The organism is Paraburkholderia sp. J67 (assembly GCF_905220265.1).
Classification (GTDB): domain Bacteria; phylum Pseudomonadota; class Gammaproteobacteria; order Burkholderiales; family Burkholderiaceae; genus Paraburkholderia.
This window is the reverse complement of record NZ_CAJMZK010000018.1, coordinates 1-55,291: the sequence shown is the minus strand read 5'-3', so window position 1 is coordinate 55,291 and position 55,291 is coordinate 1. Positions and strand designations below refer to the sequence as shown.

General features: G+C 63.6%; 59 protein-coding genes and 2 tRNA genes. 35 read left to right on the top strand and 26 right to left on the bottom strand.

The genetic code is table 11. From position 1 onward, the window contains the following. Positions 1-42 precede the first annotated feature (42 nt). Both pgl and U5782_RS27100 read left to right on the top strand, forming a co-directional pair. Positions 43-744, top strand: a complete 702-nt coding sequence (pgl, locus tag U5782_RS27105) for a 6-phosphogluconolactonase (RefSeq protein WP_322046975.1) — start codon at positions 43-45, stop codon at positions 742-744. Continuing rightward, positions 725-2,641 carry a bifunctional transcriptional regulator/glucokinase gene (locus U5782_RS27100; protein ID WP_322046974.1) on the top strand — a complete coding sequence of 639 codons (1,917 nt, stop codon included), beginning with the start codon at positions 725-727 and terminating at the stop codon, positions 2,639-2,641. The genes pgl and U5782_RS27100 overlap by 20 nt, the downstream gene beginning before the upstream one ends. A 92-nt stretch (positions 2,642-2,733) precedes the next feature. Here the strand turns inward: U5782_RS27100 and U5782_RS27095 are convergent, their stop codons facing one another. Continuing rightward, positions 2,734-3,966, bottom strand: coding sequence for a Bcr/CflA family multidrug efflux MFS transporter (locus U5782_RS27095; RefSeq protein ID WP_322046973.1), 1,233 nt, complete (start codon positions 3,964-3,966; stop codon positions 2,734-2,736). A gap of 344 nt (positions 3,967-4,310) precedes the next feature. On the opposite strand from U5782_RS27095, the gene U5782_RS27090 reads away from it, so the two are divergent. From U5782_RS27090 to U5782_RS27070, 5 genes are all read left to right on the top strand, one after another. Then, entirely contained in the window at positions 4,311-4,919 is a 609-nt protein-coding gene (locus tag U5782_RS27090) for a hypothetical protein (protein ID WP_322046972.1), read from the top strand. Positions 4,920-5,160: 241 nt separating this feature from the next. After that, positions 5,161-6,459 (top strand): glutamate-1-semialdehyde 2,1-aminomutase, encoded by a 1,299-nt coding sequence (gene hemL / locus U5782_RS27085; protein WP_322046971.1) that lies wholly within the window; start codon positions 5,161-5,163, stop codon positions 6,457-6,459. An 80-nt stretch (positions 6,460-6,539) separates the two neighbouring features. Beyond that, on the top strand, positions 6,540-7,700 hold the full coding sequence (gene ribD, locus U5782_RS27080) for a bifunctional diaminohydroxyphosphoribosylaminopyrimidine deaminase/5-amino-6-(5-phosphoribosylamino)uracil reductase RibD (protein ID WP_322046970.1): 1,161 nt from the start codon (positions 6,540-6,542) through the stop codon (positions 7,698-7,700). A gap of 41 nt (positions 7,701-7,741) precedes the next feature. Further along, entirely contained in the window at positions 7,742-8,374 is a 633-nt protein-coding gene (locus U5782_RS27075) for a riboflavin synthase (RefSeq protein WP_322047061.1), read from the top strand. 444 nt (positions 8,375-8,818) lie between these two features. Next, complete coding sequence (locus tag U5782_RS27070; protein WP_322046969.1) at positions 8,819-10,666, top strand: ABC transporter ATP-binding protein; 1,848 nt, start codon at positions 8,819-8,821, stop codon at positions 10,664-10,666. A gap of 37 nt (positions 10,667-10,703) precedes the next feature. Here U5782_RS27070 and U5782_RS27065 read toward each other — a convergent pair whose 3' ends face one another. Further along, positions 10,704-11,009 carry a HigA family addiction module antitoxin gene (locus tag U5782_RS27065; RefSeq protein WP_322046968.1) on the bottom strand — a complete coding sequence of 102 codons (306 nt, stop codon included), beginning with the start codon at positions 11,007-11,009 and terminating at the stop codon, positions 10,704-10,706. A 22-nt stretch (positions 11,010-11,031) separates the two neighbouring features. Further along, positions 11,032-11,313, bottom strand: a complete 282-nt coding sequence (locus tag U5782_RS27060) for a type II toxin-antitoxin system RelE/ParE family toxin (protein WP_322046967.1) — start codon at positions 11,311-11,313, stop codon at positions 11,032-11,034. A gap of 245 nt (positions 11,314-11,558) precedes the next feature. Between U5782_RS27060 and ribBA the strand changes: the two genes are divergently transcribed. The 4 genes from ribBA to U5782_RS27040 all read left to right on the top strand — a co-directional run bounded on the left by ribBA (position 11,559) and on the right by U5782_RS27040 (position 15,065). Continuing rightward, entirely contained in the window at positions 11,559-12,719 is a 1,161-nt protein-coding gene (gene ribBA / locus U5782_RS27055) for a bifunctional 3,4-dihydroxy-2-butanone-4-phosphate synthase/GTP cyclohydrolase II (protein WP_322046966.1), read from the top strand. Positions 12,720-12,811: 92 nt separating this feature from the next. Next, positions 12,812-13,324: a 6,7-dimethyl-8-ribityllumazine synthase gene (ribH, locus tag U5782_RS27050; RefSeq protein WP_322046965.1), complete on the top strand. Its 513-nt coding sequence runs from the start codon at positions 12,812-12,814 to the stop codon at positions 13,322-13,324. Next, a complete protein-coding gene (gene nusB, locus U5782_RS27045) occupies positions 13,321-13,755 on the top strand; it encodes a transcription antitermination factor NusB (RefSeq protein ID WP_322046964.1) in 435 nt (144 codons plus the stop codon). Before ribH ends, nusB begins: the two co-directional genes overlap by 4 nt. A gap of 116 nt (positions 13,756-13,871) precedes the next feature. Then, entirely contained in the window at positions 13,872-15,065 is a 1,194-nt protein-coding gene (locus U5782_RS27040) for a pyridoxal phosphate-dependent aminotransferase (protein WP_322046963.1), read from the top strand. A gap of 85 nt (positions 15,066-15,150) precedes the next feature. On the opposite strand, the gene U5782_RS27035 is transcribed toward U5782_RS27040, so the two are convergent. Further along, a complete protein-coding gene (locus U5782_RS27035; protein ID WP_322046962.1) occupies positions 15,151-16,362 on the bottom strand; it encodes a transglycosylase SLT domain-containing protein in 1,212 nt (403 codons plus the stop codon). Positions 16,363-16,921: 559 nt separating this feature from the next. Between U5782_RS27035 and U5782_RS27030 the strand changes: the two genes are divergently transcribed. The 3 genes from U5782_RS27030 to U5782_RS27020 all read left to right on the top strand — a co-directional run bounded on the left by U5782_RS27030 (position 16,922) and on the right by U5782_RS27020 (position 20,889). Continuing rightward, the gene (locus tag U5782_RS27030; protein WP_322046961.1) at positions 16,922-18,499 is read left to right on the top strand and encodes a UbiD family decarboxylase; all 1,578 of its coding nucleotides are present in this window, start codon (positions 16,922-16,924) and stop codon (positions 18,497-18,499) included. 131 nt (positions 18,500-18,630) lie between these two features. Next, complete coding sequence (locus tag U5782_RS27025; RefSeq protein ID WP_322046960.1) at positions 18,631-20,103, top strand: NAD-dependent succinate-semialdehyde dehydrogenase; 1,473 nt, start codon at positions 18,631-18,633, stop codon at positions 20,101-20,103. A 111-nt stretch (positions 20,104-20,214) separates the two neighbouring features. Continuing rightward, entirely contained in the window at positions 20,215-20,889 is a 675-nt protein-coding gene (locus tag U5782_RS27020; protein WP_322046959.1) for a LysE family translocator, read from the top strand. A gap of 140 nt (positions 20,890-21,029) precedes the next feature. On the opposite strand, the gene U5782_RS27015 is transcribed toward U5782_RS27020, so the two are convergent. Together U5782_RS27015 and U5782_RS27010 are read right to left on the bottom strand one after the other, a co-directional pair. Continuing rightward, a complete protein-coding gene (locus U5782_RS27015) occupies positions 21,030-21,335 on the bottom strand; it encodes a hypothetical protein (protein ID WP_322046958.1) in 306 nt (101 codons plus the stop codon). 394 nt (positions 21,336-21,729) lie between these two features. Beyond that, entirely contained in the window at positions 21,730-21,891 is a 162-nt protein-coding gene (locus U5782_RS27010) for a hypothetical protein (RefSeq protein ID WP_167336019.1), read from the bottom strand. Positions 21,892-22,552: 661 nt separating this feature from the next. Between U5782_RS27010 and U5782_RS27005 the strand changes: the two genes are divergently transcribed. From U5782_RS27005 to U5782_RS26985, 5 genes are all read left to right on the top strand, one after another. After that, positions 22,553-22,873 (top strand): EthD family reductase, encoded by a 321-nt coding sequence (locus tag U5782_RS27005; RefSeq protein ID WP_322046957.1) that lies wholly within the window; start codon positions 22,553-22,555, stop codon positions 22,871-22,873. Between the two features lie 98 nt (positions 22,874-22,971). Then, positions 22,972-23,535, top strand: coding sequence for a YggT family protein (locus U5782_RS27000; RefSeq protein ID WP_322046956.1), 564 nt, complete (start codon positions 22,972-22,974; stop codon positions 23,533-23,535). A gap of 92 nt (positions 23,536-23,627) precedes the next feature. Beyond that, a tRNA-Gly gene (locus tag U5782_RS26995) sits at positions 23,628-23,702 on the top strand. 72 nt (positions 23,703-23,774) lie between these two features. Then, positions 23,775-25,730 carry a site-specific integrase gene (locus tag U5782_RS26990; protein WP_322046955.1) on the top strand — a complete coding sequence of 652 codons (1,956 nt, stop codon included), beginning with the start codon at positions 23,775-23,777 and terminating at the stop codon, positions 25,728-25,730. Between the two features lie 180 nt (positions 25,731-25,910). Next, positions 25,911-26,330 carry a hypothetical protein gene (locus U5782_RS26985; RefSeq protein ID WP_322046954.1) on the top strand — a complete coding sequence of 140 codons (420 nt, stop codon included), beginning with the start codon at positions 25,911-25,913 and terminating at the stop codon, positions 26,328-26,330. A 119-nt stretch (positions 26,331-26,449) separates the two neighbouring features. Here the strand turns inward: U5782_RS26985 and U5782_RS26980 are convergent, their stop codons facing one another. The 5 genes from U5782_RS26980 to U5782_RS26960 all read right to left on the bottom strand — a co-directional run bounded on the left by U5782_RS26980 (position 26,450) and on the right by U5782_RS26960 (position 29,783). Further along, entirely contained in the window at positions 26,450-26,620 is a 171-nt protein-coding gene (locus U5782_RS26980; RefSeq protein ID WP_322046953.1) for a hypothetical protein, read from the bottom strand. A 74-nt stretch (positions 26,621-26,694) separates the two neighbouring features. Further along, positions 26,695-27,699, bottom strand: a complete 1,005-nt coding sequence (locus U5782_RS26975) for a phage tail tape measure C-terminal domain-containing protein (protein WP_322046952.1) — start codon at positions 27,697-27,699, stop codon at positions 26,695-26,697. 240 nt (positions 27,700-27,939) lie between these two features. After that, positions 27,940-28,779 carry a hypothetical protein gene (locus tag U5782_RS26970; protein WP_322046951.1) on the bottom strand — a complete coding sequence of 280 codons (840 nt, stop codon included), beginning with the start codon at positions 28,777-28,779 and terminating at the stop codon, positions 27,940-27,942. Continuing rightward, complete coding sequence (locus U5782_RS26965) at positions 28,779-29,138, bottom strand: hypothetical protein (RefSeq protein WP_322046950.1); 360 nt, start codon at positions 29,136-29,138, stop codon at positions 28,779-28,781. The genes U5782_RS26970 and U5782_RS26965 overlap by 1 nt, the downstream gene beginning before the upstream one ends. 405 nt (positions 29,139-29,543) lie before the next feature. Next, positions 29,544-29,783, bottom strand: a complete 240-nt coding sequence (locus tag U5782_RS26960; RefSeq protein ID WP_322046949.1) for a helix-turn-helix transcriptional regulator — start codon at positions 29,781-29,783, stop codon at positions 29,544-29,546. A 177-nt stretch (positions 29,784-29,960) separates the two neighbouring features. On the opposite strand from U5782_RS26960, the gene U5782_RS26955 reads away from it, so the two are divergent. Then, positions 29,961-30,641 (top strand): recombinase family protein, encoded by a 681-nt coding sequence (locus U5782_RS26955; RefSeq protein WP_322046948.1) that lies wholly within the window; start codon positions 29,961-29,963, stop codon positions 30,639-30,641. A 22-nt stretch (positions 30,642-30,663) separates the two neighbouring features. Here U5782_RS26955 and U5782_RS26950 read toward each other — a convergent pair whose 3' ends face one another. After that, positions 30,664-32,028 carry a P-loop NTPase fold protein gene (locus tag U5782_RS26950; protein WP_322046947.1) on the bottom strand — a complete coding sequence of 455 codons (1,365 nt, stop codon included), beginning with the start codon at positions 32,026-32,028 and terminating at the stop codon, positions 30,664-30,666. A gap of 552 nt (positions 32,029-32,580) precedes the next feature. Here U5782_RS26950 and U5782_RS26945 point away from each other — a divergent pair. Both U5782_RS26945 and trmB read left to right on the top strand, forming a co-directional pair. Then, the gene (locus tag U5782_RS26945) at positions 32,581-32,790 is read left to right on the top strand and encodes a hypothetical protein (RefSeq protein WP_322046946.1); all 210 of its coding nucleotides are present in this window, start codon (positions 32,581-32,583) and stop codon (positions 32,788-32,790) included. Positions 32,791-33,008: 218 nt separating this feature from the next. Then, on the top strand, positions 33,009-33,797 hold the full coding sequence (gene trmB, locus U5782_RS26940) for a tRNA (guanosine(46)-N7)-methyltransferase TrmB (protein WP_322046945.1): 789 nt from the start codon (positions 33,009-33,011) through the stop codon (positions 33,795-33,797). Positions 33,798-33,874: 77 nt separating this feature from the next. Here the strand turns inward: trmB and U5782_RS26935 are convergent, their stop codons facing one another. The 3 genes from U5782_RS26935 to U5782_RS26925 form a co-directional block, all read right to left on the bottom strand. Further along, the gene (locus U5782_RS26935) at positions 33,875-34,762 is read right to left on the bottom strand and encodes an undecaprenyl-diphosphate phosphatase (RefSeq protein WP_322046944.1); all 888 of its coding nucleotides are present in this window, start codon (positions 34,760-34,762) and stop codon (positions 33,875-33,877) included. Positions 34,763-34,819: 57 nt separating this feature from the next. Then, positions 34,820-35,335 carry a DUF1439 domain-containing protein gene (locus U5782_RS26930; protein WP_322047060.1) on the bottom strand — a complete coding sequence of 172 codons (516 nt, stop codon included), beginning with the start codon at positions 35,333-35,335 and terminating at the stop codon, positions 34,820-34,822. A 140-nt stretch (positions 35,336-35,475) separates the two neighbouring features. Next, complete coding sequence (locus tag U5782_RS26925) at positions 35,476-35,808, bottom strand: YkgJ family cysteine cluster protein (protein WP_322046943.1); 333 nt, start codon at positions 35,806-35,808, stop codon at positions 35,476-35,478. Between the two features lie 236 nt (positions 35,809-36,044). On the opposite strand from U5782_RS26925, the gene hemN reads away from it, so the two are divergent. The 6 genes from hemN to U5782_RS26895 all read left to right on the top strand — a co-directional run bounded on the left by hemN (position 36,045) and on the right by U5782_RS26895 (position 40,934). After that, positions 36,045-37,430, top strand: coding sequence for an oxygen-independent coproporphyrinogen III oxidase (gene hemN, locus U5782_RS26920; protein ID WP_322046942.1), 1,386 nt, complete (start codon positions 36,045-36,047; stop codon positions 37,428-37,430). Positions 37,431-37,512: 82 nt separating this feature from the next. Next, positions 37,513-37,597 (top strand) — tRNA-Leu (locus U5782_RS26915). A 184-nt stretch (positions 37,598-37,781) separates the two neighbouring features. Next, entirely contained in the window at positions 37,782-39,008 is a 1,227-nt protein-coding gene (locus U5782_RS26910) for a tyrosine-type recombinase/integrase (protein ID WP_322047059.1), read from the top strand. 163 nt (positions 39,009-39,171) lie between these two features. Then, positions 39,172-39,825, top strand: coding sequence for a DUF4145 domain-containing protein (locus U5782_RS26905; RefSeq protein ID WP_322046941.1), 654 nt, complete (start codon positions 39,172-39,174; stop codon positions 39,823-39,825). 185 nt (positions 39,826-40,010) lie between these two features. Then, on the top strand, positions 40,011-40,676 hold the full coding sequence (locus tag U5782_RS26900) for a DUF2971 domain-containing protein (RefSeq protein ID WP_322046940.1): 666 nt from the start codon (positions 40,011-40,013) through the stop codon (positions 40,674-40,676). Between the two features lie 45 nt (positions 40,677-40,721). Continuing rightward, a complete protein-coding gene (locus U5782_RS26895; protein ID WP_322046939.1) occupies positions 40,722-40,934 on the top strand; it encodes a DNA-binding protein in 213 nt (70 codons plus the stop codon). A gap of 299 nt (positions 40,935-41,233) precedes the next feature. Here the strand turns inward: U5782_RS26895 and U5782_RS26890 are convergent, their stop codons facing one another. The 7 genes from U5782_RS26890 to U5782_RS26860 form a co-directional block, all read right to left on the bottom strand. Then, positions 41,234-41,698: a hypothetical protein gene (locus tag U5782_RS26890; RefSeq protein WP_322046938.1), complete on the bottom strand. Its 465-nt coding sequence runs from the start codon at positions 41,696-41,698 to the stop codon at positions 41,234-41,236. 1 nt (position 41,699) lies between these two features. Further along, a complete protein-coding gene (locus tag U5782_RS26885) occupies positions 41,700-42,269 on the bottom strand; it encodes a hypothetical protein (RefSeq protein ID WP_322046937.1) in 570 nt (189 codons plus the stop codon). A gap of 9 nt (positions 42,270-42,278) precedes the next feature. Beyond that, positions 42,279-43,607, bottom strand: a complete 1,329-nt coding sequence (locus U5782_RS26880; RefSeq protein ID WP_322046936.1) for a phage major capsid protein — start codon at positions 43,605-43,607, stop codon at positions 42,279-42,281. A 531-nt stretch (positions 43,608-44,138) separates the two neighbouring features. Continuing rightward, positions 44,139-44,393, bottom strand: a complete 255-nt coding sequence (locus U5782_RS26875) for a hypothetical protein (protein ID WP_322046935.1) — start codon at positions 44,391-44,393, stop codon at positions 44,139-44,141. A 26-nt stretch (positions 44,394-44,419) separates the two neighbouring features. Next, entirely contained in the window at positions 44,420-44,914 is a 495-nt protein-coding gene (locus U5782_RS26870; RefSeq protein WP_322046934.1) for a hypothetical protein, read from the bottom strand. Further along, positions 44,907-45,644, bottom strand: coding sequence for a hypothetical protein (locus U5782_RS26865; protein WP_322046933.1), 738 nt, complete (start codon positions 45,642-45,644; stop codon positions 44,907-44,909). Before U5782_RS26865 ends, U5782_RS26870 begins: the two co-directional genes overlap by 8 nt. Beyond that, positions 45,641-45,898 carry a hypothetical protein gene (locus tag U5782_RS26860; RefSeq protein WP_322046932.1) on the bottom strand — a complete coding sequence of 86 codons (258 nt, stop codon included), beginning with the start codon at positions 45,896-45,898 and terminating at the stop codon, positions 45,641-45,643. Before U5782_RS26860 ends, U5782_RS26865 begins: the two co-directional genes overlap by 4 nt. Here U5782_RS26860 and U5782_RS26855 point away from each other — a divergent pair. After that, complete coding sequence (locus U5782_RS26855) at positions 45,897-46,142, top strand: hypothetical protein (protein WP_322046931.1); 246 nt, start codon at positions 45,897-45,899, stop codon at positions 46,140-46,142. The two genes, U5782_RS26860 and U5782_RS26855, sit on opposite strands and share 2 nt — an antisense overlap. Before the next feature lie 242 nt (positions 46,143-46,384). On the opposite strand, the gene U5782_RS26850 is transcribed toward U5782_RS26855, so the two are convergent. Both U5782_RS26850 and poxB read right to left on the bottom strand, forming a co-directional pair. Continuing rightward, on the bottom strand, positions 46,385-46,594 hold the full coding sequence (locus U5782_RS26850; protein WP_322046930.1) for a helix-turn-helix transcriptional regulator: 210 nt from the start codon (positions 46,592-46,594) through the stop codon (positions 46,385-46,387). A gap of 802 nt (positions 46,595-47,396) precedes the next feature. Continuing rightward, on the bottom strand, positions 47,397-49,115 hold the full coding sequence (poxB, locus tag U5782_RS26845) for a ubiquinone-dependent pyruvate dehydrogenase (RefSeq protein WP_322046929.1): 1,719 nt from the start codon (positions 49,113-49,115) through the stop codon (positions 47,397-47,399). A 113-nt stretch (positions 49,116-49,228) separates the two neighbouring features. Between poxB and U5782_RS26840 the strand changes: the two genes are divergently transcribed. The 3 genes from U5782_RS26840 to U5782_RS26830 all read left to right on the top strand — a co-directional run bounded on the left by U5782_RS26840 (position 49,229) and on the right by U5782_RS26830 (position 50,491). Next, a complete protein-coding gene (locus tag U5782_RS26840; RefSeq protein WP_322046928.1) occupies positions 49,229-49,444 on the top strand; it encodes a hypothetical protein in 216 nt (71 codons plus the stop codon). Then, entirely contained in the window at positions 49,441-50,148 is a 708-nt protein-coding gene (locus U5782_RS26835) for a 16S rRNA pseudouridine(516) synthase (RefSeq protein ID WP_322046927.1), read from the top strand. The genes U5782_RS26840 and U5782_RS26835 overlap by 4 nt, the downstream gene beginning before the upstream one ends. 154 nt (positions 50,149-50,302) lie before the next feature. After that, positions 50,303-50,491 carry a hypothetical protein gene (locus U5782_RS26830; protein WP_322046926.1) on the top strand — a complete coding sequence of 63 codons (189 nt, stop codon included), beginning with the start codon at positions 50,303-50,305 and terminating at the stop codon, positions 50,489-50,491. Between the two features lie 33 nt (positions 50,492-50,524). Here the strand turns inward: U5782_RS26830 and U5782_RS26825 are convergent, their stop codons facing one another. Beyond that, a complete protein-coding gene (locus U5782_RS26825; RefSeq protein ID WP_322046925.1) occupies positions 50,525-51,595 on the bottom strand; it encodes an NAD-dependent epimerase/dehydratase family protein in 1,071 nt (356 codons plus the stop codon). Between the two features lie 95 nt (positions 51,596-51,690). Here U5782_RS26825 and U5782_RS26820 point away from each other — a divergent pair, with 95 nt between their 5' ends. The 3 genes from U5782_RS26820 (at position 51,691) to U5782_RS26810 (ending at position 54,759) form a co-directional block, all read left to right on the top strand. Further along, a complete protein-coding gene (locus tag U5782_RS26820) occupies positions 51,691-52,722 on the top strand; it encodes a CDP-6-deoxy-delta-3,4-glucoseen reductase (RefSeq protein WP_322046924.1) in 1,032 nt (343 codons plus the stop codon). 374 nt (positions 52,723-53,096) lie between these two features. Continuing rightward, complete coding sequence (locus U5782_RS26815; RefSeq protein ID WP_322046923.1) at positions 53,097-54,281, top strand: acetylornithine transaminase; 1,185 nt, start codon at positions 53,097-53,099, stop codon at positions 54,279-54,281. 16 nt (positions 54,282-54,297) lie between these two features. After that, complete coding sequence (locus U5782_RS26810; protein WP_322046922.1) at positions 54,298-54,759, top strand: GNAT family acetyltransferase; 462 nt, start codon at positions 54,298-54,300, stop codon at positions 54,757-54,759. Positions 54,760-54,852: 93 nt separating this feature from the next. On the opposite strand, the gene U5782_RS26805 is transcribed toward U5782_RS26810, so the two are convergent. Next, on the bottom strand, positions 54,853-55,291 hold a 439-nt coding region (locus tag U5782_RS26805), incomplete at its 5' end, for an ABC transporter ATP-binding protein (RefSeq protein WP_322046921.1).

Sequence of the window (55,291 nt, the reverse complement as noted above, 5' to 3'; positions counted from 1 at the left end):
GAACGACCCCGCAGACCTACAAAAAAGCAGCCTGGAGGAGAAGTGATCGAGCTTCACGTATTCGACGACCCGCGCGTCCAATCCGACGCGCTGGCGCGAGCCGTGGGCGACGCGCTACATGCGTCGCTCAGCGCTCTTGCAGCCGCGCCCGGCACCGGTGCGCGCCGTACGACGCTCGCCGTCTCGGGCGGCACGAGCCCGCGGCCCTTTCTCGAGAACCTGTCGACGCACCGCTTCGACTGGGCTCACACCGACGTCACGCTGGTGGACGACCGCTGGGTGCCCGAAAGCGACGCGGCCAGCAACGCGCGCCTCGTGCGCGAGACGCTGCTCCAGCACGAAGCCGCCCACGCGCGCTTCCTGCCGCTCGTCGACGTGACGCAGGAGCTCGACACGCACGTCGCCGCGCTCAACGCCGATCCGCATCGCTACGTGCCGAACGTGGCCGTGCTCGGCATGGGCGAAGACGGCCACACGGCCTCGATCTTCGCCGATGCGCCCGAGTGGCACACCGCCATCACCACCGCGCGCCCGTTCGTCGCCGTGCATCCGCAGGCCGCGCCGCACGCGCGCGTGTCGTGGTCGATGCAGGCGCTGCGCCAGGTCGATCGTCTGTTCCTGCTGATCGCGGGACAGCGCAAGCTCGACGTGCTGCAACAAGCCGCTGCAACAGAACAGAACAACGCCATTTCGAAACTGGCGAACGACAAGGGAGTGAGACTCGATGTCTACTGGTGCGCCTAACAAATCCGCCTCTGGCGCGGGCCAGCACGCCGACGGACCGAGGCTGCTCGCCGACATCGGCGGCACCAACGCGCGCTTCGCGCTGGAAACGTCGCCCGGCGACATCGGCCAGGTACGCGTCTATCCATGCGCGCAGTATCCGGGCGTCGCCGAGGTGATCCAGCAGTATCTGAAGGATACGAAGATCGGCCGCGTGAATCATGCGGCCATCGCCATCGCGAACCCGGTCGACGGCGACCAGGTGCGCATGACCAATCACGACTGGACCTTCTCGATCGAAGCGACGCGCCGCGCGCTCGGCTTCGATACGCTGCTGGTCGTGAACGACTTCACCGCGCTCGCCATGGCGCTGCCGGGCCTGACCGACGCGCAGCGCGTCCAGGTCGGCGGCGGCCAGCGTCGCCAGAACAGCGTGATCGGTCTGCTCGGGCCGGGCACGGGTCTGGGCGTTTCGGGCCTGATTCCCGCCGACGACCGCTGGATCGCGCTCGGCAGCGAAGGCGGTCACGCGAGCTTTTCGCCGCAGGACGAGCGCGAAGACATCGTGCTGCAATACGCGCGCACGAAGTGGCCGCATGTGTCGTTCGAGCGCGTGTGCGCCGGTCCCGGCATCGAGCTGATCTATCGCGCGCTCGCTGCGCGCGACAAGAAGAAAGTGGCGGCGGACGTCGACCCGGCCGAGGTCACCAAACGCGCGCTCGACGGCGAAGCCCTCGCGCTCGAAACCGTCGAATGCTTCTGCGGCATTCTCGGCAGCTTCGCGGGCAATATCGCGGTGACGCTCGGCTCGCTGGGCGGCATCTACATCGGCGGCGGCGTGGTGCCGCGTCTGGGCGAACTCTTCACGCGCTCGTCGTTCCGCCAGCGCTTCGAGGCGAAGGGCCGTTTCGAGTCCTATCTCTCGAACGTGCCCACTTACGTCATCACGGCGGAATACCCCGCGTTTCTCGGCGTTTCCGCGATTCTCGCGGAGCAGCTGTCGAACCGCGCGGGCGGTGGATCGTCGGCGGTGTTCGAGCGCATCCGCCAGATGCGCGATGCGCTCACGCCGGCCGAGCGCCGCGTGGCCGATCTCGCGCTGAACCATCCGCGCTCGATCATCAACGATCCGATCGTCGATATCGCGCGCAAGGCCGACGTGAGCCAGCCCACCGTGATCCGCTTCTGCCGCTCGCTGGGCTGTCAGGGTCTCTCGGACTTCAAGCTCAAGCTCGCGACCGGTCTGACCGGCACGATTCCGGTGAGCCACAGCCAGGTGCATCTGGGCGACACCGCCACCGACTTCGGTGCGAAGGTGCTCGACAACACGGTGTCCGCGATCCTGCAATTGCGCGAGCATCTGAACTTCGAACAGGTCGAGCAGGCCATCACGCTGCTCAACGGCGCGCGCCGCATCGAGTTCTACGGCCTGGGCAACTCGCACATCGTCGCGCAGGACGCGCACTACAAGTTCTTCCGCTTCGGCATCCCGACCATCGCGTACGGCGATCTGTACATGCAGGCGGCCTCCGCCGCGCTGCTCGGCAAGGGCGACGTGATCGTGGCCGTGTCGAAGTCGGGCCGCGCGCCCGAGTTGCTGCGCGTGCTCGACGTGGCGATGCAGGCCGGCGCCAAGGTGATCGCGATCACCTCCAGCAACACGCCGCTCGCCAAGCGCGCGACCGTGGCGCTGGAAACCGATCACATCGAGATGCGCGAGTCGCAGCTCTCGATGATCTCGCGCATCCTGCATCTGCTGATGATCGACATTCTCGCCGTGGGCGTCGCGATCCGTCGCGCCTCGCCCGATAACGACGTGGGCAACGCCGTGGCGCAAGCGCGCGAACACGCCGACGACGATGCGTCCGCCGTGCTCGACTGGCTGAGCCACGGGGCTTCGTCCTCGCCGCGCGAGTAAGGTGCAAATCAGCACGCCTGGCGACATCGCGCAGCGCAATAAAAACGGGACGCCTCGGCGTCCCGTTTTTCGTTTGCGCCTGCCCTGAAGCTTCAGGCGTTAGACGCAGCCGTCGCACCCGGCGCGGGATGGCCATGCCATTTCACGACCAGCACGCGGCCGACCCACGTGAGCGCGCCGCAAGCACCAATGGTGCAGCCCATGCCGAACGGCGAGACGCCCGGAAACCAGCCCACCACGGCGCTTGCGAACGCGCCGAGTCCCAGTTGCGCCGCGCCGAACACGGCAGCGGCGGCACCCGCATTCTTCGGATAGCGATACATCAGATCGGTCGCGCAGTTCGCGCCGAGCAGCCCCACGACGCTCACCACGAAGAACAGGCCGAACACGATCGACCACAGCCCGCCCCACCCTGTCAGGCACATCAGCGCGACGAAGAACGACGCGACGATGCTCACGAACGACGCCATCGACACCATCTTCAGCGTGCCCAGCCTGCCGATGAAACGCGTATTGACGAAGTTGCCGAGCATGATGCCGAACACGTTCATGCCGAAGAACAGCCCGTAATGCTGCGGCGACACATGGAAGTATTCGATATAGACGAAGGGCGTGGCCGAGATATAGGTGAACATCGACGCGAACGCCATGCCGCCGCATAGCATGTGGCCCCACACCAGCGGATCGCGCAGCAAGCGCCCATAGGCCGCGAACGAACGCAGCACGGCAGCGCTTTCGCGCTTTTCGGGCGGCCAGGTTTCGGGCACGCGCAGCCAGGCGGCCGCGCCACACGCGAGACCGAACAGCGTGAGCGCGACGAACACGACGCGCCAGCCGCCGATCAGCAGCAACTGGCCGCCGATCAGCGGCGCGAGCAGCGGCCCGACGGAAGTGACGATCGCGACCATCGAGAGCACCTTGGCCGCGTCGGACGGCTCGTGGGCGTCGCGTGCGATGGCCCGCGCGAGCACCGAAGCCGCGCCCGCGCCGAGCGCCTGCAGGAAACGCACGATCATCAGCTCGCCGACCGAGTAGGAGAGCCAGCACGCGATGCTCGCGAGCGTGAAGAGCGCGATGCCGCCGAGCAGCACGGGGCGACGGCCATAGGCATCGGACACCGGGCCATACAGCAGCATGCCGATCGAAAAACCGGCCATGAAGCTCGTGAGCGTGGAGGCAGCGGCCGCCGCCGATACGCCGAACGACTGGGCGATGGCGGGCAGGCTCGGCAGGTACATGTCGGTGGCGAGCGGGCCGCAGGCGGCGAGCGCGCCGAGCAACAGGATCAGCCGGCCATCGGGCCGGCGTCGTGGGGAATGGGACATGGAGTCGGCTGGGAGCGGACCGCGCGCGGGGGACGCGGTCTCGATGTCATGGGCCGGATCGGTCTGCGCGGGTCGGTCGTGGAGCCTCGCGCTGCGAGTCGGCAACGTAGCCGGAGCATTGTACCCGAGGCCCTTTGAACGAATTTGTGCCGGGCCGCGTAGGCCGCGCCGCGCAGGCCGGGCCGCGCAGGCCGGGCCGCGTAGGCCGGGCCGCGTAGGCCGGGCCGCGTAGGCCGGGCCGCGTAGGCCGGGCCGCGTAGGCCGGCCCGCGCGCGCTGCTTTGCGTTAAGCTGCGCCCTTTGCTGAGCCATACACAAACGAGCCGCAATCCCTGTCGATAAACCATGAGCGCCTATCTGCTGATCTGGAGCCCCAAAAAATGGCCCTGGCCCGAACTCCCCGACGTCGCACGCCGCGTGCAGGCGGGTGAGACCGTCACCGACACCTGGGGCTGCGGCTTCGCCCGCGGCATCCTGCCCGGCGATCGCGTGTTCGTGCATCGCGTCGCCGCCGAGCCGCGCGGCTTGTTCGGCTCCGGCTACGTCACGCGCGGCCCCTATGAGGTGCCGGATGCGGCCTACAAGCGCGGCTATCGGCTGTGCATCGACTTCGTCTATGACTGGCTCGCGGATGCGTCCAAACAGGTGGTGATCGGGCGCGACGCGCTGCGCGCGCACCCGTGGTCGGTGCAAACGTGGGACGCGCAAAGCTCGGGCACGGTCATCAAGCCGATCGCGCTGGGCGCACTCGAAAAGCGCTGGGCCGAACTGACCGGCAAGCGGCCCATGCCCACTGTGGCGGTCGCGGCCATGCATGCGGCGGAGCGCGCGCGCATGGAGCAGATGCAGGCGCAGGAGTCAGAAAAGCCGCTCGCCAAGGTGCGCAAGAGCCCATCTGCCAGCGCGGTCGCCCGCAAGCGCGCCACCTCGCGCCGCCCACACAACGAGACCTGACGCAGCCTGAAAGCCGCGTCGATACGCAGGACGCCCGATCCAGTCTGGCCCCCGGCCCGTTCGGCGCGAGTCCGGTACAATTTCAGGCGCACCGCCCCTCGCCCGCGGCCCGCGCCGGCCCGCCACCTCGCTGGCCCGCCCGCAGCCGCACGACGCCGGGCAACGGCGCGCCGCAGCCCCGCCTGCCGCGCGCCCATTGCGGCACCCGACATCCGACACCACTCTCGCAGGTCCAGCACTCATGTCTTCCACGTCCAGCACCCAGAACACGAACCAGGCCCTCTTCGATCGCGCCCAGCGCACCATCCCGGGCGGCGTGAACTCGCCCGTGCGCGCGTTCCGCTCGGTGGGCGGCACGCCGCGCTTCATCGAGCGCGCGCAAGGGCCGTACATGTGGGACGCGGAAGGCAAGCGCTATATCGACTACATCGGCTCGTGGGGCCCGATGATCGTCGGCCATGTGCATCCGGAAGTGCTCGAAGCCGTGCAGCGCGTGCTGGCCAACGGCTTCTCGTTCGGCGCGCCGACCGAAGCCGAAATCGAGATCGCCGAGGAAATCTGCAAGATCGTCCCGTCGATGGAACAGGTGCGCATGGTGTCGAGCGGCACCGAGGCGACCATGAGCGCGCTGCGTCTTGCACGCGGCTACACGAAGCGCGATCGCATCGTGAAGTTCGAAGGCTGCTACCACGGCCACGCCGACAGCCTGCTCGTGAAGGCCGGTTCGGGCCTGCTCACGTTCGGCAATCCGACCTCGGCGGGCGTGCCGGTCGATACGGCCAAGCACACCACGGTGCTCGAATACAACAACGTCGCGGCGCTCGAAGAAGCGTTCAAGGCCTTCGGCGACGAAATCGCCGCCGTGATCATCGAGCCGGTCGCCGGCAACATGAACCTCGTGAAGGCCACGCCCGAATTCATCCACACCTTGCGCGCGCTGACGTCGAAGCACGGCAGCGTGCTGATTTTCGACGAAGTGATGTGCGGCTTCCGCGTGGGTCTGCGCGGCGCGCAGGCGCTCTACAACGTCGAAGCCGACCTGGTGTGTCTGGGCAAGGTCATCGGCGGCGGCATGCCGGCGGCAGCGTTCGGCGGCCGACGCGAAATCATGGACCACCTCGCGCCCAACGGCACCGTCTATCAGGCGGGCACGCTGTCGGGCAACCCGATCGCCGTCGCGGCCGGTCTGAAGACGCTGCAACTGATCCAGGCGCCGGGCTTCTACGAAGACCTGACGGCAAAGACCACGCGTCTCGCGCAGGGCCTCTCGCAGGCCGCGCGCGAAGCGGGCGTGCCGTTCGTCGCCGATTCGGTGGGCGCGATGTTCGGCCTCTACTTCGCGGAAAAAGTGCCGGGCAGCTTCGCCGAAGTCACGAAGAGCGACGTCGCGCGCTTTAACCGCTTCTTCCATCAGATGCTGGACGCGGGTGTGTACTTCGCACCCTCGGCATACGAAGCGGGTTTCGTGTCGAGCACGCACGACGACGCCATCCTCGACGAGACGATCGCCGCCGCGCGTCGCGCCTTCGCAGAGCAATAAGACACAGCACAAACACAGCAGAAGGCGAGGCAGACGCCTCGCCGGTTCCACCGACCGCTGCCGCGGAGAAAAGCTCGACGATGTTCTCGCAATCCGATTTCGTCCACATGGAGCGCGCGCTCGCCCTCGCGGTGCGCGGCCTTTACACCACCGATCCCAACCCGCGCGTCGGCTGCGTGCTGGTCAAGGACGGCGTGGTGATCGGCGAAGGTTTCACGCAACCCGCCGGGTCCGATCACGCCGAAATCCAGGCGATGAAGGACGCCCGCGCGCGTGGCCACGATGTGCGCGGCGCCACGGCCTACGTGACGCTCGAGCCGTGCAGCCACTTCGGCCGCACGCCGCCCTGCGCGAACGCCCTGATCGAAGCGAAAGTCGCGCGTGTGATCGCCGCGATGGAAGACCCTAATCCGCTCGTCTCGGGACGCGGCCTCTCGATCCTGCGCGATGCGGGCGTCGAGGTGCGCTGCGGCCTGCTCGCCAACGAGGCGCGCGAACTGAACATCGGCTTCGTCTCGCGCATGACGAGGAAGCGCCCGTGGGTGCGCATGAAAGTGGCCGCCACGCTCGACGGCCGCACCGGCCTGCCCTCGGGCGAAAGCCAGTGGATCACGGGCGAGGCCGCCCGCGCCGACGGCCACGCCTGGCGCGCGCGCGCCTCGGCCATCCTCACGGGCATCGGCACGGTGAAAGAGGACGACCCGCGCATGACCGTGCGCGCGATCGACACGCCGCGCCAGCCCAAACGTATTCTCATCGACAGCCGCCTCGACGCCTCGCCGCTCTCGCAGATCTTCGTGGGCGCGCCGACGTTGGTGTTCTGCTCGACGCTCGACGCGAGCAACGAAGAACGCGCCGATGCACTGCGCGCGCGCGGCGCGGAAATCGTCGCGCTAGGCAACGAGCACGGCAAGGTCGATCTGCCCGCAATGCTCAGCGAGCTTGCTACGCGCGGCGTCAACGAACTGCACGTGGAAGCGGGCTACAAGCTCAACGGTTCGCTGCTGCGCGAAGGCTGCGTGGACGAGTTGCTGGTCTATCTCGCGCCCTCGCTGCTCGGCACGCAGTCGCTCGGCATGGTCGATCTGGCCGCGCCGGGCTCGCTCGACGCGCGCACGCGCCTGAACTTCCACACGGTCGATCGCGTCGGCGACGACCTGCGCATTCTCGCGCGCCTCGTGCCGAACGTCGGCGCAGACACCATGAACGACGCGAACGACGGGCCCAAGGACGCGCAATGAATCTCACGAACGTACTGAACGAACCTCTAAAGGACAGCCAGATGTTTACCGGAATCGTCGCGGCCGTGGGCCGCATCGAATCGATCAAGCCGCTCGGCAACGACGCCGATGCAGGCGTGCGCCTCACCGTCAACGCCGGCGACCTCGACCTCGACGACGTGCAGCTCGGCGACAGCATCGCCATCCAGGGCGCGTGCATGACCGCCATCGCCAAGACCGCGACGACCTTCGACGTCGATGTCTCGCGCGAAAGCCTGAACCGCACCGTGGGCCTCGCGAACACGGGCGAGGTGAACCTCGAAAAGGCGCTGCGCGCGCACGACCGTCTCGGCGGCCATATCGTCTCGGGTCACGTCGATGGCCTCGGTACGGTGACGCGCTTTGCGCCCGTGGGCGAATCGCACGAACTGCGTATTCTCGCGCCCGTTGAAATCGGCCGTTACCTCGCCTACAAGGGTTCGGTCACGGTGAACGGCGTGAGCCTGACGGTCAACACGGTGGACGATCGCGCCGACGGCTGCGAGTTCTCGATCAACCTGATTCCGCACACTGTCGAAGTGACCACGCTCAAGCACCTCGCGGCCGGCACGAAGGTGAATCTCGAAATCGATCTGATCGCGCGGTATGTGGAGCGGATGATGTCGGCAGGTGTGACGGGACGCCCGGCCGCCTGAGTCGGGCCTGAACTGCGCCTGAAACTCGAAGCCTGAAAACGCGTGCGCCACATCAAGTGGCGCGCGCAGCGTGCAAGCGCAATTTCGCACGCACTGCTAATATCTTTTCTATTCCTCTGCGGTTGCGCTCCCGGCGTACCGCATTCTTCTCACCCGAACTACGCATGGAGGCAAAGATGGCAAAGATCGAGACGGCCGCTGTCATGCCGCCGGTTGGGGTGATGTCTTGTGGCGCAGCTGGCACGTGTTGCGCCATCGGATTCCTGCCGGCGCGAGCGCGTCCGTAGGTTTTCCCGGCGCAGCCTCTCGCGCCACGATTCAGCGATTTTTTGTGGTCATGCGTCCGGCATGTTGTGCCGGAATGCATCGCCGTCGCTTTCCGCTTTTCTCCTTCACCTCTCCTTCAGGGAAGTCTTCGGGTTTCGCACCCGGAGCATGCTGTCCATGACAGATCAAGACAAACAGGTTGAACAAAACCCACAGCGCGAAAGTGGCCAACAGACGTTCCGCAAGGTGCTCGGCTTCGCGTTCCGGCACTGGTCGCATCAGCCCTGGCGGGTGAGCGCGGTCGCGCTCGCCGCGTTGCTCGGCGCGCTCGCCGACGTCTTCACGCCGCACTACGCCGGGCAGCTAGTCGATGCGCTCGCGCACGATGCCGCGAGCGGCAATGCCGTCGCGTGGCATGCGGCCGTCTTCGCGTTCTGGGCGCTCACCGCACTCGGGCTCGCCGGCACGCTGATGCGCCAGGCCGCGTTCCAGAACATCATCGTGCTCACGCTGCGCATGATGGGCGAGGTCGCCACGCATGCCTTCCACCGTGTGCAGCGCTTCTCGACCGACTGGCACGCGAACAGCTTCGCGGGCTCGACAGTGCGCAAGATCACGCGCGGCATGTGGGCACTCGATCTGCTCAACGACACGCTGCTCGTGGCCCTCTTCCCCTCGCTCGTAATGCTGGTGGGCTCGACGATTCTGCTTGCGGTGCAGTGGCATATGATGGGACTGGTGGTCGGCATCGGCTCGGTGCTCTACCTCGCCATCACCGTCTCGATTTCGCTCTTCTATGTCGCGCCGTCCGCACGGCTTGCGAACCAGTGGGATACGAAGATGGGCGGCGCGCTGGCCGATGCGGTCACCTGCAACCCCGTCGTGAAGGCCTTCGGCGCCGAGGCGCGTGAAGAAGCGCGCCTCGCGCGCGTGATCGACAAGTGGGACAGCCGCACACGTCGCACCTGGCGGCGCGGCACCTTCAACGGCGGCGTGCAGGGCGCACTGCTGGTCGCGATGCAAGCGGCCATTCTTGGCTCGGCACTGCTGCTATGGGCGCGTGGGTTGGCGAGCGTGGGCGACATCACCTTCGCGCTCACGCTGTTCTTCCTGCTCAAGGGCTATCTGCGCGACGTAGGCATGCATGTGCGCAACCTGCAACGTTCGGTCAACGATATGGAGGAGCTGGTGATGCTGGACGCCCAGCCGCTTGGCATCGAAGACATGCCGGGTGCGCCGCCCATCGTGATCGACCGCGGCGATATCCGTTTCGAAAACATGACGTTCCGCTACGGCGCGCTCGAGCGGCCGCTCTACGCGAATCTGACGCTGCGTATCGCGCCGGGCGAGCGCGTGGGGCTCGTTGGCCATTCGGGATCGGGCAAGACCACGCTGATCAAGCTGATCCAGCGCCTCTATGACGCCTCGGCCGGCCGCATCACGATCGATGGCCAGGACATCGCGCGGGTGCAACAAGCTTCGTTGCGCTCGCAGATCGCCATCGTGCAGCAAGAACCGGTGCTGTTCCATCGCTCGCTGGCGGAGAACATCGCCTACGCGCGGCCCGGCGCGACGCACGCCGAGATCGTGCACGCCGCGAAGCTCGCGAGCGCGCACGACTTCATCATGGCGCTGCCGCGCGGCTACGACACGCTGGTGGGCGAGCGCGGCGTGAAGCTCTCGGGCGGCGAGCGCCAGCGCGTGGCGATCGCGCGCGCGTTCCTCGCGGATGCGCCGATCCTGATCTTCGACGAAGCAACGTCGAGCCTCGACAGCGAAAGCGAGGTGCTGATCCAGCAGGCGATGGAGCGCCTGATGGAAGGCCGCACGACAGTAGTGGTGGCCCACCGGCTCTCGACGGTGCGCGCACTCGATCGCCTGTTGGTGCTGGAGCGCGGGCGCGTGGCCGAAGAAGGCACGCACGACACGCTGGTGCGCCGCGAGAACGGGCTGTACCGGCGCCTGTTCGAGCGTCAGGCGCTGGAACTCACGAAGGGGCTCGCCGACGACGTGATCCTGCGCTGAGTTCCCGGCCCGAGGCCGTGCGGCCCGCGTGCAGCATTCAGGCCGCTTCGGCGCGCACGTGCGGCTGGATGTTCGACAGCACCTCGGCGAGGGCCTCGCGCGCGAGCTCCGTGTCGTAGTGCGCCTGAAGTTCCATCCAGCTGCGCGCATCCGTGCCGAAGTAGACGGCGAGGCGCACCGCCGTATCGGCCGTGATTGCGCGCTTTCCCAGCACGATCTCGTTGATGCGCCGCGGCGGCACGCTGATCGCTTTCGCGAGCGCGTATTGGCTCACGCCCAGGGGCTTGAGCCAGTCTTCGTTCAGGATCTCTCCCGGGGTGGCGAGCGGTACTTCCCGTGCCATGGCCATACTCCTCAAAAAGCGCTCAGTGATAGTCGATGATGCGGACCTGCGACGCCTCGCCATTCGCAAAACGAAAGCAGATGCGCCATTGCGCATTGACGCGGATGCTGTAGTCGCCCGCCAGATTGCCCTCCAGCGGTTCCAGCCGATTGCCGGGCGGCACGCACAGAAACGATAAGGTGCAAGCCGCGTGGATCTGCTGAAGCTTGCGAACCGCCACCGCTTCGATCGCAATGAAACGGGCCACGCGGCGCCCCGCGAACAGCGCGGCGGTGTCGCGACACCCAAATGATGTAATCGCCATGGATAGTAACGCCTCACGTTAATAACGTCAACCGTTACTATTGTCGCGACAACGCCACGCGCCGAATAGCTGGCCGTTCGGCCAATGCGCACGCGGGTCGCGCCCCGCAAGACCACGCCGCCGAGGCCCGCACGCCGGCCGGGAAACCATCGCGCGGCACTCAAAAGCTGGCGCATGATCCCCGTTCTGGGCGACGCGCCCGCCCGCCTGGCGTAAAATGTGCGCTTTCCAGCCAGAATCCCACCATGACGCTCGCCTCTACCCTTGAGATCATCGCCGAACTGAAAGCCGGCAAGATGGTGATCCTTGTCGACGAAGAAGACCGGGAAAACGAGGGCGACCTCGTCATCGCAGCTGAATTCGTCACGCCCGAAGCCATCAACTTCATGGCGAAGTACGGTCGCGGGCTGATCTGCCTCACGCTCACCCAGGAGCGTTGCAAGCTGCTCAACCTGCCGCTGATGACTTCGCGCAACGGCACGCAGTACGGCACGGCGTTCACGGTGAGCATCGAGGCGGCCGAGGGCGTCACCACGGGCATTTCCGCCGCCGACCGCGCGCGCACGATCCAGACGGCGGTGGCGCACGACGCCCGCGCCGAGCACATCGTGCAGCCGGGCCACGTGTTCCCGATCATGGCGCAGCCTGGCGGCGTGCTCGTGCGCGCGGGCCACACGGAAGCGGGCTGCGACTTCACGGCGCTCGCGGGCCTCACGCCGGCGTCGGTGATCTGCGAGATCATCAAGGACGACGGCACGATGGCGCGCCTGCCCGACCTCATGGAGTTCGCAAAGGAGCACGACATCAAGATCGGCACCATCGCCGACCTGATTCACTATCGCAGCCGCACGGAGTCGATTGTCGAGCGCGTGGCCGAACGCACCCTGCATACGGCCCACGGCGCATTCCGCGCGGTCATGTATGTCGATCGTCCGACGGGCACGCCGCATATCGCGCTCGTGCGCGGCACGCCCACGCCGGACACGGAAACGCCCGTGCGCGTGCACGAACCGATTTCGCTGCTGGATCTGCTGGAAACGGGCTCGTCCACGCACTCGTGGACACTCGACGCCGCCATGCGCGAGATCGCCGAACGCGATCTTGGCGTGATCGTCATGCTCAACTGCGGCGAGAGCAAGGAACATCTGGTCGACGTCTTCAAGGCGATCGACCAGAAAGAGCGCGCGGAGGCGCTCGCACGCCGGCCCGTGGATTTCAAGACCTACGGGGTCGGCGCGCAGATCCTGCGCGAACTCGGCGTGGGCCGCATGCAGGTGCTCTCGAAGCCGCGCCGGCTTGGCAGCATGTCGGGCTACGGTCTCGAAGTCACGGGCTTCGTGCCGATGCCGGGCGGCGGCGCCGAAGCGCCCTGCCCGCCGGATACGGCGGATCGCGCGGCGCAGTAATACCGCCCGATACGCCCTACAGGCCTACACTACGCCGCGTCGCACGCACACTTTCACGCGTCACCACGCTAAACCGAACTTACGGACACCACATGGAAATCGGACAATACCAACCGAACCTCGACGGCGACGGACTGCGCATCGGCATCGTCCAGTCGCGCTTTAACGAACCCGTTTGCAACGGCCTCGCCGACGCCTGCATCGAAGAACTCGAACGCCTTGGCGTGACCGGCGAAGACGTGCTGCTCGTCACCGTGCCGGGCGCACTCGAAATCCCGCTGGCGCTGCAAAAGCTCGCCGAAAGCGGCCAGTTCGACGCCCTGATCGCGCTCGGCGCGGTCGTGCGCGGCGAAACGTATCACTTTGAACTCGTCTCGAACGAAAGCGGCGCAGGCATCACGCGCATCGCGCTCGACTTCGGCGTGCCGGTCGCGAACGCGGTCCTCACGACGGAAAATGACGAGCAGGCCGTCGCGCGCATGACCGAGAAGGGTCGTGACGCAGCGCGCGTCGCAGTTGAGATGGCGAACCTGACGGTGGCGCTGGAACAACTCGACGGCGGCGACGACGACGAAGACGAGGACGAAGAAGAGGAACAGCAATGAAGAGCGCGCGCCGCCGCTCCCGCGAACTGGCCACGCAGGGTCTGTATCAGTGGCTGCTGTCGGGTGTGCCCGCCGGCGAGATTGATGCGCAATTGCGCGGTTCGCAGGGCTACGACAAAGCCGACCACGAGCATCTGGACGCGTTGCTGCACGGCGTGATCCGCGAAGCGGGCGAACTGTCCGTCGCGATCGCACCGTGTCTGGACCGTCCGATCGAGCAGCTTTCGCCCGTCGAACGCGCGGTGCTGCTCGTGGCCACCTACGAGTTCAAGCATCACGTCGACATTCCGTATCGCGTCGTCATCAACGAGGCGGTCGAGTTGACCAAGACCTTTGGCGGCTCGGACGGCTACAAGTACGTGAATGGCGTGCTCGACAAGCTCGCGGCGCAACTGCGCTCGACCGAAGCCCAGAACGCCCGCAAGTCGTAACACGTTGTCCTGAGGCGCACCGCGCGAAGCCGGGCCGTGAGGCCCGTGCCCTCGCCGTGCGTCCCAATCGCCCGCGCCAGCCGTATCTGGCGCCCGCCAGCACTGGAATCACCCGCATGAACACCGTTGCCGAACCGCTCCTGCGGCTTGCCGCGCGCGTCGACGCGATCCAGCCGTTCTACGTCATGGAACTGGCGAAGGAAGCCGCGAAGCTCGAACGAGCCGGCCGCGACATCATCCACATGGGTATCGGCGAACCGGATTTCACGGCGCCTGAGCCCGTCGTCGAGGCCGCGGCCGCTGCGCTGCGCCAGGGCGTCACGCAATACACCAATTCGCTCGGCATCCATGCGCTGCGCGAAGCGATCGCCGCGCACTATCAACAGGCTTATGGTCTGACGATCGATCCGGCGCGCGTCGTGGTGACAGCCGGGGCTTCGGCTGCGCTGCTGCTCGCGTGCACCGCGCTCGTCGACCGCGACGACGAAGTGCTGATGCCCGACCCGTCCTATCCGTGCAACCGGCACTTCGTGGCCGCCGCGGAAGGCAAGCCTGTGCTCGTGCCGAGCGGACCCGACGCCCGCTTCCAGCTCACCGCCGCCGATGTCGAGCGCTTGTGGACGCCGCGCACGCGCGGCGTGCTGCTCGCGTCGCCGTCGAACCCGACCGGCACGTCGATCGAACCCGATGAGCTCAAACGCATCGTGCAAACCGTGCGTGCGCGCGGCGGCTTCACGATCGTCGACGAGATCTATCAAGGCCTGTCCTACGGCGAGCCGCCCGTCTCCGCCCTCGCCTTCGGCGACGACGTGGTGACGGTCAACAGCTTTTCGAAGTACTTCAACATGACGGGCTGGCGTCTGGGCTGGCTCGTGGTGCCGCCCTCGCTGGTCGGCGCGTTCGAGAAGCTCACGCAGAATCTGTTCATCTGCGCCTCGGCGCTTGCCCAGCATGCGGCGCTCGCCTGCTTCGAGCCCGACACGCTGAAGATCTACGAAGCACGCCGGCTGGAGTTCAAACGCCGCCGCGACTTCATCGCTCCCGCGCTCGAATCGCTCGGCTTCACGGTGCCCGTGATGCCGGACGGTGCTTTCTATGTTTACGCAGACTGCACGAAGGTCAACCACCCGGCCGCGGGCGACAGCGACGCGCTCACCCGCGCGATGCTGCACGACGCCGGCACGGTGATGGTGCCCGGCATGGATTTCGGCGTGGCCGCGCCGCGTCAGTTCGTGCGGCTTTCGTATGCGACAGCGTATGAGCGGCTAGAAGAAGCGGTCGCGCGACTGCGCGTCCTGTTCGAGCGCTAATCGACGGACAACACGTGCAGAAATGGAAAAAAGGCACCCGAGGGTGCCTTTTTTGTTTCGTGCAGTCTTTCCGATTGCGGCAGCGTTAAGCGCCAAGCTCGGGCTGGCTGTGCTTCTGGGCTGCCGAACCGCCGGCACTGGCATCGTCCTGCGCCGGTGCCGACGAAGCCGAAGTCTTCTCCATCAGCGGATGCGCGCCGTCGAGCGTCATGTGCACGCGCTTGTCGCCGTTCACGCTCGCCATTTTCTGCGTCTCGCCGATGCTGGCCGTGTTGGTGGTGGGCGCCTGCGGCGCGTTGATCGGCACATTGCGGCCGCGCGCGACATCGCGCAGACGCGTACGCTCGGCCATCACCTTGGCGCCGTAACCGCCGTCGTCCTGCGAGGTCGAGCCGACGTAGAGGCGCAGACCGCCCGGCAGCGAACCGCCGCGTGCGATGCAGTCCTTCAGCACCAGCGCACCCACCTTGATGTTCGCGAGCGGATCGAGCGCCGCGCGCTGGCCGCCGAAGTACTGGAACTTGTCCGAGTGCACCTTCGACATGACCTGCATGAGACCTTGCGCACCCACGCCGCTTTCCGCGTACGGGTTAAAGCCCGACTCGATTGCCATCACCGCGAGCAGCAGCAGAGGATCGAGCCCCACTTCACGGCCGGTATCGAAGGCGGCCTTCACGAGTTCGCCCACCGGCTCCTGCGCGACGTGATAGCGACGCGAGATATAGGTGGCGACAAGCGCCTGCTCGCGCGCCGAGACCAGCACGCGGTCATCGCGTGCGTCGGGCGTGATGCGCTGCGCCGGAATCATGCGCGCCAGCGTGCCGACGCTCGGCAGCGAACGCGGATCGAGACCGTTGAGCGTGACCGCGTCGAGTGTGGCCATGCCGCCATTCGAGACGCTGCTCGCCACATGGGCGACCGCGCCGTTCGAACCAGCGGGCATGATGCCTGCGCTGGGTACACCAGCGTCAGGGACGAGTGCCGTGGGCAGGGTTGCACCGTCGGCGGAATTGTCGTCGCTGGCCGGGTGGCCCGAGGGCATGAGCGACGGCAGCGGATTACCTTGCAACAGGCGGGCCGGACCCGCCTGCACGGCGGCGGAAACGAAAGGCATCATGCGTGCGGCCAACGTGCCGCGCCAGGTGGGCAAAAGCCACACGGCGAGCGCGAGCAGGACGGCGCAACCGCCGACGATGCTGAACAGGTGATGGCTCAAACGCGTGCCACGCTTTAGCAATGCACGCATGCCAAGAGCGAGACGCTCATCGGCGCGCCACCACGATAACCAGGTATTCATCTACAGAATCTCCCCATGATGCATGATCCGGCGAGCGAATATCGGCACGAGGCCAATGGCCTATCGCAGGATCAAGACACCGTGCGCCCTGGCTGGTGCGGCAGCGGTGTCGGGAAAACGGCAAAGTACGCCGTGGGTGGAACCCCTTCCGGTAAAACCAGGCACGCCATGGGCGCGCGCGGGGGGTTCTCACGCGAACAGCCGGCGCAAAGGCGCCGGCGAGGACAGCCAATCTAGACCGTGGGAAGCCGTGCAGGGAATCGGCTAAACGGCGACGCGTTGCGTCTGAAGGACCGGGACGGTGGCTAAAAATTGCAAGCCCTGCAACCAGTGTGGACGGATTCTAGCAGGGATTTATAGACCGTCAACACTATAGAATGTCAAATCTATAACTAATTGTAATAATGAACGGTGTTCAATCCGGGCAGACCCACGTGCTGCGCGCGTCTGCGGCAAGTTGACGGATGTGCCTGCCAACGTGCGCCAGGTAACGCAGGTAAAATCGACAATCGTTTCGCTCCTGCTCTCGCCGCCCGCTGCGGCTCCCGACCCTATCCTGATGAAATACAAAGACTTGCGCGACTTCGTCGGTCGCCTGGAGACGCTTGGCGAGCTGCGCCGCGTGCCGCAGGCCGTCTCCCCGGTGCTGGAAATGACCGAGCTGTGCGACCGCGTGTTGCGCGCCGGTGGTCCGGCCCTCCTGTTTGAGAGCCGCGCGACCCATGCGTTCCCCGTGCTCGGCAATCTGTTCGGCACGCCGCGACGCGTCGCACTCGGTATGGGTATCGATGCGCCCGAGAGCGCAGGCGACGGCGCCGCGCTCGAGTCGCTGCGCGACGTGGGCCGCCTGCTCTCCGCGCTCAAGGAACCCGAGCCGCCGCGCGGCCTGAAGGACGCGGGCAAGCTGCTGACGCTCGCCAAGGCTGTCTGGGACATGGCGCCGAAGACGGTGAGCGCGCCGCCCTGCCAGGAGATCGTCTGGGAAGGCAACGACGTCGATCTCGCGAAACTGCCGATCCAGACCTGCTGGCCCGGCGACGCTGGCCCGCTCATCACCTGGGGTCTCACGGTCACGCGCGGACCGAACAAGACGCGTCAGAATCTGGGCATCTATCGTCAGCAGTTGGTCGGTCGCAACAAGCTCATCATGCGCTGGCTCGCGCATCGCGGCGGCGCACTCGATTTCCGCGAATTCGCGCTGCGCAATCCTGGCAAACCTTATCCCGTTGCCGTGGTGCTCGGCGCCGATCCGGCGACGATCCTCGGCGCGGTCACGCCCGTGCCCGACACGCTCTCCGAATACCAGTTCGCGGGCCTGTTGCGCGGCGGCCGCACTGAACTCGCGAAGTGCCTGACGCCTGGCGTCGACACGTTGCAGGTGCCCGCTCGCGCCGAAATCGTGCTCGAAGGCTTCATCTATCCGCAGGAAGGCCAGCTTTCACCCGCGCCCGCCGGTGCGCCGCCACGCCCCACGAAGGGCGCGAGCGCTGCCTACGAGCATGCGCTCGAAGGTCCATACGGCGATCACACCGGGTACTACAACGAGCAGGAGTGGTTCCCCGTCTTCACGGTGGAGCGCATCACGATGCGTCGCGATGCGATCTACCACTCTACGTATACAGGCAAGCCGCCCGACGAGCCCGCCGTGCTCGGCGTCGCGCTCAACGAAGTGTTCGTGCCGCTGCTGCAAAAGCAGTTTCCGGAGATCACCGACTTCTATCTGCCGCCCGAAGGCTGTAGCTATCGCATGGCGATCGTGCAGATCAAGAAGAGCTACCCCGGGCACGCCAAACGCGTGATGTTCGGCGTGTGGAGCTTCCTGCGGCAGTTCATGTATACGAAGTTCATCGTCGTGGTGGACGATGATGTCGATATCCGCGACTGGAAGGAAGTGATCTGGGCGATCACGACGCGCATCGACCCGGCGCGCGATACAGTGCTCGTCGAAAACACGCCGATCGACTATCTCGATTTTGCGTCGCCGGTAGCGGGACTCGGCTCGAAAATGGGCCTCGACGCGACCAACAAATGGCCCGGCGAAACCGACCGCGAATGGGGCCGCTCCATCGAGATGAGCCAGGACGTCAAGACGCGCGTCGACCGTCTCTACGAAGAGCTCGGACTCGGTCGCACCTGAGGACGATGCGCCGCGCATCGGATGAGTCGCGGCGCTTCGCCCTGCACGCCTCAACCGCGACGCCTTCGCGACGCCGCGCCCGGTGCGGCTCGCCGTGAGCCACGCCGCTCACGCATGGAGGAGACACGAAGATGAGCCAGTTGGCATCCGAACGCCTGACGCAGTTGAGGGATCCCGCACTCTTCAAGACGCGCGCCTGGATCGACGGCGAATGGAGCGGCGGCGAGGCGACCTTCGCCGTGCTCGATCCCGCCGACAACACCGAAATCGCACGCGTGCCGGACTTCGGCGCGGCCGAGGCGAGCCGCGCGATTGGCGCGGCACACGCGGCGCTGTCCGGCTGGCGCGCGAAGACCGGCAAGGAGCGCGCGGCCGTGCTGCGCCGCTGGTACGACCTCGTGGTCGAGCACGCCGACGATCTCGCCGCGATCATGACCGCCGAGCAAGGCAAGCCGCTCGCCGAAGCGCGCGGCGAAGTGCTCTACGGCGCGTCCTTCCTCGAATGGTTCGCCGAGGAAGCCAAGCGCGTGAATGGCGACGTGCTCGCAAGCCCCGCCACCGACCGCAAACTCGTCGTGCTCAAGCAGCCGATCGGCGTGTGCGCGTCGATCACGCCGTGGAATTTCCCGATCGCGATGATCACCCGCAAGGTCGCACCCGCGCTCGCCGCGGGGTGCACGATCGTCGTCAAGCCTGCCGAACAGACGCCGCTGTGCGCGCTCGCGCTCGCCGAACTCGCGCAGCGCGCGGGCGTGCCCAAAGGCGTGTTCAACGTCGTCACCGCCGATGCCGCGAACTCGATCGAAGTGGGCAAGGCGCTCTGTGAAAGCGACGTCGTGCGTCATCTTTCGTTCACGGGTTCGACGCCAGTGGGCCGCATCCTCATGCAGCAATGCGCGCCGACGGTCAAGAAAATCGCTCTGGAACTGGGCGGCCACGCGCCCTTCATCGTCTTCGACGATGCCGATATCGAGGCCGCCGTCGAAGGCGCGGTGATCTCGAAATATCGCAATGCCGGGCAGACCTGCGTGTGCACGAATCGCTTCTACGTGCATGAGAAAATCTACGATGCGTTCGTCGAGAAACTGGCCGCCGCCACGCGCAGGATCAAGGTCGGCAACGGTTTCGAAGCGGGCGTAAACCAGGGTCCGCTGATCGACGACGATGCCGTGGCCAAGGTCTCGAAGCATGTCGAGGACGCCACCGCGAAAGGCGCGAAGCTCGTTACGGGCGGCCAGGTGACCGAGGGCCGTTATGTCGAGCCGACCGTACTCGCCGACGTCACGCGCGACATGCTGATCGCGCGCGAGGAGACCTTCGGGCCGGTCGCCGCCGTGTTCCGGTTCAGCGACGAAGCTGAAGTGGTCGCCCTCGCCAACGACACCGAATTTGGCCTGGCCTCCTATTTCTATAGCCGCGACATCGGCCGCATCTGGCGCGTGGCTGAAGCGCTCGAATACGGCATGGTCGGCATCAATACCGGGCTCATCTCGAACGAGGTTGCGCCGTTCGGCGGCGTAAAGCAGTCGGGACTCGGGCGCGAAGGCTCGAAGTACGGCATCGACGAATACGTCGAACTGAAATATCTGTGCATCGGCGTCTAATGGCCTGATGCCCTGAAATGCCCATACGGCCAGCCGGGCGCGCAAGTCCGGCTGACCACGTCACGCCATGCCCACGGGCGCGCGACGCACGACAACAACAATCACGGTTTTATGTCTCACGTTTCCCTGCTTTCCGACGGCTTTTTTCTGTCACTTTCGTTGTGTCTCGACATCGGCCTCGTCAACGTCGCGATCCTCTCGCTCACGCTCTCGCACGGCTTCCGGCCAGGCTTCTGGCTCGGTTTCGGTTCCTGTTTCGGCGATCTGATCTATGCGGCGCTCGCGCTCGCGGGCATGGCGGCGCTGCTGCAATTCGAGGCGGTGCGATGGGTCGTGTGGATCGGCGGCGCAGCCGTGCTGCTGATGCTCACCTGGAAGATGGCGCGCGAGGCGCTCAACCCCGCCAAGGCCCCGCCGGTCGAGGGTGAGGAGGATCGCGCCTCACCGCTGCCGAACCCGTGGCGCAGTTTCATGCGCGGCGTGCTGCTGGCGCTGTCGTCGCCTAGCGCGATCCTCTGGTTCGCGGCAGTGGGTGGCGCGCTCATCGCGAAGTCGGGCGCGACAAGCGCGGGTTCGGCGGCGCTGTTTCTTTCAGGCTTTTTCCTCGGCGGACTGGGCTGGACGCTTTTTCTCTGCGCGCTGGCGAGCCACGGACGCAGGCGCGCCGGGACCGGGCTGCTGCGTGCGTGCCACGTGCTTTCGGCACTGCTATTCGCATGGTTCTCGTACAGCGTCATCGTGCACGGCTATCACGACCTGATCGTTCAAGGCACCGCCGCGCACTAAAGCGTCACCCAGAAGCCTTGCCGAAACGACAACGGCGCAACGCGGCGTGAGCCGGCGTTGCGCCGTTGCAAAACAACCTTAAGACAATCCGCAAAGACGAGCGAATGGCCCCCGCCATCCGCCGCCCCACTCTCAAACCTTTAGCGGCGATACCAGCCACCGTGATAGCCGTGGTAACCATAGCCGTGACGATAATACGGATGGCCGTAGTAACCACCGTACCCATATCCACCCACGACGACCGCGGGCGGCGGCGCGTAGACCACCGGCGGCGGCGGCGCGTACACGACGGGCGGCGGCGGTGCGTAGACCGGCGCTGCATAGACCGGGTACGCGGGTGCAACGGGGATGCCAATACCGATACCCACCGAAACGTGCGCCTCGGCCGCGCTGACGAACCCCACACCCAGCGCAGCGGCAACGATAAACGAAACGGTCTTTTTCACTTCTATTCTCCTGGCGGCCGACGACGGCGTCGCTCCACATAACGGGCACTGCCCACGTCCCTACTCTATCCAAAACGGACGTCGCTAAAAGTAGCCATTTGTTGCAAATTGCAATTGCCTGAAGTGGGTTCGGTGCGCCGGATCAAGATCTTGCGGAAACTTTCTGCCGCGAAAAGGCGAAAACGGCGCTGCATTGCGCCGCTCGGGCGGCGCAGACTGCGCTCCCGGTCAGAGTTACCTGGCGCCTGATAACAACAACCTGATACGCAGGTAATGTTTGATTACAAATTGGCTGACGGCTCGCGCCCCGGCGATGTACCGCGAACCCAAAACGACGATGCCCGGTCCTGGGACCGGGCATCGTCAAATCAAACGGGGACGTCGAACAGCAGCGCTAGCCGACTTTCACATAGGCGAACTCACGCGAGACGCTCGGTGGAACGTAAGCGCCGCTGATCTGCACGCGGGGCGTGAGACGCTTCTTCTGGTCCCACCAGCGACGGCGCTGATGGGGCGTGAGAAACCGCAGATGCTTCCGGTAAGCGAAGATGCTCATGTTGACCTCCCGAATCGGACTACCGACAGGAAACAGCCCAATTGCACGACAGCAACAGGAAAACCGCAGTCATGGAAACCATTGTGCGCAGGTTTGCGAACGACAACCGCAGTGTGGCGAGATAGCCGCACCCATACGACATATCGCCGGAGACCTGTTCGTCGCGCCTTACTCGTGCTGGCGACACGCACTGGCGGCCGCTACGTCGGGCACACCGTGCCGCAGGTCTCGCCGCGCGCGCCAGGCATCGGCCGGGCATTCCGGCGGCCAGCGACAACCTGCGGTCGATACCATCATGTGCGCGCCCACGTTCGCGCAGCAGAACCCGTGCCACGGGCCCATCATAAATTCTGTCGGCGACGGCCATCCTGTCATTGCCGGGCCTCGCCGCTTGCCCTCGGCTCCTTTTTAACCGGAGCCTGCGCATTGCTTCGGTACGACACCGAACATTGCGCAGCGCCACGCCTTGGCGCAGCCACCGAACCCACTGTAACGGTTTACCGCAAAGGCTGTCAGAATCGTGTGCGCCGCGCCGTGGGCAGCCGTCGTCCCGCGCCCATACTGGCGAGGCGTGAGCCGTGGTAATGTGGCAACGGCGCGCAGGTGCCGGCGCAAGGCGGCACGGGGCGCACGCTTAGGGATTCATCGACGAGAACGCACAATGATCAAGGTCAGCATCCTCTATCCGTATCGGGAAAACGGCCGTTTCGACAGCGAGTACTACGCCACGCGGCACATGCCGCTCGCCGCACGGCTGTTCGGGGACGCCTGCAAGGGCTGGTCGGTCGACATCGGCATCAACGCAGGGCCGCCGGGCACGCCACCGCCCTACGTCGCGGCGGGGCACTTTCTGTTCGAGACGCTCGACGCCTTCTACGAGGTGTTCAAGGCGCACGACAAGGTGCTCGTCGACGACATTCCCAATTACACCGACGGCGGCAACGGCACGATCCTGATCAGCGAGATCAAGGTCTCGGTCTGAGACCTCATATCTGATACGTGCCGCGAGCCACCGCACGCGCGCAAACGCCCCTGGCTGCGCCGCGTGCCGTCATTCACCACAAGAAGGAAAAGACACCGATGTTCGGCGATATCGCCCGTTTTCTGCTCAATACGATCTTCACGTTGTTCGGCGCCGCGCTGTTGCTGCGGGCCTGGCTCCAATTCGTCCGCGTGCCGCCCTATAACCCGGTGACGCACGCCATCCAGCAGGCCACGAACTGGCTCGTCCTGCCGCTGCGTCGCGTGATTCCGGGCGTGCGCGGTATCGACTGGGCAAGTGTGGTCGCTGCCCTGATCGCCTCGGTCGTGTACGTACTGTTGATGGTATGGCTCGTGGGTGTCGATCCGTTCGGCCTGCTGCCCACGCTGCTGATCGTCGCGGTGCTCACGCTCCTGAAGTGGGCGCTCAACCTGCTGATCTGGCTCACGATCCTGATGGCCCTGCTCTCCTGGCTGAACCCGAGTTCGGCCGCGATGCCCGTGCTGTTTCAGCTTACGGCGCCGTTCCTCAATCCGCTGCGACGCATCCTGCCGAACTTCGGCGGCCTCGACCTTTCGCCGATCCTGCTGTTCGTGATCGTGCAGGTGCTGCTGATGGTCGTGACGCGCGCGGCCGTTTCGCTCACGCTGTTCGGTATCTGAGGCCATCTTTGATGTAGCGCCAGGCGGATTCGCAGCGCCGGGTCGCGTGCATTTGCGCAACCCGGCGAAATCCGCGTAAAATGGCGCGCTCTGCGGGCGTCGTATAATGGCCATTACCTCAGCTTCCCAAGCTGATGACGTGGGTTCGATTCCCATCGCCCGCTCCAATACCCTCCTAAGCCGTTGATTTCACATCAACTCAGGCTCTGATGGTCCGGGTTCTCCGCAAGGCTACTACAGTGGTGGTCGCCATGTCGGGAACATCGTGCCTCTATCGCCGCCCCAGCGGCATCTACGCTGTTCGTCTTGTCGTGCCAAAGCGGCTGCGCCCATTAGTGGGCCGCACGGAAATTCACACCTCTACCGGCCTGCGAATATTGGACGCCGCGAAGCGTGCGGCGCTCAAGATCCAAATGCACTGGCGCGAACGCTTTCTGGCGATGGACACTGAAAGACTAAGACACGAAAACCCGCTGCTCATTGGCGATGGGATGATTGCCCTCACGGAAGCCGCGGCATCTATCGGCATCTCCACCGCTGCTCTTGCTGGCGAGCTGTTGGCCGACCGCGCGCACGCATACGCCCACGTCCAGGGATTGCGCTGCTGGACGGTTCCCGACCTTGACGACGTAGAGCGCGATCACGACGGCCCTTTCGTGCTGAATGACGCAATGGCGCGCGGAGAGCTTGACCTGTATTCCGGCTTGGTCCGCTTTTTCAGTAGCCATGCCACGCTCGGACAGTTTGCGGTCGGTGCCGTGGCGCATGAGTCCGTTTTCCGGGGCACAGGAACAACCGGATTTTTGGTAGATGGCGAGCTTGAGCTGTCGTCATCCGAGTGCGTCGTGCAGAAAGCCGCCGTGGCGCGGGTGCGGGCGCGGTTGGCGGTAGGGTTGCCCGCTGCACCTTCCGCGCCTGCCCTCTCGCCTGCCGCCAGCGAATCTGTGAACGCGCCCATCGTCTTCGACCCGATCACGGCACGACACGGCGGAAAGCGCTTCTCCGAACTGTTCGAGAGCTACCGGAGTGACCGAGCCTGGGGAGCGGATCAGACCCGCCGGATGACGACCGAAGCCGGTCTGTTCATTGACCTGATGGGCGATCCGGCGCTAGGCGACATCGAGAAGGAAACCGTGCTGGAGTTTGCGCGGCTGCTCACGTTACTGCCGACAGACATCTACCAATCACGACGAAATTATTTCCGCGAGACCGGCGAGACCAAGACCCTCCACGAGCTGATAGCGCTTGCCGAGCGCGGCGGGCTGCAACGCAAGAACGAGATGACCGTCAAGGGTCACGTGGGCCGCCTGAGCGAAATTCTTGGCTACGGCGTCAAGGCGGGCATGATGCGCTTCAATCCGGCATCTGATTACAAGCGTGGGCGCAGTGCGGGCGCGGGTTCGCGGGCGCAGGATGAGCGTCAGGCGTTCGCGCCCGACGAGCTGACGCGCATCTTTTCACAGGACTGGTTCGAGCGTGGCGCGGGGACCATCAACAAGAGCGGTTCCACGCACTGGAGACCGCACTACTACTGGTTGCCGCTGCTGGGCCTGTTTACTGGTGGCCGTATCAATGAGCTGTCACAGCTCTACCTAGACGACATAAGACAGTCCGAGACCGGCGCATGGTATCTAGACTTCAATCTTGAAGGCGACAAGGTAGAGGACGTGCCTGACAAGTCACTGAAGACGGTCAACGCAGTTCGCGTTGTCCCGTTGCATGGCGAGTTGGTGCGCCTCGGACTTCCTGAATACGTGGATGCGCTGCGGTGCGCGGGCCATGTCCGCCTGTTCCCTGAGCTGAAGCGTGACCGAGTGAAGGGCTACGGCAAGCCTGCTGGGTCATGGTTCAATGAGCGGTTTCTAGGCATCAAGCTCGGCATCAAGCGCGACGGGATGAAGACATTCCACTCATTCCGGCACACGTTCGTTACAGCGCTTGAACGGCTCGACCTACCGGAGCGTGTGCAGGCACAGTTGGCAGGGCATGAGCGCGGCACGACGCAGAGCGGGAGCCGCTACGCGAAGGACCGCAACGCCGACGAGCTGGTTGCGAACTTTGCGGGGCTGCAATTCCCCGCGCTCGCTGGCGTAGCGCCATTCAGGATTGGTGATGCTTTGACCGCGATCAAGTGCGCGCACCGTCAGAAAGTGGCGGCTAGTAAGCGGCAAATGGGCGCGAAATCCGATGTATAAGGTTTCATCTTTTGGGCCGCCAGTTGATGACTGGATGGCCATCGTAGTAGGTCGATTTTTCTAGGACTTTGGCTTTTACGCACGCATCAATCCGATACGGCACGCTGTCCTATTTGTTGCCCTTTTCTTTGAAGTCGTCACAAAAACGCCCAATAAACACAAACCTAATTCGGGGAAGCAATGAAGAAAATCACAGCAAAATTTGGCACGGCTTGCCTGCTACCGTTGTCTATCGCCATGACGGCTTGCTCGTTCGATCCGGTGAAGAAGGAAAGTGAACTGTCTTACGTGAACGAAGTTGTAGCCGGAACGCCTGAGAAAGTGATGCGTTCGTTGCAAGATAGACAACGGCGGTGCGGATCGCTCATTGGTGCGATAACCGCTAACGGCTCGTATATGCCCGACGAAGCAGAACAGGTGTTGGACATGCAAGTGCATATGTCTAACCTAGGGCCGCTCGGTGTGGGACGCCTGCGTATGTCAGCAACTGAGGGGGGGACAATGGTTCGCGTCGGGGTGCCGCCTAAAGACATCGGGGGCAGCGCCCAGAAAAAGATTTCCGCTCTTGCTGCTGACCCCTCGTTGCCGTGCGACTACTAAGCCTGCTCGATAGCGCAGGGCGTCATTAGTCAGCTCAAACAAGCTCGGCGCAGGTATAGCTACGGTATGGATAGGGGCGGGTTTAGTTCCGCGCTGGCTCCCGTTCACCGCCCCTTTTCTCACATCGCAGACGACAAAATCGAGTTTCCGTAGCAATCGTTCATGAGCACGACTGCTCGCCCAGATTCGTCGGTGCCGACATGCACGATGGCGTGTCCGGCGTCGATGGTTTGCGTGATGGTCATTGTTTCCAGCATGGTTGCTGCTTGGTCTAGCGAAAGCTGTTGCATGTTGTCCCCGTAAGAGGCCGTAATGTTGCCAGGAAGCGGCCCCATCGTGCAATGGGGCCGGGGCAAATTTCGACTTACCTGACTGCTTGGCGCACGGCATCGCGGAACGACCCTGGAGTCTGTAGGCCCGCCAGCACGGCATCCTGCACCATGCGCTGTGCATCGAGTCGAGGTCCGCCTGTTCCGCTGCTCGTGTGGCCCTGCTGCGGATTCGGGTTGATGACATTGATTTTGACCACGGGCACCGCCTGCTCCGCGTGCGAAGGGTTGCCGTCGCTCGCCGTGACAGTTACAGGAATTGTTCGCCCGTCGGGGAGCGGAACAAACGCTTCCGGCATCGAACCCTCCCCATAGAGCGCAAGCTGTGGAGTGTCTGCAATCCCGCCCGTAGCGTATTTTCGAAGCTGGGCGACTCCCTTGCTCGTCATGATGCCGCCGCCTGCAAATGCCGCTACGCCGGTTCCGGCAGTGGCACCGAAGAGTGGGCCAGAGCCTTGGATGGTCGCGCTGGTCGGCATAGATGCGCCGGTTATGAGTCCAGAGCCTCCCCCAATGCTCGCCAATGCCGCTGCGGCTCTTGCGGTTGCGGCAGCAAGATTGATTGTCGTGTTGCTGACGGCGGCTCCTGCCTGGGTGGCTGACGTCACTTGGAGGCCCAGCGTCGTCAATCCGGCATTGAGAGGAATGACTCCCTGAGTGGTAAGGGCCATCATTGACGTTTGCAGGGCCGCCAACGGCCCTGCTTGCGTGCTCATAGTCGATGCGATGGACGAAGCCGTTACGCCCGCCAGCGGGTCAATCTGGGCCGCATTCCCTGCGGCAGAGCTTGCGTTCGGGAACACGAGCTTGTTGATGCCGTTCGTGAGCGCATCGAGGCCCGTCTTCAGCGGCGTGCTGAAGGTCTCCTGGATCTTGATCTTCAGGACGTCGAGCGCCATGCTCTCCGCGAGCTTGGCGATGTTGAGCTTGCCGGTCTGGACGAATTGCAGCAGGGCGTCGATCACCTGATTCGCCCAGGTGGCTTCGGCCTGCTGCATCTCCTTGAAGGTGTCCTGCCACTCGCGCGCGAGACCATCCATCGGCGACTCCAGCAGGCGCTTGCGCTCTGCCGCGACCACCTCAAGGTGCTGGTTAGGGGGGTGACAAGAAATCAATTTCTGTCACCCCCTCAACCTCTACTTTTGTCACCCCCTCAAAGCCTTGCGCAGCAAGGCGCGGCAGGGGTGACAAAAGCATTCCGGATCTATGATCCGGAAAACACCCAATAAGGAGTAGAAAAAGACAATTGAGGCGGTCGCCTGCGACCGCGCCCGTCAACGTTACTGTGCGCGCTCAACCTCCCGTATCGCCTTCGTGGTCTTTTCGATGATGGCGAGTTGCTTTGCGGCGAGTTGGCGCGTGATCGGTTCGCCCGCCATTTGCTCGTATCGCCGCGCCACTTCGGAGGGACTGTTTCCGAACATGCGTGAACACTCCCAAAGCCGTATGCGGCGCTCTACCGAGGCATCTGCGTCCGAGTCAACGAACGAGCGATTGCGAGCCGCGTAGATCGTCTCCGCCAGTTTGGCGCGCACCTTGCCCCTGACTGCGTCGATGCCCTTGGCGCGCTTCGTGACCTGACGCGACCTGATATAGACGCACTCCCATTGCTGGACGTCTGATAGACCTAGGCCGCCCGCAATCTCCCCCGGCGTCCGTATTCCGCTATGAAACAAGAAACGCGCCGCCGGATGGAATGACGCCTTGCGGAAGAGTTGCCGGTTGCGATCGTAGCGAACGCTCTCTACCTGTGTTGGATAGCGCGTAACGATCCATTGCGCATCGTAGGTGAACAGGTCTGCGTCTAGCATCCGCTCGTATTCGTGCCGCCGCGCCGTCAGTCCGCGAAACGCTGGCGGCACTCCGCGCGCCGTCAGTGTTTCGGATATGAGGTAAGAGGCGGCGCGCTGGCCGCTCTCGTATGTGCGGCGTAGGGTTGCGAGAACCTTGGGGAGCGGCTGCTGTTCCATAAACGCCACTAGCCGATCACGCGCCGCCGGTGGCGACTCTGCCAAGCATTCCCCAAGGGGGGCTTCTAGCGTCCACGTGCGACGTTCGATAGCGCGCGCGCGGCGTTCGACTTCGAGGCTCTCTGCGGCGATTGTTTCCGCCAGCGTCATTACTCACCCATGCCGGGGCAAACCATGACATGCCTCCCAGACACGTCGCCGCGCAAACAAAAAAAGGGTTCATAGCCGCGCGATCTGCCGAGGTAGCCGTGGACGAGCGTTTGACCGTCTGCGTATTCGACCTCGCCAGTAACTTCGGCGTCGGCTAGAGCTTCCGCCAAGTCGTCGTTGTCGAGCGGCCAGAGTCGTGAGCCGATCAGCGGGTGCCAGTTCGCGGGGTCGCGCATTGCCGCGAGTTCGGCGGCGCGCGCTGCGATCAGGTCATACGGAATCTCCGCGCGCACCGAGACTTGCGGTTTTCCGTGCCGATCGACAGTGGTCGTGGTAGTGGTAACAGTGGTCGTGTTCATTCGAATCCTTTGAGGGGTATGGCTAGATAACAGTTACGGTAGAGGTAGAGACGCGAACCGGCTTGCCTACAACGTTCAAGCGCCACGGAATCGAAGTGTCAATTGCGACGGATTGGGCCTGTGTCGGCCCCGGCACGAATCGAGTGGGGTTGCACCGCATTAGTTCTGCAATAAAAGTCCGAACGTCGTCTAGCGCGTAGACGGGGCGGCTGCGCCCCCTACGGGCACCGGTTGCGAGAAGTTCGGACCTCATCAGCGCGACAGGAAGAAGTTCAAGCCCATGTAAATCGGCCCGTCCGTGACGGCAGTTCTCTAGGAAGGGCTCCCATGCGACCGAAGGCCCAAGCCGTTCTCTGAGCCAATAAACCACCTCCTGAATGGTCAAGACATCAACTGTGCGCGTTGTCATGACGACGCTTCCGGCTGTCCGCAAGCCGCTTTTTTTCGGTCAATCCATTCGTCAAGGTCGCGCACGTCAAAACCGACAGAAGCCCCGCCTAGCTTGATCGGCTTCGGGCCATGCGGCGCTTTCGACAGGCGGCGAAGAGTGGATAACGACACGCCGATATACACGGCGGCGTCCGGCGCGCGTTTGATTCGAGATACTTGAGCATTGAACGCTGCTGACACTGCATTACCTTCCATGATTGTTGATCATGAGAATAACTTTAGTCAGACTTGATCAAATCTAATCAGGCCCCTTTATTTGTGACACCTCGAATGCTGCGAGAGTAAAGAAAGGGGCGTTGCGAACAGGAACCTGGTATAGTGGCCTCACATTAAACGCTCGTCTCGTCGTGAGGCCAGCATCGAGAGGAACAAATGGCACAGGGTCAGTTCGTTGCTTACTACCGCGTGAGCACTGCACGTCAGGGCATGTCTGGTCTGGGTCTCGACGCACAGCGCGAAGCGGTCGCTCGCTACCTGAACGGCGGCGAATGGGAGTTGGTGGGCGAGTTCACGGAGACTGAGACCGGCAAGGGGGCAAACGCTCTCGAAAAGCGCCCGCAGCTTCGTGCCGCGCTGGAGCTTTGCAAGCGTCGCGGTGCTACGTTGATCATTGCAAAGCTCGACCGTCTCGCCCGTAACGTGCATTTCGTGTCCGGCTTGCTTGAGACCGGGTGCGACTTCGTTGCGGCGGATATGCCTTCCGCGAACAAGGTCATGATTCAAATGCACGCCGTGATGGCGGAGTGGGAACGCGATCAGATCAGCAAGCGGACAAAGGATGCGCTGGCGGCGGCAAAGGCGCGTGGCGTTAAGCTCGGGACTGCGGGGGCCGCGAACCTAAAGCCGAACGTCGAGGCCCGCCAGCAAGCCGCCGATGCCTTTGCGGGGAAGTTGGCGGGAGTTGTGGCGGGGTTCCGCGCGCGGGGTCTATCCCAGCGCGCGATGGTGGATGAGCTAAATGTGCTGGGGATCAAAACGCCGAACGGCGGGGAGTGGCACAGGGGCCAGTTGTGCCGGTTGCTAGAGCGGGTAGAGGCGATCCAACGTCAATAGACTATCTATCGTCGCTCCGAGATCACATTTCGAGCGACAAATCGATACGCGCCAAGACGACCGCAAAACCGCGCTCAACGCTAAGCCCCCGCTCTCCCATGATCCACCTTGCAATATGATCCGTTAGATGCTTTTGTTCAGTTCTTCCCGGCGCAAGCCAAGTGAAGTGCACTTCCTTGAGAGCTGCCAGGTATTCCGCCTCTGGAGTTTCATCTTTGAACCCAGCACGCGCGGCACAATCGCTGATCCACTCTACGGCGGCTTTGTGTGACTCTCGATCCCCCCTGAGCAATCCGTCGAATATCGCAGGCTCCCGCAACTTCAAACTTATGAGGTATGCAAGCAGTCCCGCAGGCCCGATCGGTCCCGATAGGGCGAACAAAGCGCACATTTTCTCCATATCGCGCAAAGACAGGCGTGCGGCAGCGGTCCACACCGCGGCGGCAGCATGAAAGTTGTCAACGGCGCGATTCTGCGAAACTTCAAAACCGTAGCGCCCTAACTCTCGCGAAAGGAAATCGTGAGCTTGTTCACCATACTGAGAGTTTCTTTCTGTAGAGGGCGGAGGCAAACGAAAGAAGAACCGCACAAATTTCGAGAGATACGCGGCGGCGTCGGTTTCAAGTCCAAACATCCCCTTCACTGCCTGCTCAAGCTGCTCGCGATTCAAGAGCAGAACGAATACGACGTTAGGAATCTCGAAAAAATGCTTGACGCGTTCTAATAAACGAACAGCGAACGCGGGGTTACACCTGTCCAGCTCATCAACAAACACGATGACCGGCCTCTGTTGCTTGGCTGCAAACTCCGCCAACGCACGACGATATTCGACGAACGACCTTTTCTCTTTCTCGTGCTCCTCAAGCTTTTTCTCGATCGATTTTTCCGCACTGTCCGCCACTCCGTCCTGCGCTGTTTCAACCGCGTCCTGTAGTTCTTCAGCGAGATCAGCGGAACCAAATGCCAACCGTCCGACAGCACCAACCAGGATTTTTGCTCCAAGCGGCAAGATAGCCTTCATAACTGCTGCGGCCTTCCCACGCAGCAATTGGCCGCTACCCTCGCTGTCATCCAGCAATGTAGCCAACTCCGCAGCGATAACCATGAACGGATCTTCCAGATAGTCTTGTTCGAACGCATCGACGAACGCGACTTTATGTCCGTTAGCACGCAACTGCGGAGCCCAATTACGCCCAAACCAGGTCTTTCCGCCTCCCCAAGGCGCATCGATCGCAATTACAGCGCCCGCATCCAAACGCCCAACGAATTCCGACAGGCGATTGGCAATTCGTTGTCGCCCCAGCAAATCGCCGTCAAATGGCTGCTTCGAAGGATCGAATTGCCAAGCAGGATAGGAAAGCGGGCGCGACTGATTTGCGTCGGACATGATGAGCAGTTGAGATCGTTATGCGGGGACAGTAACACAGGTGCGAGATAGCGAAGCCCATCGGCATTCGCCCAAGACCATCCGTCAGGACGCCAAGCCCGCTCAGAGATACTCTGATAAACTTTCCAGATACAAATGTCAGTTACATGGGCAAACTATGCCCGCTTAGTCTCTTAATCTAATCAATCACTTGCGGTTGTCCGGTTGCGCGCGTTCGATTCCCATCGCCCGCTCCAGCATTCTTCGCCGGTCCGTGTCATGCGAGGACGCACGGCATCCTGCACCAGCATCCGCCAGGCCGATCGCTCTGACCGGCACATAGGCCCCCACTTTCACCGTGTTTCCGTAGCGTCGCGGCCATGCAGCCAGCGCATTTGTGCGCCCAGCCGCCGGTGCGACTGCGCAGTTCGCTGCGTGTCGGGCCCTTCATGCGCTAGCATCCCTACCTGTGCCATCCGCGCGGCGTACCCGATGCGCCCGCCCCGCCGCAAACCACCCGCGTTTTCACCCTGCGCCTTCACGCGCGGGTCGCCACCGATGGATCGATTTTTCATGTCCCGCCGCAGTGCGGTTGCGTTGATCGTGAACGCACGCACGACGCTGCTCGCCAATCACGATGACCGTCCGCCCGCCGACACCGAGCGTCAGCCGTCGCGCGTGGCCGATCTCACACGCCTGCTGTTCGACGTGCGCGCAGGCCGTGTCAGCGAATTCGAGATGCGTCATCCCGCGCCGATGTACGTCATCGTCTCGTCGGACTGACGCCGCGCGCGCCAGGCGCCCTGGAGCGCGCTGCTATAATGCGCGTCGCCCGTCGTGCTCCGCAGGCTTGCTGCGGACACCGACCTGCCCGAATCCGCGGCTCTTTGCCCGCTAGCAGCGATAACCGGCTGCCAACGGCTGCGTTTCTCTCGTCACGCGCCGCCTGCGACCCCGCGCGGCCAGCCTCGGCCCGCTGCCCTTACCCGCCATCCTCGAAGATGAATCACGATCCGAACGACGCAGCCCGTCCTGACTGCACGCCGCCCGACAATGCGGACGACACCGCCACGAACGCCGAACTGCCCGACACGGGAGACGGCGCTGAAGAAGGCCTGCGCCACCGCCGCATCCGCAGCTTCGTGACGCGCGCCGGACGCGTGTCGACCGGCCAGCGCCGCGCGCTCGACGACCTGGGTCCGCGTTTCGTGGTGCCCTACACGCCTGAGGCCGCCAACTGGGAAACGGTGTTCGGCCGCGCGGCGCCGCGCGTGCTGGAAATCGGTTTCGGCATGGGCGCGAGCACGGCGGAAATCGCCGCACTGCGCCCGAACGATGACTTTCTCGGCGTGGAAGTGCACGAGCCGGGCGTGGGCGCGCTGCTCAAGCTGATCGGCGAGCAGGAACTCACGAACATTCGCATCATCCAGCACGACGCTGTCGAAGTCCTCGAACAGATGATCGCGCCCGACAGCCTCGACGGCGTGCACATCTTCTTCCCGGATCCGTGGCACAAGGCGCGCCATCACAAGCGCCGCCTGATCCAGCCGAAGTTCGTCCAGTTGCTCATCTCGCGCATGAAACCGGGCGCGTATCTGCACTGCGCAACCGACTGGCAAAACTACGCGGAGCAGATGCTCGAAGTGCTGGGCGCGGAACCCGCGCTCGAAAACACGGCCGCCGACTATGCGCCGCGCCCCGACTATCGTCCGGTGACGAAGTTCGAGCGCCGCGGCCTGCGCCTCGGCCACGGTGTCTGGGACCTGGTGTTCAAGCGCCGCGCGGTCTGACGCCCAGCCACGAAGCCGTCAAATAGAAACGGGCGCCCTGCGGCGCCCGTTTTGCATTTCAGTCAGACATCAGGACGTCACGCACCCCAGTCCAGCCCGCCGCTGTATCCGACCAGCAGGATCACGAGCCCAAAGGCGATGCGATACCAGGCGAATACCGTGAAATCGTGCGAAGCGACGTAGCGTAGCAGCCAGCGCACGCAGGCGAACGCACTCACGAACGCCGCGATGAAACCCACGCCAAAAAGACCGAGCCAGTCGACGGAAAGCGTCTGCCAGGTCTTGTGCAGTTCGTAGAGGGTCGCGCCGAAGATCACGGGAATCGCGAGAAAGAACGAGAACTCGGTGGCCACGCGCCGCTCGACGCCGAACAGCATCCCGCCGATGATCGTCGAGCCCGAACGCGACATACCGGGAATCAGCGCACAACATTGCGCGCAGCCGATCTTGAAGGCATCGAGCAGCGTGATCTCGTCGAGCGAATTCACACGCGCAAGCGGCGGCGAGCTGACTGCCACGCTGCTCACCGCACCGCCTGCCGTGCTGCCGGCCGCAGGCACCGCGCGGCGGCGTCCTTCGACCCAGAGAATGATCACCCCGCCGACAACGAGCGCGCACGCGACTGGCACGGGCGAAAACAGCACCGACTTGATCGCCTTTTCGAACAGCAGGCCGAGCACAACCGCCGGAATCGTCGCGACGATCACATTGAGCGCGAAGCGCCGTGCATCGGGCCGCGACGGCAGCCCCACCACCACTGCGCCGATCTTGCGGCGAAACTCCCAGCACACCGCAAGGATGGCGCCGAACTGGATCACCACGTCGAAAGTCTTTTCGTACTCGCCGTCGAAGCCGAGCACGCTGCCGGCCACGATCAGATGCCCGGTACTGGAGACCGGCAAAAACTCCGTCAAGCCTTCGACGATGCCCAGAATCAGGGCCTTGCACGTCACGATCCAGTCCATCCCTGCTCCTTGCGGTAGTGGCGCTGCGCGTGCCGTGCGTCGCTTGTTGCCCGACGCCTATTTTTCGACGATCTGCACGCGTATGCCGTTTGTAAGGATGGTGATTGTACCGGGTTCGTAATTCACGCCGGCAAATTGGAGCTGATCGGGCTTGAAGGTATAGACCGGATAGTTGGTGAGTAACTGCGTGGCCGCCAGCGCCGCGACGGCGTTGACCTGCTGCGCGTAGGCGGCGGCGTTGCCGGTCATGTCGACGCTATCCACCGTGGGCGAGCGCAGGATGACCGAGCGGCTCGCGGCATCGTAGGCCAGCTCGCTCGACAGCGTGAACGCACCGCTCACAGGCTGCTGCATGAGCGGGCTTTCGAGGTGCGCGTCGACATGCACGGCCACCCGGTTGCGATCGGGCAGCAAGGTGACGACCGGGTTCGTGAGCGCGACTTCGAACAGTTGCTGCACCGAGCGGTGATACGGGAACTTGCGCTGCACCGCGTCCTGCAACTGCTGTTGCGAGAACGTGTAGTGATCGGGAATGAACGGGAAGGTGCCCGTTGCGCAGGCACCGAGCGACATGGCCACGCCGGCCGCAGCGCAGGCCGAGAGCAGGAAAGCCCGCCGCGTGGAGCGAGTCGCGTGCGGGTGGCGCGAGATTTGGGGAGCGCGCGGCGCGCGTCGAATCATGCGAAATCTCCTTGGGGAACGGCGAGGTTCATTCAGTGAGCGGCGCGCGGCTTGCCTGGCGAACCCTGCGAACCGGACGACGGCTGCGTGGCGACTTCGAGGCGCTCGAGCCAGAACATCGCGTCTTCGCGCGACGCGCCGCACATCTCGGCCTGGGGTTGCAGGCCCGAGCAGCAGCCAGGGCGCAATGGCGAGCCGAATATTTTGCACTGCAGGTCGTCGTCGAGTTGCACGCAGCGCACGCCAGCGGGTTTGCCGTCGGGCATGCCGGGGATCGGCGAGCTGATCGAGGGCGCGATGCAGCACGCACCGCAGCCGGGACGGCAGGCGTGCGCAGACGCGCTGGAGGTTGAAGCGGCACTCACATCGGCTTCCTGAAACGAAACTGTTACTGATTCAAAACGCTCGCGCGATCCACGAGCGAAAACGGCGCGGCACAGCCCGCATTGTGCCACCTCGGGCTGCGACCTTTTTACACAAACGGTGCGGGCCATCGCCCTCTTACACTGGGTTTATCCGGCGCTGTCGGAGCCCGCGCGCCCGCGCTCACCCTGCGATGCGTGCCGCGACGTCACCCGCGCCCCATCCCAGAGAGCCCCGCATGAGCGACGCCGACCTCCTCTTCCGTCCCGACCTGCTCGCCAAGTACGGCGCGAACGGCCCACGGTATACGTCCTATCCGACGGCCCTGCAGTTCCGCGACGATTTCGACCTCGCCCACTACCGGCGCGCGGCAACCGATCCCGGCGCCGCCGACACCGACCTCTCGCTCTATTTCCACATCCCGTTCTGCGACACCGTCTGCTTCTATTGCGGTTGCAACAAGATCGCGACAAAAAACCGCACGCACGCCAGGCCCTACGTCCAGCAACTCGTGCGCGAGATCGAATTGCAGGCGACCTTGTTCGACACCCGGCGCACCGTCTCGCAACTGCATTGGGGCGGCGGCACGCCGACGTTCCTCTCGCTCGACGAAATGAGCACGCTGATGGCGGCCACGCGCGAGCACTTCGCGCTGCGGCCCGACAACGAAGGCGAGTATTCGATCGAAATCGACCCGCGCGAGGCGTCGGCACAGACGATCGCGCACTTGCGCAGCCTCGGCTTCAATCGCCTGAGCCTCGGGGTGCAGGATTTCGATGAGCTCGTGCAACGCGCCGTCAACCGCGTGCAGCCGCTCGAACTGACGGTCGACGTGATGAACGCGGCGCGCGCGAACGGCTTCGAATCGATCAGCGTCGATCTGATCTACGGATTGCCGCACCAAAGCGTGCAAAGCTTTCGGCGCACGCTCGACACGATGCTGCTGCTCGCGCCCGAGCGCATTTCGGTATTCGGCTACGCGCACATGCCGCAACTCTTCAAGATGCAACGGCAGATCGACGCGGACGCGCTGCCGACGCCCGCCACCCGGCTCGCGCTGCTGCAACTGGTGGTCGAGCAACTGACCGATGCGGGTTACGTGTACATCGGCATGGACCACTTCGCGCTGCCCACCGACGAACTCGCGCGCGCGCAGCAGCAGCGCACGCTGCATCGCAATTTCCAGGGCTACAGCACGCGCGCCGATTGCGACCTGATCGGCTTCGGCGCCTCGTCGATCGGCAAAGTGGGCGACGTCTACGCGCAGAACTCGAAGGACCTGCCAGGCTACGGCGCGGCGATCGACGCCGGGCGGCTCGCGATCTCGCGCGGCGTGCGCCTGAGTGCCGACGACTGCCTGCGCCGCGACGTCATCACCGAACTGATGTGCAATCTCGAACTACGCTTCGACGAATTCGAAGCGGCCTATGGCGTGCGTTTTCTGGCTGCATTTGAACCCGAGTTCGAGCGCCTGCGCGCCTTCGAGGCCGACGGGCTGGTCGCGCGTAGCACCAACCGGCTCGAGGTGCTGCCCGCCGGACGCATGCTCGTGCGCAACATCGCGATGGTGTTCGATCGCTACCTTGGCGCGCAGCAAGCGGAGCGCTTTTCGCGCACGATCTGAGTACCGCTTGCCGAGGCTGCAGTTTTACGCCATAATTTACGGCTACTTCGAGCGCCCGCTACACTGTCGGGCTGCGAGAGACGCCTCGGTGGTGAAATTGGTAGACGCGCCGGACTCAAAATCCGGTTCCGCAAGGAGTGCCGGTTCGATTCCGGCCCGAGGCACCAGCAAGTATTCCGGCAAGTTCCGGCGAATTACAGAAACCCGCGACAGCACAAGGCTTCGCGGGTTTTTTCTTTCCAGAACGTTCCAAGTTGATCCTTGGACAACCAATGGTATCTGATGGTACTTTTGATGGTGTATAGCCTTTCCGGCCATACCATCGCGCAAAATACCATCGAAAATACCAACATGCTGACCGACCTTCAGTGCAAGAACGCCAAGGCGAAGCCGGATGGCAAACCGAACCGGATCACAGACGGAGACGGGTTGTATCTCGAAGTCACCGCCTCTGGGTCGAAATACTGGCGGCGCAATTACCGCCGCCCCCTCACCGGCAAGCAAAACACCCTGTCTTTCGGCACCTACCCGGACGTGTCATCTGCTACTGCCCGGGAGGCGAACACCGCCGCCACGAAACAGCTTGCCGCAGGCATTGACCCAGCCGAAGCGAAGAAGGCGGGCAAGCGCGCGGCCCGCCTCGCGGCAATCAACACGTTCGAAGCCGTCGCCTTGGCATGGATGGACGAGCGCCGCCCGTATGTCGAGCCGGCGCAGTACGACAAGACGCTGGCGCGCTTCAAGAACGACGCCTTCCCGTGGCTCGGCTCCCGTCCTGTCGCGGAAATTGAAGCTCCGGAGATTTTGGACGCACTCAAACGCGTGGACAGCAGGGGCGCGCGCTTCACGGCTCACCGCCTGCGCGGCGAGATAAGCCGCGTGTTTCGGTACGGCATCAAGGAAGGCTTGTGCAAGGCCGATCCAGCTCGCGACCTGGTCGGCGCGATACCGCCAGCACAGACAACGCACTTCGCCTCAATAACCGAACCCGCGAAAGTGGGAGAAATGCTGCGTGCGTTTGATGGCTTCACCGGCACGTTTCCCGTGCTCTGCGCGCTCCGGCTCGCCCCAATGCTATTCGTGCGACCCGGCGAGCTTCGCAAGGCCGAATGGGAACAATTTGATCTTGACAAAGGCGAGTGGCGTTACCTCGTTACCAAGACGACGACAGCCCACCTCGTGCCGCTCGCCGCGCAAGCCGTCACCATCCTGCGCGAACTGCACGCCCTCACCGGCTCCGGCCGCTACGTGTTCCCCGGAGCGCGCGATCGTAACCGACCAATGAGTGAGGCGACCATCAACGCGGCCCTTCGGCGGCTCGGCTATGACACCCGCACCGAGATTACCGGCCACGGCTTCCGCGCCATGGCGCGCACGATCCTGCACGAGGAACTAGAGCAAAAACCGGAGGTAATCGAGCATCAGCTTGCCCACGCAGTACCGGACAACCTCGGTGGTGCGTACAACCGCACACGGTTCATCAAGGAGCGGCGCGCGATGATGCAGAAGTGGGCGGACTATCTCGATCGGCTGAAGGTGGGTGCGCAGGTCATTCCGATCGGCACGGCCGCCGAGTGAATCGGCCTATCCGCCAAGGAGTCAATGCTGGCGCGGGTTTTGGTACGGATGATGGAGCCCACCCGCCAACAAGCCCACGAAAACTTTGCCGCGGTAAGCTTGTTATATAGACGAGTTTGCGGCACGGTAAACAAATCAATAAGAGCTAGGAGGATGGTCGAACATGAAGTGTCCGCATTGCGCAGTGGAGATCCACGCAGGATTCGAGCAAAGTCGAATTAATGGTGCCAACAACTACTGGAATGTAGTTGGGCAGCATCTATGGCACACAAGCTTTATGACCTGTCCATCTTGCAAACTGGCAATTATTTACGTGACAGGTCGTAATAACAGCGGTGGATCAGATGTGGATGAGTTTCTCATCTACCCGAAGACTACAGGCCGACTAAGGGCTCCTGCGGAGGTGCCGGCGCATATCGCGGAGGATTATCACGAAGCATGTGCAGTCTTGGGAGATAGCCCCAAAGCGTCAGCCGCTCTCAGTCGCCGTGTCTTGCAAAGCGTGCTTAGAGAAAATGGCTTCGCACAGAAGGACTTAGCACCTGCAATTCAGGCGTTGCTTGATTCCAAGACTCTACCGAGCGCGTTGGCCGATAACGTTGATGCGATTCGTAACATCGGCAATTTCGCGGCACACCCGATGAAAGACACGAGTAGCGGTCAAATTTTGCCTGTGGAACCCCACGAAGCCGAGTGGAATCTTGACGTACTCGAAGAACTCTTCGATTTCTTTTATGTGCAGCCGGAAAAGGCCCGTCAGCGGCGAGCAGCTCTTGACGCGAAGCTCGCAGCAGCCGGTAAGCCGCCGATGAAATAATTCGAGCGCCCGGCTGTCGTGGTACAACGGCCTCACCCTGCAACAGGTCGCGCCGCAGCTGGGTCTCGTGCGCACGCGCGTCGTTGCAAGAACATTCAACAGCGTCCGCAGCGCCCCCGATGTTGCGAACGGCAGCTAACGTTCGCACAATTCAGGCAGCAACAGCTCCTCTGATCACAACGACCATGCGCCTCTATTACCTCACCCAGCTTGAGTATGCTGAACGCATTCTGGCAGAGAAGCGGTTGAAACTTTCGACCGTTCCCGAAGCCAACGATCCTTTCGAACTGATGGGCGCTTGGGTAGGCGAGAGGCGCGCACGGCATCTATATGGGATTCTGCACGGCCATCTGTCGCAGTCCGTTGGGATGCTATGCACCAGCAAAACTTGGGACAGCCCTGTCATGTGGGCGCATTACGGGGCGAAGCATAAGGGCGTCTGCCTCGGATTCGACGTTACCGACGCCGAAGCATACCAGGTCAAGTACGAACCACGGCGCTTGAACGGTCTGCTGGATCACATCGGCAGAGGCGAGCTACTGAATGAGCCACAGATGCGCGCCATTTTAACGACGAAGTTTAAGGATTGGGCTTACGAGCGCGAGTGGCGCTTTTTTGCTGGGTTGAATGATCGGCAGCAGGAAAACGGGCTGTATTTTCTGAATTTTGCCCCGCACTTTACGTTACGTGAGGTAATACTAGGCCACCGATGTACTGCGAACGTGGAGCATCTCGCCAAGCTTATCGGCCACACTAGCAAAAGCATCGATCTCTTTCACGCTCGGCCGGCATTCCAGTCGTTTCGGATTGTACGCAGAAGGGATGCGCCGTCGTTGTCTCTCATGCCGTAAAACATCTCGGCAAGCCATTTAAACGCAAGAGACGGAGAAGGCAACATGACCGACGAGATGAAAACAATCATAAAGGCATTCGAGCTTTTCAGCGCGCGCCGCCCTCGACCTTCACAAGTGACGATGCAGCAAGCCGCAGAAATGTTGGGGTTGAGCCGCTGGACGGTTAGCAAGATGGTCACGGCCGGGACGTTCAAGCTCAACAAGTGCGGCCTTATCCCCATCGAGCAAGTCGATGCCGCCCTTCAACCCGCCTAAAGCTGCGCGGCGCATTGCCCTCTGGTGCGTGCGAGCCGTCGCATTTTCGAGGAACGGCCTCGCCCATCATCGAAGATGGCTGACATAAAGGCATGCAGCCATGAAAACGGGCCGCGCGGATTGCTCCGGCGGCCCCCCTGCCTGCGCCCTCGGCGGGCCAGCGGAACAGAATCCGGCGGTTCCGAGTCGCAGACTGCACAGCTTTTTCCGTATGTGGGGCACTCATGTGCTTATCCCCATCCAGCAACGTTCCGAAGGATTCCCCCTGGCACGGGCGCGCGCCACCTTGCGGCAGCGGCCTAATCGATAAGCTCGTCGGCCTCGAATGGCCGGTTCAACGCATTGCGCGGCGGTCTCATGGCTAGAAGCTGGAGCGCTCGCGGTAGGTTCGCGTCGTCGAGCAGGAGATTCGCGGCCTTGATCCGGTTCTCCAGTGGAGCGCCGGTGTCGTTCATCGTCGCCAGCAGCGCGGCGCGGCGGGCCGGATCGCCTGTCAGCTTGGCACCGGCGGCATCAATCGCCATCGCGAGGGTTGCGGCCTCCACGCGGCGCGCCTGCGCGATCAGTGGGTCATTCATCATTTCTAAGAGCCTTCTGCGCCCGCCGGTCGCGGCGGCCTCGTCGGCGTCGTCGGCCAGCAGAATGCTCCCGGCCTCCATGCGGTGCGCCAGCTCGGCGCTCGTATCGTTTGTCACCGCCAGTAGAAACGCTTTCGGGTCGCCCGATTGGGTTTCCTGCGTCGCCTTCTTCTTTCGAGTTGCCATGTCACCTTCCGTTGTTCACTACCATGCGTGGCGGCGGTGGCGCTGCGCCGAACTTCGATGCGGCGGCCTTTGCTGCCTCATTCTTCGCGTCTTTCTTGCCCGCGCTCAGCACACGCTTTGTGTCGTCACCCATCAGCGCCAGCGCGGCCTTCAATTGCTTGTCCGTGGGGTCAATCCGACCCAGCGAGATTTCGCGCACCAGCTCGCGCGCGTCCATATCGGGCAGCGGCTCGGGCGGGGTCGGCTCTTTCCGTGGCCGACCGGCCCCGCGTCGTGCGCCGCCTGAGCGGCCTTTCGCTCCGGCCATGCGCCATCCTCCTGTCATTTGATTTTGATTTGGGCCAACCATGCCCGAAACGCCCGCCAGCGCAGGGATTGCGCCAGCCCGCGCCGCTTCGCCATTTGAAAAAATGCTCAAAACGGCTTTTTTTCTGCGCATGCGGGATCGGTCGGTCTTGGGCAGGAAAGAGGAAAAACTTTTGACTCCCCCTGCCTGTTTTTCGTGCAAATCGCCGGATCGGCACGGGAACGCGCCGCCATTCCAGTGGATCACCAGCAGGCAGCGCGCCACCGGTACGCCCTAGCTCTTAACGCCTTCGATCACCGTGATTGCTTGCGGGTAGTTCGCCACCACGTCGAAACGCGCGTGAGCGATGAACGCGAGTTGACCGTTCGAACCCGGCAACTCCGGCAGCAGGCGAACATTGAAGTTTTCGCGCATCACGAATTGAACCGTGTTGAAGGATCCGATAAACGCCAGCGACTCGTTAGCACCGTCGCCAAGGTTGGTCGGAACGCCAGTGGACGGACGGCGCACCACGCCATCCAGCAGAGCGGGAGCGTTGAGCGGTTGGCCAAGCGTGTCGACTAGTCCAGCAAGGCCGGTCAGTGTGCGCGGAGCCATAATGATCGACGTCGGCGCTGGGGCGTCCGCGTCCAGTTGCGCTTGATACGCGGCCAGCATGTCGGCATACGCGAACGCGGAGCCGGTTTGCTTGATCTTCTGTACGTTCGTCATGCCGTACAGGCCCAACGGCTCGGGAGCCGTTCCGGAGCCAACCAGCGCGGCGCGGTCGAATGCCTTGGCGAACGCTTGCGCGAGCGCTTGGCGCACGGCGCGATCCATATCCACGGCATCGGCCAGCAACTCGCGGCTGATCGGCACCACGATTGCAAGCGAACGCGGCGTGGCCGTCACAGGGCGGAAAGTCGGGCCGCCGGTTGCCAGCGGGTCATTCTCGTTGCGCCATGCCGGTTTCGGGAGTTGATCCACAGCCGGAATGGTCACGCTCTTTGCAGCGCCAAGCGGCAGGATGCTAGCACCAGCGGCCAGTACCGCCGATGCGCTCACCATCGCATCCAGAATCGTAGGCATCACCACGTCCGGCACCGCGTAGCCGCCATCCGTGCCCACGCCTTCCGACAGAGCCGCGCGCACGCCCTCGCTCACGCCCGACATACCAGCAGCCCCGCGAATGAAGTCCGCTATCCCGAAATTGGCACGCGGGCCGAACGCACCGCCAGCCGATGCTTGAGCACGTTGGCGATAGAACGCGCCGATTTGCGAGCCACGGAGGCCGGTCGATGCGTGGACGGGCTGCGCTTCGTCAGTGTCTGCGCCCATTGCCTTGGTATTGCCCACGCCGCCCGCCATCTGAACCGCCATCTTGTCCATACCGGCCATGATGGCTTCCACGTCGGCGGCGATTCCGTCGACGCGTTCGTTGTTCTTCGCCTTGAACTCGCTGAAAGACGCATTAATACCCTGAATCAGCGAATTGATGTCGCCCATGCCAGCTTGTGCGCGCACAGCGAATGCGCCGCGAGGAGTTGCGCCGGTCTTTGCGAATGCGGCCTGAGCCGCGATTGCGTTACGAACTGCCGATGCTGCGATGATTTGCTTACCCATAAAAATTCCTTAGTACGTTTAAACGTTGTAGCGGTATCAATTGATGCGCCGCCCAATGAGAACGTCAAACTAGGCCTAGACTCCTAAGCGAACGGGAGGCGCGAAGCCTCGATTGGTGCCCAGCCAGAAGGAACTAACCGGAAGGTGTCGTTGTTTCTTAACCTTGGGAGGAATTCTACGGGATGGCTAACAGAGGGTCGCGACGTTCTACCTGCGGCGCTGGCTGGCTTTACCCGCAGGTATGCTTATTCCCCCACGTTTTTTGGCACTTTTCTTCCGGCGCATTCCGAAGAGTGTTAGCCGTGCGCTGCCCGGCCAGTGCGCGCCGTCGCCTTTCATCGATCAAACCGCCAGCAGCGCCTATTGATTGCCACGCGCGCCGCCACGGTCTCCGACGTCGTGTTCGCTGCTCGATTGCTCGCCTGCATTACTCGCGCTGTGCAATCTGATTGATTCGATAGGTGGTCGCGCTGCGCGCTTCGTCGACACCCACAAGCCAGTCACGGTAAATCCGCACGTCGATGGCGGCACTTACTCTCTGCAAATTGCGTCCAGCCACGCCGCGTACCGCCTCGCCGCTTGAATTGTGAATCCGTCTAGCAATCGCCCGGCCTTGATCCGCCTCCTCAGCGATTCAGCCATGAACATAGCCAACGCAGCGGTCGGCGGCGCTCCAGCAGCCTCACGGCGGATCGCCCCAATCTGCGATATAGCGCGGTCGATGTCTGCGACGCCAACAGCACCACCAACGCCAGCCTTGGCAGAATGCAACAGCGCCAGATCCATCGCCTCCAAATCCTTCCTATGCCGTGCTACCTAGTAGATTCGTCGAATCCCGCCAGCAGGCTGGATTGGGATGGCTGCGCCTTTATCGGCCTGCCTGGTCGACGCTTCGGAACCTGCGCCGCCTTTAGGATCGCTCGCATGGCGTCGAACTCAGCCTGACGCGCTTCCGGCGTACTTTCCTGCCGCTCTTCGACGCGCGCAGACGCTTCACGCTCTAGCCGCGCCGCCCGTTTCCGGATCTCTGCCAGCACCAGCGCCATGAATTCCGGCAGCGTCGCTGCCCACTTCGGATTCACGTCGACGCACTTGCGCAGGGCGTCGCGCACGACATTCTTTGTCACGTCAGGGCGCATCAGCCACCGCCCCCATACCGCCATCGCGTCCAGAACTCCCAGATCCTCGCCAGCTTCGTTCGTCACGCCAACTTCGAAGCGGCGATGCGCCGCCGCGCCATACATTGCACGCAGCTCGCCAAAAACAAATTGCCCGACTGACTGCGGAGTGAATTTGTTCTCAGCCATGCGAACTCCATCGCGCCGATTGTGCTGCCCGGTTCGTTGAGTGATACGCGATCCGGGCCTTGGTGTAATCGTCGAGCGGATCGTCTCCAAAAGGCAAATCCTCGTCTTCTGCGCGCACTGGCGGCGGATCACCCGCTATCGGCTCGTCGACGGGGTAGCCATCCATAGCAGCGTGAAAGGCGTCGAGCGGCGATACCAGCGGCGGCGCGACGCGCCCCTGCTCGGCTTTGCGCTGAGGCTGCACCTGTGTTGACGCCTGCGGCTGCCCCCCTTCTTCCTGCGAGCTGCTTTTTTCTGCGGCCTGATCGTCAACGCGCGCTTGGTCTCTCCCGGAGCCTTCGACTGGCGGCGCGGACCTCACCTCACTTTTGGGGATACCCCTACGCGCAGGAGTCTCTCCGGCTGCGGTACGTTCAGAGCCATCCAACGGAAATTTCGGTCCCAGCCAGATCCGACGCTCCTCTACCTGCCCGGCAGCGTTTCGTATCGTCTCAACCACGACATATCCACGCGCCGCTAAATCGCTAATGATGGCGCTCGCGCGCTTGGTGCTAACGCCGTGCCGATCACCAAAGGCCTTATTTAGCCGAAAGCAGCCACGCCCCTTCGTTTGAAGGGCGAGAACGTCTGCCAGAAACGCAACTTCGATATGACTTGCACGCCGCGCCTCAATCTCACCCATAAGCGCTGGGGTGAGCCACGACCCCTTTGTTTCTTTCTTGTCCGTCATACCAATGTCGCCCCCCACTCGCTGCTGGCCGCCTGCACGGCGTCGTATTCCCGCCTGTAATCGCCGAAGCTGCCTGCCAGCTCGTCAGCCAGTTCTTGCGCGATATGCGCGAGAGAGCGGGCCAGTTGCGGGCGGTTTGCCAGTTCGGTGATAGCGGCATTCAGCGCCGCCAGCTTTGCGAAGCTCTCCGCTGCACGGTCGAGCATTGCCGCAACATCGTCGGAACTCAGTACGCATTCATCGCGTTTAAACATGCTGCGCACCCTCCATCTGGACATCTGCGGCCTGCGCGGCGAGCGCTTGAAGCGCATCGGCGCAAATGTCCAGCGCGTCGAACACAGTAGGGGCGAGCGCAGCAGCGCGCAGGGCGCTATTGACCAGCTTGATAGGGGATTGAGTTTGCTCGATGCGAGCGGAGATAAGGCGCATTATGCGGCCTCCGACGTTTCTGTTTCGGAAGCCCGCTTCCCGTCGCCAAACGGGGTGGGCGGGCACTAAACGGGGTTGGCGAACCGGAACGTCGGCACCGGCAGATCCGAAGATCTCCCCACCTAGGCCCACCCATTGATCTTTAAGGCGCGCGAAGACAGACGGACGTAAAAAAACCGCTCTAAGGCGGTTGTCCGCCGACATATTCAGGTCGCCAAACCCGTCGCACGTTGTCTCGTGCGAAATAAGAGTATACGTGCGATTGAAGCGGAGCGACAAGCTATTTACAGCACGCGCCAGCGCCGGGCCAATCACTGCACTGCCGCTTTCGTACCCATGTACTGGCACGTCTCGCGCGCCGCCAGCCATGCATCAACGTCTTCTTTGCGCCAGCCCACCGATTTAGGTCCCAAGCGGACGGGGGCCGGGAATGTGCCCCGGTTCATTGACGCGTAAATGGAGCTGCACGAAAGGCCGATGATTTGCTGGACTTCGCGGCGGCGCAGAATCTTGGTCGTCATACTTCCTTTTCTCCAGTAAGGGCCAGCGCGTGCAACCAATTCGCACAACTCGCTGGAACGGTTGGAAGTATGCGGGATCGCGAAGTGCACCGCGCGACGTTTGCGCCCAATAAATAGGCAGGCTATCAAGGAAGGCCGTCAGCCTTTCCGATTTCGATGCCGACGTGGGCCAGCGCTTTTCCTGATCGCTTATTTCTAAAAGTTTTGGGGAATGGAGATAGGCGGCGAAGCCGACGAAGCAGCGTAGCTGCGCCTCTCTGTTATCTCATTTATGTTTTTTCTTTATGTAACCTCTATGCCTCGTTTCTGGGGGGAGGGTTTTCCCAAATCTGAGGTGAGGTACCCTGATTTGTGAGGTGAGGTATTTGGGGCCCCTGCGTATTAGCCGGGGCCGGTTCAGCCGTCTACGGTGACGCTTATCCACAGGCGATGAGTCAGCCCGATTTCATCGGTCGGCGGGCAATTCTGACGTCAGCCGGGCCGAGATAGTCGGCCCATATCTGCTTCATTGCGGGGCGCTCTTCGATGAATCGCCTCCAGTTGTATGCGCCGTCCAAGCTATCCGACTCGACGCGCGAGAGCCGGAACACTCTAGAACTTGCCGTAACACATCAACAAAAAATGGGGTAGCACACCTTTTCTGATGGTATTTTTGATGGTATTTGTACAAAATGAAAATAACAAATAACCGCCAGCATTGACATAGCTGGATCTTTTTCATTCCGGCCCGAGCACCAGAATCCACGACAAAGCCCCGCATCCGCGGGGCTTTGTCGTTTCTACGCACGCAAAGCGCGCAAGCTCACCGCAAATTCGTCTGCGCCAGCTCCACCACTTCGTCGCCCCGCCCGCTCAGCACCGCGCGCAGCATATACAGACTGAAGCCCTTCGCCTGCGCCCATTGCAGCTTCGGCGGCATCGCCAGCTCGTGTTTGGCCGTGACCACGTCCACGAGCGCCGGCCCCGGATGCGCGAACGCCTCGCGCAGCGCATCGTCCAGTGCCTCCGACGTTTCGACCCGCACGCTGAACAGTCCCGCGCCCTTCGCGATATCCGCGAAGTTGGTCGCCGCGAGGTCGGTGCCGGTCTCCACATAGCCGCCCGCCTTCATCTCCATGGCCACGAAGCCGAGCGAACCATTATTCAGGACAACGATCTTGATCGGCAGATCAAGCTGACGCGCGGTAAGAATATCGCCGAGCAGCATCGACAACCCGCCGTCACCCGATAGCGAGATCACCTGCCGCCCCACATGCGCGGCTTGCGCGCCGAGCGCCTGCGGCATCGCGTTCGCCATCGAGCCGTGGTTGAACGAGCCGTGCAGGCGGCGGCGACCGTTCATCGTCAGATAGCGCGCGGCCCACAGCGTCGGCGTGCCGACATCGACGGCAAAGATCGCGTCGTCAGCCGCGAGCGCATCGAGGCGCGCCACCACGTATTGCGGATGCAGCGGCTTGCCCGCGGCGGCCGGACGCGCGAGGTCGTCGAGCCCCTTGCGGGCATTCGCATAGTGTTCACGCGCGCGCTCGATGAAGCCGCGTTCAGTCTTGCGCGTGATTCTGGGCGTGAGCGCGCGCAGCGTCTCGCGCACGTCGCCGATCAGGCCGAGCGTAAGCGGCGCGCGCTTGCCGAGCGCCGCCGCATCGCGATCGATCTGCACGATGTTCGCGTGTTCGGGATAGAAGTTGCGATACGGGAAGTCGCTGCCGAGCATCACCAGCGTGTCGCACGACATCATCGCGTGATAACCGGAGCTAAAGCCGATCAGCCCGGTCATGCCCACGTCGAAGGGGTTGTCGTACTCGACGTATTGTTTGCCGCGCAGCGCATGCACGGTCGGCGCACCCAGCGCATCGGCGAACGCCACCACTTCGTCGTGCGCGCCCTTGCAACCGCTGCCGCACAGGAGCGTCACCGCTTCCGAGCGGTTGAGCAGGTCCGCCAGCCGGTCGAGATCGGCGGCGGCCGGCAGCGTCGCGGGCCGCGAGGTCTGCGCCCAGGCCGGCTCTTCATCGGGCGCGTCGAGCAGCGCGACGTCGCCGGGCAACACGATCACGGCTACGCCCTTCTGGTCGATCGCCGTACGCAACGCCGTCGCCAGCACGCGCGGAAACTGCGCGGCGTTGGTCACGAGTTCGACGTAGTGCGCGCATTCGCGAAAGAGTTCGGTCGGGTGCGTTTCCTGGAAGTAGCCGAGGCCGATTTCCGTCGACGGGATATGCGCGGCGATCGCCAGCACCGGTGCGTGATTGCGATGGCAGTCGTAGAGGCCGTTGATGAGATGCAGGTTGCCGGGGCCGCAACTCCCAGCACAAACGGCAAGCCGGCCGGTCGCGGCCGCTTCGGCGCCCGCCGCGAAGGCCGCGACTTCCTCGTGGCGCGTATGCATCCAGCGGATCGTGCCGAGCTTGCGCAGGCTCGCCGAGAGTCCGTTCAGGCTGTCGCCCGTCACCCCCCAGATCCGTTCGACGCCCACTGCTTCGAGCGTTTTCGCCAGAAAATCCGCAATCGTCTTCGCCATGCTGTCCTCCACGTTCACTGACAGGCGCAGCGCGCGCCGCCAGGCGGCGGCCCGGCGCTGCACTCGATAAAAGGGGGAAGCGCGCGGCCGTCGCGTGCCGGCTCAAGCCACACGTGTCGGATATCGTCGATTCCATTGGCCGCTGCGTCGCATTACGTTACGCCATCCTCGCGAAATACGTCGCGAACGGCGTTCATTTGCAGCCTGTCGCAACCCAAATGGATGGCATTCGCAAGGGGATCGTCAAGCGGGTGCGACGAAGTGTGGCGTCTTCGATCGCGCCGTTCGCTAAAATGCTGCGGTTTCAAGCCGTCGGCGTTCCGCCATGAATCTCGAAAGTATTCTCTTCTCGCAAGGCTTCGGCACACGCCGTCAGTGCCGCGGGTTCATTGCCGATGCGCGCGTGGCCGTCGCCGGCGTGACCTGCACCGATCCGCTCGCGGTCTTCGACATCGCCAATCTCGTGTTCAGCGTCGACGGCACGCCGTGGCCGTTTCACGAGCGCGTCTACCTGGCGCTCAACAAGCCTGCGGGCTATGAGTGCTCGCGCGATCCGCAGCATCATCTGAGCGTCTTCCATCTGCTGCCGCCGCAGTTCGCCGAGCGCAACGTGCAATGCGTGGGCCGTCTCGATCAGGACACGACCGGCCTGCTGCTGCTCTCCGACGACGGCCAGTTCGTGCACGCCTTCACCTCGCCCAAGCGCAAGGTGCCGAAGGTCTATGTGGCGACGACACGCCATCCGCTCGACGAGGCGCAGTTGCAGGCGTTACGCAACGGCGTCTTGCTGCACGGCGAGCGCGCGCCGAGCGTGGCGCTCGCGGCCAACGCACGCGGCGAGCACGAGCTGGAATTGACGGTGCTCGAAGGCAAATACCATCAGGTCAAGCGGATGGTCGCGGCGGCCGGCAACCGCGTGGAGGCGCTGCATCGCGAACGCATTGGCGGCTACGCGTTGCCCGAGGAACTGGCGCCGGGCGCGTGGATGTGGCTCGACAGCGCGGCCCTGGACGCGCTGCGCAACACGGGGTAAACGACGACGCGTGGCGCATAGCCTTGCCTGGCGGGGCCGCTGCGCGGCTCGGTCAGTGAATGCACCCCGTTTCTACCGCGCCGCAGCATGCCCTTGCTGACGTTCCGCCCTATACTCCTTTAAACAACGATTACAAGTTTCAAGGAGGGGCATCATGAACATCAACGACACATTGAACATCCCATACGTGTTGATGGCTTTCATGGGTCTAGGGGTACTTCTGATCGGCGGCTTGCTGGCGTCGGTGCGCTTCAGGCATCGCTACCCGCCAAGCCTGGTCGGGGCAATTATCGGGGCCCTGTTCTGCTTCCTCCTGATCGAGGCGCTGCCGGCAATCACGTGAACGGCACGCTTGCGCCGCGCCGCCCGCCCGGGCTTACGGGTGCGGCGGCAGCGTGCGCAAAAATGTATCGACATCCGGATAACGCAGGCGCACGCGCAATTCGCGCTTGAGCCTCGCGTTGGCGAGCCGGCGCGATTCCCGCATGAACGAGAGCAGCACCGGGTCGAGTTCGCGCTCGGCAACCTCCCGGCTCACACGTGGCGCGCGTGCAAGACCAAAAGCATCCGCCACCCGGTCGAAATACTCCCCCATCTTCAATTCGCTATCGTCGCTCGCGTGCACGATGCGCGCTGGCCGCCCATGCGTGGCGAGGCGCAGCAGAATGGCCGCGAGGTCGTCGGCGTGAATGTGGCTCGTGTAGACGTCATCGCTCTGCGCGAGCGCAGGCGTGCGCTTTTCCAGCCGCGCGAGCGGCAGGCGGGTGCCCGCGTAGATGCCGGGGATGCGCGCGATGGTCGCCTTGAGCGTGCCGCGCGCCGTGGCCTGACGCAGCTGGCGCTCAGCCGCCACGCGGCGTTTTGCGCGACCGTTCGCGGGGCGCGGCGTGCGCGTTTCGTCGATCCGCGCGCCGCCGCAGTCGCCGTAGACGCCTGTGGTGCTGGCGTACACGAGGGTCGGCCGGCTCGCGCCAGCCGGTGATGCCCGCCGGGTTCGCCAGGTGCGCTCGGGTACAATAGCGGATGGTTTTGACGCCGAAACAGGGCGCGATGTCGTGTGCGATGTGGTGTGAATAGCGCGCCTGAACACGCGGCTCGACATACCGCCTTGCCCGGGCCGCAAAGCCCAACGCGGACGCGTCTTGAGCGCGGCGATCAGCCTGCGGGTACGCAGGTCGTCGTCGCCGTCCTTTTGCGGCGGCGCGAGGTGCAGCACCGTACCGGCGAGACCCGCAAGCCGCGCGAGACGCGCGCGCTGGTCGAGGTCGCCCAGCACGGGCACGGCACCGGCGGCGCGCAGCAGGTCGACGCGCTCCGGGCGACGCGTGAGCGCGAAGATGCGCGGGCGAGCCCGACGCGCCTGTAACTGGTCGACGCAGCGCAGGCCGACGTCGCCGCAACCGACGATGAGGATGCGCGCACGGCGCAAGGTTCGTGTGGCAATCATGGTGGACCTATTTTAGCCGCCGGCGACGACCGGCGACGGCCCGAACCGGTTCAGTCCGGTTCCCCCCCGAATGACAGACTTACGCTTTCTCGAATATGGCTTTCAACGTAACGCTTAAGCAAAGCGGCCGGCAATTCCAGGTCGAGCCCGACGAAACCGTCCTCAACGCCGCCCTGCGCCAGGGTGTCGGCATCCCCTACGGCTGCAAGAACGGCGCATGCGGATCGTGCAAGGGCGCGGTCTGTAGCGGCAAAGTCGAACAGCGCGCGCACGCGGCCTCCGCCCTCTCGAACGACGAAAAAACGCGCGGCATGGCGCTCCTGTGCTGCGCCACGGCGCAAACCGACCTCGAAATCGACATCCGCGAAGTCGCGGGCGTCGGCGACATGCAGGTGCGCAAGCTGCCCACCCGTATCGCCGCCATCGAGCGCCGCGCCGACGACGTCATCGTCCTCAAGCTGCAATTGCCCGCCAACGAGCGCCTGCAATACCTCGCGGGTCAGTACCTCGAATTCATCCTCAAGGACGGCACGCGCCGTTGCTACTCGATGGCGAGCGCGCCGCACGAGGAAGGCCCGCTCGAATTGCACATCCGCCACATGCCCGGCGGCAAGTTCACCGATCACGTTTTCACGCAGCTGAAGGAGCGCGACATCCTGCGCTTCGAAGCGCCGCTCGGCACCTTCTTCCTGCGCGAGGACTCGGACAAGCCGATCGTGCTGCTCGCTTCGGGCACCGGCTTCGCGCCGCTCAAGGCGATCGTCGAGCATGCGGTCTACAAGAACCTGGACCGGCCGATCACGCTCTACTGGGGCGCGCGCCAGAAGAAGGATCTGTATCTGATGGAACTCGCCGAACAATGGGCGAAGGACATCCCTAACTTCCGCTTCGTGCCGGTGCTCTCCGAACCCGCCGCCGAAGACGCCTGGACCGGTCGCACGGGCTTCGTGCATCGCGCGGTCGTCGAAGATCTGCCCGATCTCTCGGCTCACCAGGTCTACGCCTGCGGCGCGCCGGTGATGGTGGAGTCGGCCCAGCGCGACTTCACCCAGCACCACGGCCTGCCCGAGGACGAGTTCTACGCGGACTCGTTCACGAGCGCCGCGGACCTCGCGAACCCCGTCTGAAGCCGCTGCGCGGCCAAACGCAAGGCTTGCACGGCACTCGTTGCGTGCGCAAGCCTTGCGTCCTGACGCGCGCACGCGAAGCCACCGTCACGAAAAATTCTTCGGCCGATCGAAAAAAATCGGCACATTGACGGTTTACATCGCCGATCCGCTTGTCGTATTCTTGCGCCCATGAACTGCATCCTGTCCGCTCTCCGACGTCGCCGCTCGCCCCACCTCTAGGGCCTGGCTTTGTCGCGGACGCGCGTTGCACGGGGTTTCACCCCCAACGCACAGGAAGTTCGAATCACGAAAGCCACGGCCAGTCCGTGGCTTTTTGCTTTTCTGCCGTACCGTTCAACCCTTTTTGCAACCCCAGCGCGGAGCCCGTTGCCATGAATTTTTCCGAGTACCCGATCGAGTCGCTGATGTACATCACCAACCGGCCCGAAATCGTTTTCACGCATGGCAAGGGGTCGTGGCTCTACGACAACGAAGGCAAGCGCTACCTCGACTTCATCCAGGGCTGGGCGGTCAACAGCCTCGGCCACGGCAACGAAGGCATGATCGAAGCGCTGGAAAAGCAGGCGCGCCTGATCATCAACCCGTCGCCGGCTTTCTACAACGAGCCGATGGCGAAGCTCGCGGGCCTGCTCACCGAACATAGCTGCTTCGACAAGGTGTTCTTCGCCAACAGCGGCGCGGAAGCCAACGAAGGCGCGATCAAGCTCGCCCGCAAGTGGGGCAAGAAGCATCGTGACGGCGCGTACGAGATCATCACGTTCGACCACAGCTTCCACGGCCGCACCATCGCGACAATGTCGGCGAGCGGCAAGCCGGGCTGGGACACGATCTACGCACCGCAAGTGCCGGGCTTCCCGAAGGCCGATCTGAACGACATCGCCTCGGTCGAAAAGCTCATCACCGGCAAGACCGTCGCCGTGATGCTCGAACCGATCCAGGGCGAAGGCGGCGTGATTCCCGCCACGCGCGAATTCATGCAGCAACTGCGCGCGCTCACGCAAAAGCACGGCATCCTGCTGATCGTCGACGAAGTGCAGACCGGTTGCGGCCGTGCCGGCACCCTCTTCGCCTACGAACTCTCGGGCGTCGAGCCGGACATCATGACGCTCGGCAAGGGCATCGGCGGCGGCGTGCCGCTCGCGGCGCTGCTGGCTAAAAAGGACGTCTGCGTGTTCGAAGCGGGCGATCAGGGCGGCACCTACAACGGCAACCCGCTCATGACGGCGGTGGGCTACTCGGTGATCTCGCAACTGGTCGCGCCGGGCTTCCTCGAAGGCGTGCGCGCTCGCGGCGAATACCTGCGCGAAAAGCTGCTCGAACTGTCGGCGGAACGCGGCTTCCAGGGCGAGCGCGGCGAAGGTCTGCTGCGCGCGTTGATGCTCGGCAAGGACATCGGCCCGGAGATCGTCGAGAAGGCGCGCGTCATGCAGCCGGACGGCCTGCTGCTCAACGCGGCGCGCCCCAACCTGCTGCGCTTCATGCCGGCGCTCAACGTCACGAACGAAGAGATCGACCAGATGATGGCAATGCTGCGCACCATCCTCGACTCGCTGTAAGCACGGAGCGCTTGCGATGTCCGTCACGATCCGCGTATTCGACAAGGCCGACACCGAAGCGGTGCTGGCGCTCTGGCTTCAGGCGTTTCCCGAGTACAACGACGCGAGCCGGCCGCACCGCAATCCGCGCCTGTCGATCGCGAACAAGCTCGGCACGCAGCCTGAGCTGTTCTTCGTCGCCGTGCGCGGCGAAGATGACGCGATCGTCGGCACGGCGATGGCGGGCTACGACGGGCATCGCGGCTGGCTCTACTCGCTGGCCGTGGCGCCCGAGGCACGGCGCTTCGGCATTGGCACGCGGCTCGTGCGCCAGGCCGAGCAGGCGCTGGCCGCGATGGGCTGCCTCAAGCTCAATTTGCAGGTACTCGCCGACAAGCCGGAAGTGATCGCGTTCTACGACGCGCTCGGCTATCGCGCGGATGCCGTCGTGAGCCTCGGCAAGCGGCTCGCCGTGCAGGAGTCCGAAGCGCTCGTCTGATGTGCGCTTCGACATGAAAAAAGCCGCATGGGCGTCACGCCCATGCGGCTTTTGTATTTTGGCGGTCGCAATGACCGCCATTACATTACTGGCTTATTCGCCCAGATACGCCGCGCGCACCTTCGGATCATCGAGCATCTGCTTCGCGTCGCCTTCCATCGTGACCAGACCCGAGTCCATCACGTAGCCGCGGTTCGCCGCCTGCAGCGCAAGCCGTGCGTTCTGCTCGACCAGCAGCACCGTGATGCCTTCGCCCGAGATCGTGCGGACCACTTCAAAGATCTTCTCGACCATGATCGGCGAGAGACCCATCGACGGTTCGTCGAGCAACAGCAGCTTCGGACGGCTGATGATTGCGCGCGCCATCGCCAGCATCTGCTGCTCGCCGCCCGAGAGCGTGCCCGCGAGCTGCGAAGCGCGTTCCTTCAGGCGCGGGAAGAAGCCGAACATACGGTCGACGTCCTTCGCAATGCCATCCTTGTCGTTGCGCAGGTAGGCGCCCATCTGCATGTTCTCGATGATCGACATGCGC

Bases quoted from the DNA above. Each gene is read 5' to 3' on its own strand.
- U5782_RS27100 (WP_322046974.1), top strand. From the start codon at position 725: ATGTCTACTGGTGCGCCTAACAAATCCGCCTCTGGCGCGGGCCAGCAC.
- U5782_RS27095 (WP_322046973.1), bottom strand. From the start codon at position 3,966: ATGTCCCATTCCCCACGACGCCGGCCCGATGGCCGGCTGATCCTGTTG.
- U5782_RS27090 (WP_322046972.1), top strand. From the start codon at position 4,311: ATGAGCGCCTATCTGCTGATCTGGAGCCCCAAAAAATGGCCCTGGCCC.
- hemL (WP_322046971.1), top strand. From the start codon at position 5,161: ATGTCTTCCACGTCCAGCACCCAGAACACGAACCAGGCCCTCTTCGAT.
- ribD (WP_322046970.1), top strand. From the start codon at position 6,540: ATGTTCTCGCAATCCGATTTCGTCCACATGGAGCGCGCGCTCGCCCTC.
- U5782_RS27075 (WP_322047061.1), top strand. From the start codon at position 7,742: ATGTTTACCGGAATCGTCGCGGCCGTGGGCCGCATCGAATCGATCAAG.
- U5782_RS27070 (WP_322046969.1), top strand. From the start codon at position 8,819: ATGACAGATCAAGACAAACAGGTTGAACAAAACCCACAGCGCGAAAGT.
- U5782_RS27065 (WP_322046968.1), bottom strand. From the start codon at position 11,009: ATGGCACGGGAAGTACCGCTCGCCACCCCGGGAGAGATCCTGAACGAA.
- U5782_RS27060 (WP_322046967.1), bottom strand. From the start codon at position 11,313: ATGGCGATTACATCATTTGGGTGTCGCGACACCGCCGCGCTGTTCGCG.
- ribBA (WP_322046966.1), top strand. From the start codon at position 11,559: ATGACGCTCGCCTCTACCCTTGAGATCATCGCCGAACTGAAAGCCGGC.
- ribH (WP_322046965.1), top strand. From the start codon at position 12,812: ATGGAAATCGGACAATACCAACCGAACCTCGACGGCGACGGACTGCGC.
- nusB (WP_322046964.1), top strand. From the start codon at position 13,321: ATGAAGAGCGCGCGCCGCCGCTCCCGCGAACTGGCCACGCAGGGTCTG.
- U5782_RS27040 (WP_322046963.1), top strand. From the start codon at position 13,872: ATGAACACCGTTGCCGAACCGCTCCTGCGGCTTGCCGCGCGCGTCGAC.
- U5782_RS27035 (WP_322046962.1), bottom strand. From the start codon at position 16,362: ATGAATACCTGGTTATCGTGGTGGCGCGCCGATGAGCGTCTCGCTCTT.
- U5782_RS27030 (WP_322046961.1), top strand. From the start codon at position 16,922: ATGAAATACAAAGACTTGCGCGACTTCGTCGGTCGCCTGGAGACGCTT.
- U5782_RS27025 (WP_322046960.1), top strand. From the start codon at position 18,631: ATGAGCCAGTTGGCATCCGAACGCCTGACGCAGTTGAGGGATCCCGCA.
- U5782_RS27020 (WP_322046959.1), top strand. From the start codon at position 20,215: ATGTCTCACGTTTCCCTGCTTTCCGACGGCTTTTTTCTGTCACTTTCG.
- U5782_RS27010 (WP_167336019.1), bottom strand. From the start codon at position 21,891: ATGAGCATCTTCGCTTACCGGAAGCATCTGCGGTTTCTCACGCCCCAT.
- U5782_RS27005 (WP_322046957.1), top strand. From the start codon at position 22,553: ATGATCAAGGTCAGCATCCTCTATCCGTATCGGGAAAACGGCCGTTTC.
- U5782_RS27000 (WP_322046956.1), top strand. From the start codon at position 22,972: ATGTTCGGCGATATCGCCCGTTTTCTGCTCAATACGATCTTCACGTTG.
- U5782_RS26985 (WP_322046954.1), top strand. From the start codon at position 25,911: ATGAAGAAAATCACAGCAAAATTTGGCACGGCTTGCCTGCTACCGTTG.
- U5782_RS26980 (WP_322046953.1), bottom strand. From the start codon at position 26,620: ATGCAACAGCTTTCGCTAGACCAAGCAGCAACCATGCTGGAAACAATG.
- U5782_RS26975 (WP_322046952.1), bottom strand. From the start codon at position 27,699: ATGGATGGTCTCGCGCGCGAGTGGCAGGACACCTTCAAGGAGATGCAG.
- U5782_RS26970 (WP_322046951.1), bottom strand. From the start codon at position 28,779: ATGACGCTGGCGGAAACAATCGCCGCAGAGAGCCTCGAAGTCGAACGC.
- U5782_RS26965 (WP_322046950.1), bottom strand. From the start codon at position 29,138: ATGAACACGACCACTGTTACCACTACCACGACCACTGTCGATCGGCAC.
- U5782_RS26960 (WP_322046949.1), bottom strand. From the start codon at position 29,783: ATGGAAGGTAATGCAGTGTCAGCAGCGTTCAATGCTCAAGTATCTCGA.
- U5782_RS26955 (WP_322046948.1), top strand. From the start codon at position 29,961: ATGGCACAGGGTCAGTTCGTTGCTTACTACCGCGTGAGCACTGCACGT.
- U5782_RS26950 (WP_322046947.1), bottom strand. From the start codon at position 32,028: ATGTCCGACGCAAATCAGTCGCGCCCGCTTTCCTATCCTGCTTGGCAA.
- U5782_RS26945 (WP_322046946.1), top strand. From the start codon at position 32,581: ATGTCCCGCCGCAGTGCGGTTGCGTTGATCGTGAACGCACGCACGACG.
- trmB (WP_322046945.1), top strand. From the start codon at position 33,009: ATGAATCACGATCCGAACGACGCAGCCCGTCCTGACTGCACGCCGCCC.
- U5782_RS26935 (WP_322046944.1), bottom strand. From the start codon at position 34,762: ATGGACTGGATCGTGACGTGCAAGGCCCTGATTCTGGGCATCGTCGAA.
- U5782_RS26930 (WP_322047060.1), bottom strand. From the start codon at position 35,335: ATGTCGCTCGGTGCCTGCGCAACGGGCACCTTCCCGTTCATTCCCGAT.
- hemN (WP_322046942.1), top strand. From the start codon at position 36,045: ATGAGCGACGCCGACCTCCTCTTCCGTCCCGACCTGCTCGCCAAGTAC.
- U5782_RS26910 (WP_322047059.1), top strand. From the start codon at position 37,782: ATGCTGACCGACCTTCAGTGCAAGAACGCCAAGGCGAAGCCGGATGGC.
- U5782_RS26905 (WP_322046941.1), top strand. From the start codon at position 39,172: ATGAAGTGTCCGCATTGCGCAGTGGAGATCCACGCAGGATTCGAGCAA.
- U5782_RS26900 (WP_322046940.1), top strand. From the start codon at position 40,011: ATGCGCCTCTATTACCTCACCCAGCTTGAGTATGCTGAACGCATTCTG.
- U5782_RS26895 (WP_322046939.1), top strand. From the start codon at position 40,722: ATGACCGACGAGATGAAAACAATCATAAAGGCATTCGAGCTTTTCAGC.
- U5782_RS26890 (WP_322046938.1), bottom strand. From the start codon at position 41,698: ATGGCAACTCGAAAGAAGAAGGCGACGCAGGAAACCCAATCGGGCGAC.
- U5782_RS26880 (WP_322046936.1), bottom strand. From the start codon at position 43,607: ATGGGTAAGCAAATCATCGCAGCATCGGCAGTTCGTAACGCAATCGCG.
- U5782_RS26875 (WP_322046935.1), bottom strand. From the start codon at position 44,393: ATGGATCTGGCGCTGTTGCATTCTGCCAAGGCTGGCGTTGGTGGTGCT.
- U5782_RS26870 (WP_322046934.1), bottom strand. From the start codon at position 44,914: ATGGCTGAGAACAAATTCACTCCGCAGTCAGTCGGGCAATTTGTTTTT.
- U5782_RS26865 (WP_322046933.1), bottom strand. From the start codon at position 45,644: ATGACGGACAAGAAAGAAACAAAGGGGTCGTGGCTCACCCCAGCGCTT.
- U5782_RS26855 (WP_322046931.1), top strand. From the start codon at position 45,897: ATGCTGCGCACCCTCCATCTGGACATCTGCGGCCTGCGCGGCGAGCGC.
- U5782_RS26860 (WP_322046932.1), bottom strand. From the start codon at position 45,898: ATGTTTAAACGCGATGAATGCGTACTGAGTTCCGACGATGTTGCGGCA.
- U5782_RS26850 (WP_322046930.1), bottom strand. From the start codon at position 46,594: ATGACGACCAAGATTCTGCGCCGCCGCGAAGTCCAGCAAATCATCGGC.
- poxB (WP_322046929.1), bottom strand. From the start codon at position 49,115: ATGGCGAAGACGATTGCGGATTTTCTGGCGAAAACGCTCGAAGCAGTG.
- U5782_RS26835 (WP_322046927.1), top strand. From the start codon at position 49,441: ATGAATCTCGAAAGTATTCTCTTCTCGCAAGGCTTCGGCACACGCCGT.
- U5782_RS26830 (WP_322046926.1), top strand. From the start codon at position 50,303: ATGAACATCAACGACACATTGAACATCCCATACGTGTTGATGGCTTTC.
- U5782_RS26825 (WP_322046925.1), bottom strand. From the start codon at position 51,595: ATGATTGCCACACGAACCTTGCGCCGTGCGCGCATCCTCATCGTCGGT.
- U5782_RS26820 (WP_322046924.1), top strand. From the start codon at position 51,691: ATGGCTTTCAACGTAACGCTTAAGCAAAGCGGCCGGCAATTCCAGGTC.
- U5782_RS26815 (WP_322046923.1), top strand. From the start codon at position 53,097: ATGAATTTTTCCGAGTACCCGATCGAGTCGCTGATGTACATCACCAAC.
- U5782_RS26810 (WP_322046922.1), top strand. From the start codon at position 54,298: ATGTCCGTCACGATCCGCGTATTCGACAAGGCCGACACCGAAGCGGTG.